The organism is Exiguobacterium sp. S22-S28 (genome assembly GCF_043359615.1).
GTDB lineage: Bacteria > Bacillota > Bacilli > Exiguobacteriales > Exiguobacteriaceae > Exiguobacterium_A.
Window position 1 is genome coordinate 1 of sequence record NZ_JBHFFC010000037.1, and the last position, 51,787, is coordinate 51,787.

At 46.6% G+C, this 51,787-nt stretch carries 56 protein-coding genes; 3 read left to right on the forward strand and 53 right to left on the reverse strand.

Annotation, left to right across the window (positions count from 1 at the left end; all coding sequences use genetic code 11):
• Window positions 1-4: 4 nt before the first annotated feature.
• The 13 genes from nth to bshA form a co-directional block, all read right to left on the reverse strand.
• Window positions 5-673 carry an endonuclease III gene (gene nth / locus ACHA8N_RS17275; protein WP_393966463.1) on the reverse strand — a complete coding sequence of 223 codons (669 nt, stop codon included), beginning with the start codon at window positions 671-673 and terminating at the stop codon, window positions 5-7.
• A gap of 5 nt (window positions 674-678) precedes the next feature.
• The gene (locus ACHA8N_RS17280) at window positions 679-1,257 is read right to left on the reverse strand and encodes a DnaD domain-containing protein (protein WP_026828099.1); all 579 of its coding nucleotides are present in this window, start codon (window positions 1,255-1,257) and stop codon (window positions 679-681) included.
• A gap of 71 nt (window positions 1,258-1,328) precedes the next feature.
• Window positions 1,329-2,618, reverse strand: a complete 1,290-nt coding sequence (gene asnS, locus ACHA8N_RS17285) for an asparagine--tRNA ligase (RefSeq protein ID WP_147511484.1) — start codon at window positions 2,616-2,618, stop codon at window positions 1,329-1,331.
• Between the two features lie 29 nt (window positions 2,619-2,647).
• Entirely contained in the window at window positions 2,648-3,829 is a 1,182-nt protein-coding gene (locus tag ACHA8N_RS17290; protein WP_147510958.1) for a pyridoxal phosphate-dependent aminotransferase, read from the reverse strand.
• 18 nt (window positions 3,830-3,847) lie between these two features.
• On the reverse strand, window positions 3,848-4,315 hold the full coding sequence (locus ACHA8N_RS17295; RefSeq protein ID WP_393966464.1) for a hypothetical protein: 468 nt from the start codon (window positions 4,313-4,315) through the stop codon (window positions 3,848-3,850).
• Window positions 4,312-4,482, reverse strand: coding sequence for a YpmA family protein (locus tag ACHA8N_RS17300; protein ID WP_147510956.1), 171 nt, complete (start codon window positions 4,480-4,482; stop codon window positions 4,312-4,314). Before ACHA8N_RS17300 ends, ACHA8N_RS17295 begins: the two co-directional genes overlap by 4 nt.
• 62 nt (window positions 4,483-4,544) lie before the next feature.
• Window positions 4,545-7,358 (reverse strand): ATP-dependent DNA helicase DinG, encoded by a 2,814-nt coding sequence (gene dinG, locus ACHA8N_RS17305; RefSeq protein ID WP_147510955.1) that lies wholly within the window; start codon window positions 7,356-7,358, stop codon window positions 4,545-4,547.
• A gap of 100 nt (window positions 7,359-7,458) precedes the next feature.
• Window positions 7,459-7,842 carry an aspartate 1-decarboxylase gene (gene panD, locus ACHA8N_RS17310; RefSeq protein ID WP_147510954.1) on the reverse strand — a complete coding sequence of 128 codons (384 nt, stop codon included), beginning with the start codon at window positions 7,840-7,842 and terminating at the stop codon, window positions 7,459-7,461.
• Between the two features lie 2 nt (window positions 7,843-7,844).
• Window positions 7,845-8,675, reverse strand: a complete 831-nt coding sequence (gene panC, locus ACHA8N_RS17315) for a pantoate--beta-alanine ligase (RefSeq protein ID WP_147510953.1) — start codon at window positions 8,673-8,675, stop codon at window positions 7,845-7,847.
• Entirely contained in the window at window positions 8,672-9,511 is an 840-nt protein-coding gene (panB, locus tag ACHA8N_RS17320; protein ID WP_147510952.1) for a 3-methyl-2-oxobutanoate hydroxymethyltransferase, read from the reverse strand. The genes panC and panB overlap by 4 nt, the downstream gene beginning before the upstream one ends.
• Window positions 9,512-9,749: 238 nt before the next feature.
• A complete protein-coding gene (locus tag ACHA8N_RS17325; RefSeq protein WP_393966465.1) occupies window positions 9,750-10,721 on the reverse strand; it encodes a biotin--[acetyl-CoA-carboxylase] ligase in 972 nt (323 codons plus the stop codon).
• Window positions 10,682-11,827 (reverse strand): CCA tRNA nucleotidyltransferase, encoded by a 1,146-nt coding sequence (locus tag ACHA8N_RS17330; RefSeq protein ID WP_393966466.1) that lies wholly within the window; start codon window positions 11,825-11,827, stop codon window positions 10,682-10,684. Before ACHA8N_RS17330 ends, ACHA8N_RS17325 begins: the two co-directional genes overlap by 40 nt.
• Complete coding sequence (bshA, locus tag ACHA8N_RS17335; protein WP_147510950.1) at window positions 11,814-12,956, reverse strand: N-acetyl-alpha-D-glucosaminyl L-malate synthase BshA; 1,143 nt, start codon at window positions 12,954-12,956, stop codon at window positions 11,814-11,816. Before bshA ends, ACHA8N_RS17330 begins: the two co-directional genes overlap by 14 nt.
• 170 nt (window positions 12,957-13,126) lie before the next feature.
• On the opposite strand from bshA, the gene ACHA8N_RS17340 reads away from it, so the two are divergent.
• Entirely contained in the window at window positions 13,127-14,014 is an 888-nt protein-coding gene (locus tag ACHA8N_RS17340) for a YitT family protein (RefSeq protein ID WP_167498329.1), read from the forward strand.
• Between the two features lie 58 nt (window positions 14,015-14,072).
• Here the strand turns inward: ACHA8N_RS17340 and ACHA8N_RS17345 are convergent, their stop codons facing one another.
• The 26 genes from ACHA8N_RS17345 to prsW all read right to left on the reverse strand — a co-directional run bounded on the left by ACHA8N_RS17345 (window position 14,073) and on the right by prsW (window position 35,086).
• Window positions 14,073-14,753 carry a zinc metallopeptidase gene (locus tag ACHA8N_RS17345; protein ID WP_147510948.1) on the reverse strand — a complete coding sequence of 227 codons (681 nt, stop codon included), beginning with the start codon at window positions 14,751-14,753 and terminating at the stop codon, window positions 14,073-14,075.
• Window positions 14,754-14,793: 40 nt separating this feature from the next.
• A complete protein-coding gene (locus tag ACHA8N_RS17350; RefSeq protein ID WP_393966467.1) occupies window positions 14,794-15,399 on the reverse strand; it encodes a DUF1405 domain-containing protein in 606 nt (201 codons plus the stop codon).
• A gap of 57 nt (window positions 15,400-15,456) precedes the next feature.
• A complete protein-coding gene (locus ACHA8N_RS17355; protein ID WP_393966468.1) occupies window positions 15,457-16,248 on the reverse strand; it encodes a menaquinol-cytochrome c reductase cytochrome b/c subunit in 792 nt (263 codons plus the stop codon).
• A 40-nt stretch (window positions 16,249-16,288) separates the two neighbouring features.
• Window positions 16,289-16,960 carry a menaquinol-cytochrome c reductase cytochrome b subunit gene (gene qcrB, locus ACHA8N_RS17360; RefSeq protein ID WP_012370658.1) on the reverse strand — a complete coding sequence of 224 codons (672 nt, stop codon included), beginning with the start codon at window positions 16,958-16,960 and terminating at the stop codon, window positions 16,289-16,291.
• A 3-nt stretch (window positions 16,961-16,963) separates the two neighbouring features.
• Window positions 16,964-17,470: a ubiquinol-cytochrome c reductase iron-sulfur subunit gene (locus ACHA8N_RS17365; RefSeq protein ID WP_028106059.1), complete on the reverse strand. Its 507-nt coding sequence runs from the start codon at window positions 17,468-17,470 to the stop codon at window positions 16,964-16,966.
• Window positions 17,471-17,574: 104 nt separating this feature from the next.
• Window positions 17,575-18,015 carry a DUF2487 family protein gene (locus ACHA8N_RS17370; RefSeq protein ID WP_393966469.1) on the reverse strand — a complete coding sequence of 147 codons (441 nt, stop codon included), beginning with the start codon at window positions 18,013-18,015 and terminating at the stop codon, window positions 17,575-17,577.
• Window positions 18,016-18,208: 193 nt separating this feature from the next.
• Window positions 18,209-18,736, reverse strand: coding sequence for a ReoY family proteolytic degradation factor (locus ACHA8N_RS17375; RefSeq protein WP_147510945.1), 528 nt, complete (start codon window positions 18,734-18,736; stop codon window positions 18,209-18,211).
• A 28-nt stretch (window positions 18,737-18,764) separates the two neighbouring features.
• Entirely contained in the window at window positions 18,765-20,060 is a 1,296-nt protein-coding gene (locus ACHA8N_RS17380; RefSeq protein ID WP_393966470.1) for a tetratricopeptide repeat protein, read from the reverse strand.
• Between the two features lie 13 nt (window positions 20,061-20,073).
• Window positions 20,074-21,324: a 3-phosphoshikimate 1-carboxyvinyltransferase gene (gene aroA / locus ACHA8N_RS17385; protein WP_147510943.1), complete on the reverse strand. Its 1,251-nt coding sequence runs from the start codon at window positions 21,322-21,324 to the stop codon at window positions 20,074-20,076.
• On the reverse strand, window positions 21,315-22,373 hold the full coding sequence (gene aroB, locus ACHA8N_RS17390; RefSeq protein WP_393966471.1) for a 3-dehydroquinate synthase: 1,059 nt from the start codon (window positions 22,371-22,373) through the stop codon (window positions 21,315-21,317). The genes aroA and aroB overlap by 10 nt, the downstream gene beginning before the upstream one ends.
• A complete protein-coding gene (aroC, locus tag ACHA8N_RS17395; protein ID WP_393966472.1) occupies window positions 22,370-23,524 on the reverse strand; it encodes a chorismate synthase in 1,155 nt (384 codons plus the stop codon). The genes aroB and aroC overlap by 4 nt, the downstream gene beginning before the upstream one ends.
• A gap of 27 nt (window positions 23,525-23,551) precedes the next feature.
• Window positions 23,552-24,325: a CheR family methyltransferase gene (locus ACHA8N_RS17400; RefSeq protein ID WP_393966473.1), complete on the reverse strand. Its 774-nt coding sequence runs from the start codon at window positions 24,323-24,325 to the stop codon at window positions 23,552-23,554.
• Between the two features lie 138 nt (window positions 24,326-24,463).
• Window positions 24,464-24,880 (reverse strand): nucleoside-diphosphate kinase, encoded by a 417-nt coding sequence (gene ndk / locus ACHA8N_RS17405; RefSeq protein ID WP_026828077.1) that lies wholly within the window; start codon window positions 24,878-24,880, stop codon window positions 24,464-24,466.
• Between the two features lie 94 nt (window positions 24,881-24,974).
• Complete coding sequence (locus tag ACHA8N_RS17410) at window positions 24,975-25,976, reverse strand: polyprenyl synthetase family protein (protein WP_393966474.1); 1,002 nt, start codon at window positions 25,974-25,976, stop codon at window positions 24,975-24,977.
• Window positions 25,939-26,646 (reverse strand): demethylmenaquinone methyltransferase, encoded by a 708-nt coding sequence (locus ACHA8N_RS17415; protein WP_147510938.1) that lies wholly within the window; start codon window positions 26,644-26,646, stop codon window positions 25,939-25,941. Before ACHA8N_RS17415 ends, ACHA8N_RS17410 begins: the two co-directional genes overlap by 38 nt.
• Before the next feature lie 22 nt (window positions 26,647-26,668).
• Window positions 26,669-27,247 carry a heptaprenyl diphosphate synthase component 1 gene (locus ACHA8N_RS17420; protein WP_393966475.1) on the reverse strand — a complete coding sequence of 193 codons (579 nt, stop codon included), beginning with the start codon at window positions 27,245-27,247 and terminating at the stop codon, window positions 26,669-26,671.
• A gap of 142 nt (window positions 27,248-27,389) precedes the next feature.
• On the reverse strand, window positions 27,390-27,662 hold the full coding sequence (locus ACHA8N_RS17425) for an HU family DNA-binding protein (RefSeq protein WP_012370671.1): 273 nt from the start codon (window positions 27,660-27,662) through the stop codon (window positions 27,390-27,392).
• Window positions 27,663-27,747: 85 nt separating this feature from the next.
• Complete coding sequence (locus ACHA8N_RS17430) at window positions 27,748-28,482, reverse strand: hypothetical protein (protein ID WP_147510936.1); 735 nt, start codon at window positions 28,480-28,482, stop codon at window positions 27,748-27,750.
• Entirely contained in the window at window positions 28,479-28,655 is a 177-nt protein-coding gene (locus ACHA8N_RS17435; protein WP_147511482.1) for a DUF2768 domain-containing protein, read from the reverse strand. Before ACHA8N_RS17435 ends, ACHA8N_RS17430 begins: the two co-directional genes overlap by 4 nt.
• A 39-nt stretch (window positions 28,656-28,694) precedes the next feature.
• A complete protein-coding gene (locus ACHA8N_RS17440; RefSeq protein ID WP_393966476.1) occupies window positions 28,695-29,720 on the reverse strand; it encodes an NAD(P)H-dependent glycerol-3-phosphate dehydrogenase in 1,026 nt (341 codons plus the stop codon).
• A 17-nt stretch (window positions 29,721-29,737) separates the two neighbouring features.
• Window positions 29,738-31,048 carry a ribosome biogenesis GTPase Der gene (gene der / locus ACHA8N_RS17445; RefSeq protein WP_026832696.1) on the reverse strand — a complete coding sequence of 437 codons (1,311 nt, stop codon included), beginning with the start codon at window positions 31,046-31,048 and terminating at the stop codon, window positions 29,738-29,740.
• 122 nt (window positions 31,049-31,170) lie between these two features.
• Window positions 31,171-32,307 (reverse strand): 30S ribosomal protein S1, encoded by a 1,137-nt coding sequence (gene rpsA, locus ACHA8N_RS17450; protein WP_147510933.1) that lies wholly within the window; start codon window positions 32,305-32,307, stop codon window positions 31,171-31,173.
• 93 nt (window positions 32,308-32,400) lie between these two features.
• Window positions 32,401-33,000, reverse strand: coding sequence for a lysophospholipid acyltransferase family protein (locus ACHA8N_RS17455; protein WP_147510932.1), 600 nt, complete (start codon window positions 32,998-33,000; stop codon window positions 32,401-32,403).
• A complete protein-coding gene (gene cmk / locus ACHA8N_RS17460; protein ID WP_147510931.1) occupies window positions 32,997-33,668 on the reverse strand; it encodes a (d)CMP kinase in 672 nt (223 codons plus the stop codon). The genes ACHA8N_RS17455 and cmk overlap by 4 nt, the downstream gene beginning before the upstream one ends.
• Before the next feature lie 76 nt (window positions 33,669-33,744).
• Window positions 33,745-34,401, reverse strand: a complete 657-nt coding sequence (locus tag ACHA8N_RS17465) for a flagellar brake protein (protein ID WP_147510930.1) — start codon at window positions 34,399-34,401, stop codon at window positions 33,745-33,747.
• A gap of 25 nt (window positions 34,402-34,426) precedes the next feature.
• Complete coding sequence (prsW, locus tag ACHA8N_RS17470; protein WP_147510929.1) at window positions 34,427-35,086, reverse strand: glutamic-type intramembrane protease PrsW; 660 nt, start codon at window positions 35,084-35,086, stop codon at window positions 34,427-34,429.
• A gap of 153 nt (window positions 35,087-35,239) precedes the next feature.
• On the opposite strand from prsW, the gene ACHA8N_RS17475 reads away from it, so the two are divergent.
• Entirely contained in the window at window positions 35,240-36,205 is a 966-nt protein-coding gene (locus ACHA8N_RS17475; RefSeq protein WP_147511481.1) for an asparaginase, read from the forward strand.
• Window positions 36,206-36,273: 68 nt separating this feature from the next.
• Here the strand turns inward: ACHA8N_RS17475 and ACHA8N_RS17480 are convergent, their stop codons facing one another.
• From ACHA8N_RS17480 to ACHA8N_RS17515, 8 genes are all read right to left on the reverse strand, one after another.
• A complete protein-coding gene (locus ACHA8N_RS17480; protein ID WP_393966477.1) occupies window positions 36,274-37,263 on the reverse strand; it encodes a YpdA family putative bacillithiol disulfide reductase in 990 nt (329 codons plus the stop codon).
• A gap of 114 nt (window positions 37,264-37,377) precedes the next feature.
• Window positions 37,378-38,643, reverse strand: a complete 1,266-nt coding sequence (locus tag ACHA8N_RS17485; RefSeq protein WP_026832688.1) for a Glu/Leu/Phe/Val family dehydrogenase — start codon at window positions 38,641-38,643, stop codon at window positions 37,378-37,380.
• A gap of 131 nt (window positions 38,644-38,774) precedes the next feature.
• On the reverse strand, window positions 38,775-39,722 hold the full coding sequence (locus tag ACHA8N_RS17490) for a D-alanine--D-alanine ligase (RefSeq protein ID WP_147510927.1): 948 nt from the start codon (window positions 39,720-39,722) through the stop codon (window positions 38,775-38,777).
• 167 nt (window positions 39,723-39,889) lie between these two features.
• On the reverse strand, window positions 39,890-40,480 hold the full coding sequence (locus tag ACHA8N_RS17495; protein WP_147510926.1) for an adaptor protein MecA: 591 nt from the start codon (window positions 40,478-40,480) through the stop codon (window positions 39,890-39,892).
• Window positions 40,481-40,539: 59 nt separating this feature from the next.
• Window positions 40,540-41,424, reverse strand: a complete 885-nt coding sequence (locus ACHA8N_RS17500) for a MerR family transcriptional regulator (RefSeq protein WP_147510925.1) — start codon at window positions 41,422-41,424, stop codon at window positions 40,540-40,542.
• Window positions 41,425-41,495: 71 nt separating this feature from the next.
• Complete coding sequence (locus ACHA8N_RS17505) at window positions 41,496-41,693, reverse strand: hypothetical protein (protein WP_393966478.1); 198 nt, start codon at window positions 41,691-41,693, stop codon at window positions 41,496-41,498.
• Between the two features lie 39 nt (window positions 41,694-41,732).
• Window positions 41,733-43,166 (reverse strand): RecQ family ATP-dependent DNA helicase, encoded by a 1,434-nt coding sequence (locus tag ACHA8N_RS17510; protein WP_147510923.1) that lies wholly within the window; start codon window positions 43,164-43,166, stop codon window positions 41,733-41,735.
• On the reverse strand, window positions 43,163-44,176 hold the full coding sequence (locus ACHA8N_RS17515) for a YpbB family protein (protein WP_393966479.1): 1,014 nt from the start codon (window positions 44,174-44,176) through the stop codon (window positions 43,163-43,165). Before ACHA8N_RS17515 ends, ACHA8N_RS17510 begins: the two co-directional genes overlap by 4 nt.
• 274 nt (window positions 44,177-44,450) lie before the next feature.
• Between ACHA8N_RS17515 and ACHA8N_RS17520 the strand changes: the two genes are divergently transcribed.
• Window positions 44,451-44,699 (forward strand): ferredoxin, encoded by a 249-nt coding sequence (locus ACHA8N_RS17520; RefSeq protein WP_012370689.1) that lies wholly within the window; start codon window positions 44,451-44,453, stop codon window positions 44,697-44,699.
• Between the two features lie 99 nt (window positions 44,700-44,798).
• On the opposite strand, the gene ACHA8N_RS17525 is transcribed toward ACHA8N_RS17520, so the two are convergent.
• From ACHA8N_RS17525 to ACHA8N_RS17550, 6 genes are all read right to left on the reverse strand, one after another.
• Window positions 44,799-45,758 carry an ABC transporter permease gene (locus ACHA8N_RS17525; RefSeq protein ID WP_114595539.1) on the reverse strand — a complete coding sequence of 320 codons (960 nt, stop codon included), beginning with the start codon at window positions 45,756-45,758 and terminating at the stop codon, window positions 44,799-44,801.
• Window positions 45,758-46,831 carry an ABC transporter permease gene (locus ACHA8N_RS17530; protein ID WP_147510921.1) on the reverse strand — a complete coding sequence of 358 codons (1,074 nt, stop codon included), beginning with the start codon at window positions 46,829-46,831 and terminating at the stop codon, window positions 45,758-45,760. Before ACHA8N_RS17530 ends, ACHA8N_RS17525 begins: the two co-directional genes overlap by 1 nt.
• Window positions 46,828-48,357: an ABC transporter ATP-binding protein gene (locus tag ACHA8N_RS17535; protein ID WP_114595537.1), complete on the reverse strand. Its 1,530-nt coding sequence runs from the start codon at window positions 48,355-48,357 to the stop codon at window positions 46,828-46,830. Before ACHA8N_RS17535 ends, ACHA8N_RS17530 begins: the two co-directional genes overlap by 4 nt.
• Window positions 48,358-48,422: 65 nt before the next feature.
• Window positions 48,423-49,496 carry a BMP family lipoprotein gene (locus ACHA8N_RS17540; protein ID WP_393966480.1) on the reverse strand — a complete coding sequence of 358 codons (1,074 nt, stop codon included), beginning with the start codon at window positions 49,494-49,496 and terminating at the stop codon, window positions 48,423-48,425.
• Between the two features lie 128 nt (window positions 49,497-49,624).
• The gene (locus ACHA8N_RS17545) at window positions 49,625-50,344 is read right to left on the reverse strand and encodes a GntR family transcriptional regulator (RefSeq protein WP_147510919.1); all 720 of its coding nucleotides are present in this window, start codon (window positions 50,342-50,344) and stop codon (window positions 49,625-49,627) included.
• Window positions 50,345-50,566: 222 nt separating this feature from the next.
• Window positions 50,567-51,583 (reverse strand): BMP family lipoprotein, encoded by a 1,017-nt coding sequence (locus tag ACHA8N_RS17550; protein ID WP_147510918.1) that lies wholly within the window; start codon window positions 51,581-51,583, stop codon window positions 50,567-50,569.
• Window positions 51,584-51,787: the final 204 nt, after the last annotated feature.

Here is a 51,787-nt window from a genome sequence, read left to right on the forward strand (position 1 = left end):
TTGGTTATTCGCTCTCAAGAGATGGCACTAATCCTTTTGTCCGTTTTTTCCCATCGCGGCACATGTCAAGCAAGGGACACTCCAGGCAATTCGGACGCTGTGCTTTACAGTGATACCGGCCGAAAAAAATAAATTGGTGGTGTAATTTTGACCATCTTTCCCGTTTAAACCGTTTCATCAATGTCTGTTCGACTTGCGTGACATTATCTTTCCAACGACAGATGCCCAGTCGTTTCGAGACACGTTCGACATGTGTATCGACAGCAAACGCCGGCACATCAAACGCAACAGATAACACGACGTTCGCTGTTTTTCGTCCGACGCCCGGCAGCGCTTCAAGACCCGCCCGGTCGGTCGGTACTTCCCCGTCATGCAAGACAAGCAGTTGATGCGCTAATGCTTTGATGTTTTTCGCTTTGTTACGATACAAACCAAGCCGCTTGATTTTTGCTTCAATTTCCTCGACTGGTGCAACAGCTAATCGATCAGGTGTCGGATAGGCAGCAAACAAATCCGGTGTCACTTTGTTGACTAAGACGTCTGTCGCCTGCGCACTTAAGGCAACCGCAACGACAAGCTCAAACGGATTTTGATGAACCAGTTCACAGAAAGCTTCCGGAAACATCTCCTCAAGGGTCGCTTCAATTCGTTCGATTTCTGCTTTGCGTAACATCCCCGTCAGCTCCCCCTCGTCGCAAGATCTTCCAGCGTTTTAATTCCTTCGCGTTCCCACGTCCGCAGAATTTGATTGATATACGTCATCTTCCGGACGTTATGATAGACGGCTTCCCGTAAGGCGGCCAAAACAAGCTCTTCTGCAATATTTTCAATCGTTAACCATTGAATGATCTGTTCCATCTGAAACGGTGACATCATCCCCAGTTCGCGCTCAAAATGTTGGAAAACAGATGGATTGATCGTATCAAAGTTGGGGGCTTCCTGTTCCGGTGGTGCCATTAATTTTTCATAGAGCGGCACCAGGGAATAACGTTCCGATCCGGCGACGTTCTCCATGGCAAGTAATCCTTTTTGAAGCAATCCGAGTGTCGTCTCAATCGTTTCCGTTTCCGAAAGTCCGAGCCGGTTACTGAGCTCCTCTGGTGACGGCATCTCCATGCCTTCCGCGCGACAGGCAAACAATTGTCCGATCAGCGTAAACTCGACAAAACTGATGCCAAGACGTTTGGCTTCCGTGAACAATCGTTTGGGAAGGACAACCGTTCCTTCTTCAAATAGCTGAATTAAATTATGATCCATGATACTTCCTCGATTCTTTAAAGTAAGCAAGAAATCGACCCGTCCGAGGGATGGGTCGATTTCAATCACTATTACGGATACAATCGGTTCAGCAGGCGTGGGAATGGAATCGTCTCGCGAACGTGTTCGACTCCTGTGATCCAGGCGACAGTCCGTTCGAGTCCAAGACCAAAACCACTGTGCGGTACTGATCCATATTTACGTGTTTCCAAGTACCATTTGTAAGCACCGGTTTCATCCAAGTCATGTTCCTTCATACCAGCCAACAGCTTCTCATAATCTTCTTCCCGTTGTGAACCACCAACGATTTCTCCGTATCCTTCTGGCGCAATCAAATCGTCACATAAAACGAAGCCCGGATTTTCCGGATCTTCTTTCATGTAGAAGGGTTTGATGTCTTTCGGCCAGTGTGTAATGAAGACGGGACGTGCAAACGTGTTGGCGATTGCCGTTTCATGAGGCGCACCGAAATCGTCGCCGAATTCGATATCATCAAATCCTTGTTCTTTCAGCATGTCAATGGCTTCCGTGTATTTAACACGCGGGAACGGAGCTTGAATGTTTTCAAGAACCGTCAAGTCACGCTCAAGTAATTCGAGCTCTGGACGACAGTTTTTCAAAGCCGATTGAACAAGATGCGACACATAGTTTTCCTGCACTTCGAGGTTCATCTCATGATCGTAAAAAGCCATTTCCGGCTCCATCATCCAGAACTCGATTAAGTGGCGACGTGTCTTTGATTTTTCGGCACGGAATGTCGGACCAAACGAGAAGACTTTTCCGAGTGCCATCGCGGCTGCTTCCATATAGAGTTGACCGGATTGCGACAAGTACGCATCTTCGTCAAAGTATTTCGTATGGAATAATTCAGTTGTTCCTTCCGGAGCACTGCCTGTCAAAATCGGAGGATCGACTTTAATGAATCCTTCTTGGTTAAAGAATTCATATGTCGCCCGAATCAGCTCGTTCCGAACAACCATGACAGCGTGCTGACGTTTCGACCGTAACCAGAGATGACGGTTATCCATTAAGAAGTCCGTTCCATGAGCTTTCGGTGTGATCGGATAATCGACCGCTTCATGAATCACTTCGATGGCTGTAATTTCCATTTCGTGACCGATTGCTGTCCGCCCACCATCTGATTTGATGACACCCGTCACCCACATCGATGTTTCTTGTGTCAATCCTTTAGCCGTTTTGAACAATTCTTCACCGACTGTTTCTTTCACGACGACTCCTTGCATGAAGCCGGAACCATCCCGTAACTGAAGGAAGGCGATTTTACCGCTCGAACGCTTATTCGCGAGCCAACAGCCAATCGTGATTTCTTCTCCTACGTGTTTCTCTACATCACGAATCATTGCTTTCAAAAGTCAACATCCTCTCTCAATTAAACGGCAGTATGTGCCGTGATAAATCCTTCGATCCGGTCTAATGCCTCGAGTACCCGTTTCGGGTCTGTCGCATAGGATAACCGGACATATTCTGGTGCGCCAAAGCCTGATCCTGGAATCAGGGCGACTTTCGCTTCCGATAAGACCGCTGTACACCAGTCATCAACATTCGAGAAGCCGCACAGTTCCGCTGCCCGTAACGCATGCGGGAACAGATAAAAAGCACCTTCCGGCTTTAAGCAAGTTAATCCCGGAATCTGAATCAAACGATCGTAAATTTGTTCCAACCGTTCTTCAAATACAACACGCATCGCTTCAACCGGTGCGTCGCCTTCCGCGTACGCAGCGACCGATGCCGCTTGGGCAATGGATGTCGGATTCGACGTCGAATGACTGGCAAGATTCGTCATCGCACTGATGATGTCCTTTGGTCCGATTGCGTATCCGATCCGCCACCCCGTCATGGCATGCGACTTGGATACACCGTTGATGATGACAGTCCGCTCACGCATGTTCGGTAAGGTTGCAATCGATAAGTGTGTCACACCATTGTATAACAACTTTTCATAAATCTCGTCACTGATGACAAGCAGATTGTGCTGAATCGCAATCTCCGCCACCATCTCAAGTTCTTCCTTCGTATACACCATCCCTGTCGGATTAGAAGGTGAGTTTAAAACAAGTGCTTTTGTTTTTGGCGTGATATGTTGCTCGAGCAGGTCACGTGTCACTTTGAACCGTGACTGTTCCGTTGTTTCCAAGATGACAGGAACGCCGTCACTCAGTTTGATTTGCTCCGGATAGCTGACCCAGTAGGGCGCCGGAACGATCACTTCATCGCCTGGATCTAAAATGGCTTGAAACAACGTCGATAAAGCATGTTTCGCTCCTGAAGCGACCATGACTTCCGAACGGTCGTACGTTGCCCATAAATCACGTCGTGTCTTTTCGATGATCGCATCTTTTAAAGCTACCGTTCCGCCGGATGGCGTATATTTCGTATCGCCGGCTTCTGCTGCGGCAAAGGCTGCCTGGATAATAAATTCTGGAGTATTAAAGTCCGGTTCACCCGCACCGAGCCCGATGATATCTTGTCCTTCTTCACGTAACGCTTTTGCTTTAGCGGTAATCGCCAGTGTCGTTGACGGTGTCAATTGTTGTACACGTTTCGATAACATCTTGTACACTCCCCTTTTTTAATTAATCCGTAATCGTTTGATAAAGGATCCTTCTTGATACGTATAGTACGAATAATCGTATCCAGACGCTGTTTTGGTCACAATCTCGATCAATGCCCGTTTTTCGAAACCGTACTTGGCAGAGATGATGTTATTCGGATTCCCGGCTTGTCGGATGACATCGGCAATCTTCATACCGTCCGCGACCCGTCGCGTCTCGATTTTTCCTTTTTTCGGAACAAATGCCCGCATCTTTTCACCGTTTTGTTGCATCGTAAATACACTGTACTGTGTTTTTCCGCTAAATACATGGTCAAATTGAATCTGTTCCGGTGCCAATTCTTTCTTCAAGCGGTCTTCCGCCTGACGAACAACCTGTTGTTCCCGTTCTTTCGCCTCAGCGACGGTAAATTGGTAAATTCCCGTTCCAATGAGTGAAATCAGAAGGATGAAGCAGAAAAGACCGATGACGATCTTCCACTTCATGTGCGGTAGATGGTGAAGACCATCTGCTCCTTGTCCTTGTCATCCAGTGCCAGGCCAAACATCAAGTCTTCTGTTTTCAGCGTGCGATTCAATAAGTCTACGATCTTGTACGTATCATCATGGCGATTGACTTTAACCGTTGCCAGTGTCTCGATTTTCGAATCCATTCTTATATCCTCCCTCGTTTTTCTACATCTATTATAATGCGATAATGCTTATTTTAACAGACTCAATCCGCCTCATTTAAGAACAATTCCAGTTCAGCGGTTAATTCATCGAGCGGTTTCGTCAAAACAGGAACATTCGGTAAACTCGAGACAAACCGTTTGCCGTAACGTGTCGTCTCGATACGGCGATCAAATACAAACACGACACCACGATCGTTGGTCGTACGAATCAGCCGTCCAAAACCTTGCTTAAAGCGGATGATGGCCTGCGGCAAACTGTATTCAAAAAATGAGGATTTGCCTTGTTGTTCAATCTGTTCCGAACGGGCTTGCACGATTGGTTGGTCGGGCGGTGCAAACGGCAGACGAACGATGACGAGACAACTCAAATCGTCACCCGGTACGTCGACCCCCTCCCAAAAACTCGCGGTTCCGAACAAAATACAAGCATCCAGTTGTTTAAATTGTTTCATTAGCCGTTGTCGCGATCCTTGGGTAATGCCTTGGGAAAGCAATGTAAACCGTTCCGGTAACGCTGATTTTGTTGCATCATGCGTTTGCCGCAACATTTCGTTTGACGTAAAGAGAACAAGCATCCGTCCTTCCGTCACTTCGGCAATCCGAATGATGGCGTCAGAAATCATCTCAGAATACGTCGTTTGTGGCACATCTTGTAACAGAGGCAAATCGGTCGGAACCATCAAGCGGACTTTTTCTGCATATCCAAACGGCGACGGGACGATAAACCGTCGTGTCTCAATTTCTTCCAACCCTAACCGCTTCTCGATGAACTGAAACTTATTTGAAACGGTTAATGTTGCCGAGGTCAAGACACATGTTCGTTTCGAGAAGACATCCCGTTTCAAACGAGCTGAAATATCAATCGGTTGTGTATAAATACGCGTCAGTTTTCGATTCTTGGCAGTCGTCTCAATCCAAGATACGGTCTCATCATGCGGTGCAAGCATCGTTTCAAAAATCGCTTGTTCCACGTCCTCAAGCTGACCAATCACCGTTTTCAAATCCGCAACAACCGAACGCTCCCGATAACTCATATGTTCCCGTTGATCGTGAAATAGTTTATGAATGGTCCGAATGGCTTGGCGTAAGCGTCTCAAGACGAGTTCGACCCGTTTGGCACTTTCTTGAACTGCCCGCATGGAAGGATGCAGTCGTTTAAAACGGACGGTGACCCGCCCTTCCCGCCGCTCCTTGCGAGACGCCAAGTCAAGTCCGTACGCTTGAATGATTGTCAACAGTCCGTCGGCTTCTTCGAGCAATTCGGTCAATGTCTCATCAATCGTTTCACTGTGGGCTTCGACCAACTCCGTCAAGTCATAGTGGTCTGACAGACTGACGAGTCGCGTCAATAATTTTTTATCGGACGAAAAGCCGAGCTGTCTAAAAATACGGTCAAACGAATGACCGTCAAAAACAAGACCAAAATGATGACTGGCCACTTCTTCGATTTGATGTGCTTCATCTAAAATCAACGGGCAGCCCTTTGGTAAAACACCTGCTTCGTGTTGAATATCACTGAACAACAACGCGTGATTTGTCACGATAATCGTCGCCTGTTTCGCACGACGGACCGCATGATGGAAAAAATCACGGCTGTACCAAGGATCAAACCGTCCCAGCTGCGATTGACTGTCGGACTGGATCAATTGTTTGATTGCGATGTTTCCTTGTGCTGCTCCACCAGGTAAACTCACTTCTTCCAGATCCCCTGTCTCCGTCTGCGTCAGCCACACCAGCAAAATAGCTTTAGCCAATGTAAAATTATAAGGTTCCTCCGTCTCACTGAGGAAAAACTCGAACTTCCGCAAGTCCATATAATTACTCCGACCTTTCAGCAAAGTAATTTCGACGGGTGTGTCGAATACTTGGCGCAAAAGCGGTAAATCGCGGGCAAATAGCTGTTCCTGTAATTGAATTGTATGTGTACTGACGATGACCGGTGTTTCGTGCTCAATCGCATAATGAGCGGCCGGAACGAGATACCCTAGTGATTTCCCCGTCCCTGTCCCTGCTTCGACGAGAAGCGGTGTTTCTTGATCAAGGGACTGATACACATGCCGCATCATCTCCAGTTGTCCTGTACGTGGTTCATATCCTGTGAACAACTTCGGAAACAGTTGCTCATTTAATCGATCAACAAACGGACCGAACGGTTCGAGTTCTGTCCGGAGGATAAATTCTTCCGGCTCACTTCGTTTTTTTAATGCGATCTTTCGAAAACTGTCAAACCGGTCATCGGTTTCGAGTCCGACGTGTCGAATCGCTTGATCGATTTCTTCTTCCACTGCACTGAATAATTTCCCGGATAATCGTCGCAAATGACGTAACGTATCAAGCGGTAAATCGTTTAGACGCTTCAATAAATGAAGTAATAACTCCGCTGTCGCTTCTGCATCACTGCCCGCGCGGTGTGCCTCATGGTGCGTCAATTGTAACGCTTCCGTCAAATGTGACAACGAATGACTCTCTGCTGTCGGTAATAAAATGCGCGCAAGCTCCACCGTGTCAATGACGGGACCTGTATATGGTAAGTACCCTTCTTCTTCTAAAGCCTCATTCAAGAACGTCAAATCAAACTGGACGTTATGAGCGACGAAGATTCCTCCATCAAGTAATTGGAGAACACGCGGCGCGATGCGGTCAAATGTCTCAGCATGCGCGACATCTTCATCTGTAATGCCGGTCAATTGTGAAATAAACGGCGGAATCGGTTTTTGTGGATGGACAAACGCTGATAGACGATCGGTAATCTGTCCGTCTTCAATCACTGCCATCCCGATTTCAATCATCTCATCGCCGGATTTAATCGAATGTCCGGTCGTTTCTAAATCCACTACTACAAACTTTTTTTCCACGACTCATCTCCACCTTTAACCATCCATACCTTAAACATATGGCATCTCAAGTTCCATCTTAACAAAAAAGAGACCCGAATGTACCTCGGGTCCCTCAAAATCATAAGATCGTATGTGCGATTTCCTGCGATAACATCTGCTTGATGGAATTATCTTGATCAAGGACAGCAACTTTCGGAACATGTGCTGAGATTTCTTCGTTCGTCAATTGTGCATAGGCCATGATGATGACTTCATCTCCAATTTGGAAATGGCGGGCAGCTGCTCCGTTTAAACAAATCACGCCAGAACCACGAGCTCCTTTAATGGCATATGTCTCGATACGTGCCCCGTTCTGGTTGTTCGTCACTTGGACTTTTTCATTTTCAAGAATCCCGACAGCGTCCAGTAAATCTTCATCAATCGTAATCGAACCGACGTAATGCAGATTCGCTTCCGTGACACGGGCCTTGTGTAATTTTGCGTGCATGAATGTGCGTAACATAATCATGCTCCTCTCGTATATAGTAAGTTATCAATCAAACGTGCCGATTTGAATTGAACGGCAACCGCGAGTAAAATCGTTTTCGTTGTCGGATTGACTGGTCCGAGCGTCGGATAAGCAACGGCTTCGACATAATCAATCGTCGTCCCTTCAAAGTGAAGTGACGCGCGTGTTTGTGCAAGAACCGTTTCAAGCGGCGTACCTGCATCAAGCGCTTGTTTTGCTTCCTGTAGTGCCTGTTGAATGCCCGGTGCCTGTTCGCGCTCGGCTTCCGACAAATAGACATTCCGGGACGATTTCGCCAGTCCATCCACTTCACGAATGATCGGACACCGTTTAATCTCGACCGGTACGAAATAGTCCGCTACGTACCCTTCAATCAATGCCAATTGTTGTGCATCTTTTAATCCGAAATAAGCACGGGTCGGCTGAACGATATTAAACAATTTACTGACGACCGTCAAGACTCCATCAAAATGTCCCGGACGCGATGCACCACATAAGACGTCATCACCCGAACGAACCGTGACTCGAGCCATATCAAGTGGATACATGACATCATTCGTCGGATAAAAGAGATAGTCGACTCCTGCTGCTTGCGCCAATCGCTGATCACGCTGTTCGTCACGCGGATAACGGTCTAAATCTTCATTTGGACCGAATTGTGTCGGATTGACAAAGATGCTTAAAACAACGATATCGTTGTCCTGCCGTGCCTGTTTCAGAAGCGAGGCGTGCCCTTCGTGCAGAAAACCCATCGTCGGGACGAATCCAATCGATGTTTGTCCCGCCAAAACTTCCCGCAGTTGTTCCACACTCTGCATGATTTTCATTCTTTCGTTCCTCCGTATAAGGCACCAATCAATTCCTCATCCATCATGAAGGAATGAGCCAATTCAGGGAATGTGCCGTTTTTAACTTCTTGGACGTAATGAGCGATGGCTTCCGTACCTGATGTGTTCCAATCGGCATATGCTTTAACAAATTTCGGAAGCCGACCGACGCCGTAAGTCAAAAGATCATGATAGACCAACACTTGTCCGGCGACATCAGCACCGGCACCGATCCCAATTACAGGAATCGTCAAGAGTTCTTGGACGCGTTTCGCAAGAGGATGCGGTACACATTCGAGTACGAGCATCTTCGCGCCTGCTTGTTCTGCTGCCAAACTGTCGGCAATCAACTGTTCCGCAGCTTCAAGCGATTTCCCCTGAACTTTGAATCCTTCCAACACGCCAACAGATTGTGGTGTCAGTCCCAAGTGCGCGACACACGGCATCCCGGCATCCGTCAAGCGGCGAATCGTCATCAAGATTTCTCCCGCACCTTCGAGTTTCAAAGCGTCCGCCCCGCTCTCTTGAAAAATACGGGCTGCCGCTTCGAGCGTCCGGTCAAATGAACCGTGGTAGCTTGCAAATGGCATGTCGACGACCATAAATGTCGCGGGTGCTCCGCGGCGTACGGCTTTTGCGTGATGGATCATATCGTCTACTGTCACGGCAATCGTCGAATCATAACCGAGAATGACGTTCCCGAGCGAATCACCGACCAATAACAGATCGACGTGTCCTGCTTCTGCCAGTTTTGCCGACGGATAATCGTATGCTGTCAGCATGACAAGTTTTTCCCCAGCTTGTTGTTTTTTTAATAAAGGTGTCATCGTATGCATGTGTGTTCTCTCCTTCGTAGTTTAGAGAGGACAAAAGGAAACACCTTCCTTCCTAAAATAATCCATAGGAAAGAAGGCGTGAATAAGTGCTAAATCATCCTTCTGTCCCTGTCCGAGTAGGATCAAGGCAGTTAAATAAAAACTATGATTACAAGCCTCTAACCGGTATGACTCCAAATGGCTATCATCCTCGTATTCATTATACATGATTCAAAAAGCAGACTGCAAACGTCCGAACTTATCTTTCTGTCCAGTAAATCAATTCGGCGGAATGGAATGTTTTCATTCCTGCTTCCGTTTCCATTTGTAACGTACCATCCGCCTGAATGCCGCGTAAGATGCCGGTCACCGTTTCTTGCCGGGTGCGTAACGTTACTAGATCGTTTAATCGATCCGCATAGTTCTCCCACAACGAGACAAAAGACGCAAAACCTTCCGTTAACCACTTCAGGTACATCGGTTCGAACGTATTTAAAAACATGGCGACGATTTCAGCGCGGGCAATCACTTTACCGGTCGCTAATTTCAAAGACGTCGCACGGTCCGCTAATACTTCCGGAAACTGTTCATGGAGGACGTTAATGCCGATTCCAATGATGACGGAATTGATGCGATCAGCTTCCGTTTGCATTTCCGTTAAGATACCGGCCACTTTTTTTCCTTCAATTAACAAATCATTTGGCCATTTAATCGTAGCCGGGATATCAAGTGTCCGTAACGTCTGTGCCAAGGCGATACCCGCAAGTAATGTCAATTGACCGGCTTCGTGAAGCGGTGCTGCAGGACGTAAAATCAAACTCATCGCAATGCCTGCTCCCTGCGTTTCGTGCCATGTGCGCCCGAGTTGTCCTCGTCCGCCGGTTTGAAAGTCACAGATGATCAGTGTCCCTTCCGCAGCTGCTTGCTGGGCTTGCTCATGCGCAATCCGTTGCGTCGTTTCCGTCTGCTTGAGATGCATGATGTGCCGTCCAAGAGTACGTGTTTGCAAATCCTGTTGAATCGCGAGTGGTGTCAATCGATCGCCTTGATCTACTAAATGATAGCCTGTTTTTTTATTGGCTTCGATGATATACCCTGCCTCTTTTAATGTCGCAATTTGTTTCCAAATAGCGGTACGTGAAATATTTAATTGATCAGCCAACTCTTGACCCGATATCCAATCGGTCTGCATTAATGCATGGAGGACTCGGTCCCGTGTTGATTTTTCCAACTCATCACTTCCTTTAACAGAATCTCACGTTGATTTTCCAGTCGGCCATCCACCACTTGCCGTTCCAGATGATGGAGCGCTTCTTTAATCTGTTTTTTTTGCAATCCGAGCTCGATCATGTCACGTCCATTGACCGTTAAATCTTGTAAACGTCGGATCGGCAAGGAAGTCCGACCTTCGTGACGACGTCCCGTCATGTGGTTCAAATGTTCCAATTCTTCATCCGACAGTCGATAGCGTTGCCAATCGGATAACGTCTGCTCCTGTACAAGGGGGGCCAATGTCTTTGCACGCCCCTCTTGTTTTTTGGAACGTTTAAAGACCCGCAGCGCTTCCGGACGTAACCCGGCGACTAAAACGAGTGTCCATACATTGTCCGATGACACACCGTTCAAGTCGAGTGAAATCAATTGGTTTAGAATCGTGTCATCAAGACCCGGCATGTCCGCGTAAATACCGGTTCGAAGCATTACTTGAAGTGCCGTTTTTCGTCCGGGACCTAATAGTAGTTTTTCGAACTCCATCGCGATCCGTTCGACGGCGACCGATTGAAGATGATGTTTTTGATTCGTGATGGCCTGTTCCGTCTGTGGATCCAGTGTAAATTCCAGCTGGCTCATGAATCGAAAGGCCCGAATCATTCGCAGGGCATCTTCATTAAACCGGTCTTCCGCCCGACCGACCGTCCGAACGATTTTGGATGCCAAGTCGTCTTGACCACCAAACAAGTCTACGAGACCGGTCGGCTTTAATGCCATCGCATTGATGGTAAAATCACGGCGTGTCAAGTCTTCTTCCAAGCTGACCCCAAGTGTCACGGCATCCGGACGGCGGCGGTCACTGTAGGTGGTTTCCGAACGAAATGTCGTTATTTCAAACGGCATGTGGTCCAAAACGACCGTGACGGTACCGTGCTCGAGTCCGGTTGGAATGACGATCGGAAAAAGTTGCATGACCTCTTCCGGAAGCAGTGACGTTGCGAGATCATAATCTCCGGGATCCCGTTTGAGCAGCATATCCCGGACCGCTCCACCGACGATATAGGCCTCTCCTCCCGATCCTTCAATCGTCTGAATGATGTGGTTAGCATATTCAAGCATTTTCATAGCGTGCACACACCCGTTCATATAACAATTCATAGGTACGAACGACTTGATTGGAATCAAACCGTCTGCGGGTATCGCGGATTCCTTCCTCCGCCAATTCTTCCCGCAATGCCGCATTATCCGCCAACTGTCCAATCCGGTCCGCCGCCGCCTTCACGTCATACGTCGGCACGATGAATCCGGTTTTGCCGTCTTGAATCACTTCCGGTAACCCTCCGGCACTTGAGACGACACTCGGAACACCAACCGCCATCGCTTCGAGTACAACAAGTCCGAATGCTTCTTTTTCCGACAACAGTAAATGAATATCACTGATTGCAAGCAACTGAGCGACATGCTCCTGTTTTCCGGCAAAGATGATTTTGTCATAAATTCCGAGTTCCTTCGCCCGGCGTCTTGTCTGTCCCATTTCCGGACCGTCTCCGACCAATAATAACCGCATGGCTCGATCCTTCGAAGCAATTGCAAACGCAGCAATCGTATCGTCAATTCGTTTGACCGGCCGAAAGTTCGAAATATGGATAACGACGACCTCATCCGGTTCGATGCCGTAATGCCGCTTCAGTCGTTCATCCCGCATCGGATAATACATACTTTCATCAATCGAGTTTGGAATGACTTCAATCGCATACTGTCCGTTTAATGTCATGTTTGTTTCAAGAGCCAGACTTTCCGAAACGGCCGTGACCGCGTCCGAACTTTCAATCCCGTACCGAATCGCGGGTTGCATCTCTAAATCCTGTCCGATGACTGTAATATCCGTTCCATGTAAAGTCGTCACGACCGCGACGCCTTTTTTCTTCGCCATATTCCGACCGAGCTCCGCACAGACAGCGTGGGGAACAGCATAATGGGCATGAATGATATCGAGATCAAACACATCGATGACTTCCGCGACCTTTGACGCCAGCGTGATGTCGTACGGCGGATATTTAAAGACCGAATATTGATTCACTTCCACCAAATGAACCGTGATATTCGGTCGATATTCCGTCAGGCGAAACGGAATACTCGATGTGATGAAATGTACATCATGTCCCCGGTCCGCTAACTTCATTCCAAGTTCCGTTGCCACGACACCACTGCCGCCGACCGATGGATAACAAAGAATCCCAATCGCTTTTTTCATAATCTAATCACTCTCTCTTTAAGTAATGTCCTCTACCTTGCTCATTGTATCAAATTGTCGACTAAAAACTACATCTGCCACTTTTTGAATGATTTTCATCAGAAAAGCTAGTCTTTTTTTACGTCTGCCGTTACCCTAGAGAAAGAGTCATGTCAGAGAGGAGCAATCAGATGGCACCCCCATTCCAGTTTCCAATTCGAATTCAAAACATCATCTGGATTTTAATTGGATCATTTATTTTCGCTTTTGGTATCTATCATTTTAACGTGCAGAACGAGTTAGCTGAGGGAGGATTTACAGGCATTACCTTGATCTTAAAAGGATTGTTCGGTTTTTCCCCATCCGTTACGAATTTACTGCTCAATATCCCGCTATTCCTTGTCAGTTACAAATTGTTGGGACGAACGACGTTTGTCTACACATTGATCGGAACGTTCAGTTTCTCGATTTGGTACGGGTTGATCGCCAAGTACTCCCCACTGGAAATTTTATTGAAGGATGATATGGTCCTTGCCGCCCTGTTTGCCGGCGTTTTCATCGGGGTTGGTCTCGGTATCATCTTTAACAACGGTGGTACGACCGGCGGGGTCGATATCATCGCTCGATTGACGAAACGATACTTTGGTTGGTCGATTGGCAGAACGTTCATGGTGTTCGACTTTTTCGTCATCATCGCATCCCTGACTTACCTCGACTATAAACAGGCGATGTATACGTTACTGGCTGTCTATGTCGGTGCCCGTGTCATCGACTGGATGCAAGAAGGTACGTATGCTGGAAAAGCTGCCATGATCATCAGTGATCAGCGGACTGAAATCGCGGATGGCATTCATGCGACGATGAACCGTGGTACGACCCGACTGATCGCAAAAGGCGGTTATTCCGGACGCGACTTGGAGGTATTGTACGTCGTCGTCGCCCGTAATGAAATCACACGATTGAAGACACTTGTCAAATCAGTCGATCAACATGCTTTCATCACTTTGCATGATGTCTATGAGGTCACGGGAGAAGGATTCACTTTTGATGAAAATCGTATTCCAATTAAAGAAACATGACCTGCCCCAAAAAAATGACGAGGAGTCCCTTCCGGACTCCTCGTCATTTTCATATTGTTTAGTCATCACTTGATGGTGCAAAGACAATCAAAGCTAAACGGACGAACTCGGCAATCGCGACAAGCGTCGCTGCGACATATGTCCAAGCAGCAGCGTTTAAGACACGACGTGATCCGCGTTCTTCTTCAGCATCGATGATCCCGTGTTCTGTCAACTGGGCCATCGCCCGGTTGGAAGCATCAAACTCAACCGGTAATGTCACGAGTTGAAAAATGACTGCTCCGAGCATCAAGATGACACCAAGCATTGCCAATCCACTCATACCAGCCAAGAAACCGATCAACAACAACGGGAACGACAGGTTCGATGTGATCGAAGCGACTGGTGCGATCCGGTGACGAACCCGCATCATCCCGTAATCGGTTGCGTCTTGGATGACGTGCCCGATTTCGTGGGCGGCGATTGAAACCGCTGAGACCGTAGAACCGTAGTAGACGTCTTCCGACAGGCGGACGACTTTATTCGTCGGATCATAGTGATCGGACATCGTTCCGCCGATCGGCTCAAGCCGCACATTCGTAATCCCGTTTTGCTTCATGATGAAATCCGCGACTTGTGCTCCGGTGACTCCACTCTGAATCGGAACTTGTTGATATTTTTTATACGTTTTTCTGACGCGCATCTGCGCCCAGATTGGCACGATGATGATGATGGCCAAATAAATCAAATAGTTCGCCATGTGGCATCTTCCCCTTCATAAAAAAGATTATATCCTTATTTTATGTTCGAGTGAACTTATTGTCAATTGAATCGCGTGCTACAAACCAATATCCCATCAAAAGACATAATCCGGTCAACCAAAACGAGCCATATCCGATCCACTGGATATGCTCTGCCAGCGCCGGATACCGCGGCCACTGTCCAAGTACATAATCCACCACATCGTTATGAATGACCCAGATGGAGACGAGGATAAGTTCCTTGACCCGAAACGTCATGACGGGGGCATACAGAAGGGCTTGGAACGCCATCGCTCCGTGGGAGAGCATCAGCATCAGTGCCATCGCCGTCAAATAGGAATTATCTGTCCCGAGTTCCCGTAACATCAACGCATTCATGACGACCGCCCAAACTCCGTATTTGATCAAAGTCACGAAGGCAAGCGCTTCAAACAAACGGGACCGGCGATTAAAAATCCATAAAAAGACGATAATCGTGAAAAAGAAAGACGCTGTCGGACTATCCGGAATGAACGGATAATAGTACCAGTTCGACTGTTCGAGTTGAGGCTGATACCAGTAATACCCGTAGAGTGTTCCGCCTAAGTTGATCAAGGCAAGCGGCCAAAGCACCGCTTTATGTTTTAAAAAATGAATGAACGGCATGTATTGTCACCTCATGATAGACAAAAACCGGAGGAAAAATTCCCCCGGTCGGTTGTCTTATTTATTGTTCTCTCCGCCTTCACCGTAAGAAGCGATGAATTTAGCGAGTTCTTTACGGTCTGCATCTGAACCTTTGTACTGTCCAGCAGGCATCGATCCGATCCCTTTGTCTGCAATCTCATAAATTTCTTCTTCTGTCTTTTTCGTTCCGACGAGGGCCGGAGCTGCTGCGCCACCTTCAAGGTTTTTCCCGTGACAGTTGACACATGACTGATTCGAGTAGATCTCGAATCCTTTAGCGGCCGTATCGATTTCCGGACCTTCGTTCATTGTCAACTCACCTTGTTTATGAATCGTATCCCAGTGTGTTGTTTGAACAGATTCCCATGTCAAGAAGACAATCGAGACGACTGCAAGAAGCATCATGCTGACAGCGACTGGACGTTTTGCCGGGCGACGTTCCAATCCTTGGTCTAACCACGGCGCAACAAGAAGTGCCGTGAATGCTAGACCTGGAAGAATGACGGTCCCCATCAAAATGTACGGACCTGCCGCAAATTGGTATTTCAAGAGCTGATAGAGGAATAGGAAGTACCAGTCCGGTAGTGGAATGTACGACGTATTCGTCGGGTCAGCAATGTTTTGAAGTGGTGCTGCTTCAACGATTGTCAGTGTCATGAAGCCGATCAGGAAGACCGCTCCTACCATCCATTCGCGAAGTAAGAAGTTTGGCCAGAACGCTTCCGTCCGACCTGGATATTCCGAATAGTCTTTTGACTTGTTCGGCATCCGGTTGTTGATCGACACCCGTGAATCGGTGACGAATTTCATTCCTTTACCACGATGCATCGTGTTCTCCCCCTTTTAGTTGTCTAAAGTAATTGTCGGTTTAAAGTGGTCCAGAGATCCCTTGTTTGCGGATCATCATGAAGTGGGCCCCGAGCAAGACGAACAATGCTGCAGGAAGGAAGAAGACGTGAATCGCAAAGAATCGAGCGATCGTACTTGCACCGACGATTTCTCCACCCGCCAGGAGTGTTTTTGCGATACCACCGATGACCGGAATACTTTCGGCAATTTGAATCGTAACTTTCGTTGCGAACAATGCTTTCATATCCCATGGCAACAAGTATCCTGTCAGACCGAGCGCTAAGACAACGAAGAATAACAGAACGCCGACGACCCAGTTCAATTCACGTGGTTTTTTGTATGAACCTGTGAAGAAGACACGTAATGTATGTAAGAACAACATTACGATGACGACAGATGCGCCCCAGTGGTGCATACCACGAACGATTTGACCGTGTGCCACTTCATTTTGAAGATAGTAGACGGACGCGTGCGCGTTGATGATATCGGGTACGTAATACATCGTCAAAAACATTCCCGAAAGAATCTGAATCACGATCGTGAAGAACGTCAGCCCGCCAAAACAATAAACGAATGCTGAGAAGTTATGAGCCGGGTTAACGTGTTCTGGAACTTCATGATCAGCGATATCTCGCCAAAGCGGTGTGATGTCTACCCGCTCATCAATCCAATCATAAATTTTTTGCATCATCGCTTACGCACCTCTTTCGACTGGCTTACCTAAGTAAAGGAAACCATCTTTCTCTTGCATTTCATAGCCATCGAGCGGTTTCGTCGGAGGCGTACCTGGTACGTTGACGCCATCTTTCGTATACCGGCCGAAGTGACATGGGCAATAGAAATCTTCCGGGTGCGTCGGATCCGATCCGAAACTCACTTGGCAACCTAAATGTTTACAAATCGGTGATAATGCTAAAATCTCACCTTTATCGTTTTTAAACACCCACGCAGACAATGTTTCTTCAAACTCATACCATGCATCCTGTGTTTGTTTCTTGAAGTCAACCCGTTTTGGTTCTGTCGTGATATCCGACAACTTCATTACTTTTACTTTATCGCCTGCCCCTGATTTCTTCAGGACTGGGTCAACTGCGAAGTTGACCATCGGCATGACCATCGTCGCCGCCATAAAGCCGCCGACTCCAGTCAATGTATACGTCAAGAACTGACGACGTGTTACGTTAGACCCGTTTTGAGCCATCTCGATCCCCCCTCGTGATGTACGCTGTGCCCCAAGACCACAGTACTTCACACAAATTTCTCACATGGTAATAGTATCTTAATAAAATCATTGCGTCAACCGCTTCATAGCGCGGTCCAACGGTTTCCTAACTGCTCTAAGACTTGCCCGACAAAATTCCCGACCATCTGACCTTGTTGATCGCGACTCATCGTCTCAAGCGATAAACGCGGGACATAAATAATGTCCGTGACCAATGTCTCTTTCCACCGTAAATCGGCAGTAATGAACGTCACAAATCGAAACTGCTCGGCAGATGCCGCCTGCTTCCAACTGGTTAACTGGTCGATGGACGGTTCACCAATATACGTCATTGGCGGCACAAGCATCGCCCGTCCCGACAATTGCCGTTCGACTTCCGTCGCGACGGTTATCGTCATATCTGCACATTCCGAGAAAGCATGCATCGCTTCGTCGAATCCGACGGGAATCAATGGGACAATCAACGTATCGATGTACGCTTGTTCGTTTCTCGTCCTTTGAACATCGGATGGTTTGAAACGCAAGTCATTCCCCCCTTTCCTGTTCACTTACATTTCGTCACATTTAATGTATCATATCCGCTTTTGTTACTGCTTCTTTAATGTGAACGTTTTATGAAATTAGCTACAATTTTTCTTCATATTTTGACCTTAGTTTGATTTCAAAAAGCCTCCCTTCATTTTAAGTAAAGGGAGGTCGTGTGTCTGCCGTTTTGATTCAAAGCTGACTGCGGATGATTCGAAGCTCATCAGACAGCGATTGAAACCGATTTTTGTCACGGGCGTCCAACGCCTCGTCAATCAACCGGACCAATCGTTCTTCTTCCTGGCGGTTGACGGTCGCGGCGATAAAATTCATTGCAGCATCCGCCAGCTTGGGTTCAACTGCCACCTCCGGACGAAATGGATTTTCCTCCAACAGCGAAAGGTATTCGTCATCCATCATCATACCTTGAAAGTTCAGCTCGATATAGACGTCTTCATCCGTCAACCGGATGTCATGGTATGCTTTTTCCGGATCAGTCGTTTTCACTTCTCCTTTTTTGAATAAAAAGGGATCTGCATCAAATCCGTACGTCGTAATGATGATGGCTTTCGGTGCAAACATCGCATTTTGGACAAAGTGCACACGCTCGAGTTTTGAGTCATTTCGGAGCCAATAATCGATAATCCACTTTGACTCCCGACGTTTCAACGTATAATAGGTCAAGATGCGGCGCAAGAAACGCTGCTTTCTCTCTGTCATCTTAATCCTACTCCCTTCTCCCGTGAAGTCATCCATCCATTCGTTCGACATAGTCGACTAAATCTGCATCTTCCGGCGTTAAACCGGCTGCCCGTCTCAATAAGATCAACCCTTCATCCCGGCGTCCTTCTTCAACGAGCGCATAACCATATTCTTTCAAGAATAACGCATCATCCGCAAAGGCTGACTCGACTTGAGCGTATTTCTCCATGGCTTGTGTATATTCTTCAAGTGCATATAACGAACGCGCCCGATACCAAGTTAAGATGGGTGCCGTCACGTGTTCCTCGATGGCGGAAATCGTTTCAAGCGTCGCGTCATGATCTTCGTCTTCCGCAAGCAAAGCTAACAGCCGTTCGGCAGCGACAAGTGATTCCGGATTTAAAGCAAGGGCCTCGCGTAATGCTTTAACACTGCCTTCCCGGTCACCCAGCTTCAAGAGGAATAATGCTTCCATCGTCCGCAACTCATCATTGTAATCATCCCGCTCCATCCCTTGTTTGATCACGTTTAAAGCTTCTTTCGTCAATCCAAGCTCAGCCTGGCTTTCCGCGTATGGTACGTAAGCGGACGTGTAATCGGGATCTTGTGCGACCAATTGTTGGAACGTCTCGACTGCTTTTTGGTGTTGTCCGACACGGTGGGCGGTCATCGCGAGACCAAACAGCGTATGCAGGTCCGAACGTTCGGCGACGGCACGTTCATACAGGGGAATCGCTTCTTCGAATTCACCGATCATCGCCAGTGCCTCAGCATACAGCGCATCCAGTGGCAACTGTTCCCGTAAGACCGGATCTGCTGCGATTTCAGCAAACAATGGAACCGCTTGATCAAACGCTCCTAAAGTCATATACAGTTCTGCCAGTCCATAAGCAAGCAACGGCTCATCCGGTGCTAAGTTCCGTGCTTCCTTCAGTTTTGCCAACGCGACTTCATCAAGACCTTGCGATTGATATAAGTCCGCGAGTAACACCAATGTCCGTGGTCCGTTTTCGATATCCGTCACATCAACCTGCTCCAAGACCGTAATCGCTTCTTCCTCACGATCCAAATCGATGTAACACTCAGCAAGCAATAAGGCCACACCGGCATTGCCTGAATAGTCGACATAAAGCGGAGCCAGTACATTGACTGCCCGATCGGATAATCCTAATTCAATATACAAATCAGCTACTGCCAAACGGTCTTCGTCCGTTCCGTTTTTTTCAAGCTGTTCCAGTGCTGCTAATGCTTCGGACGTATGTCCGTGTTCGAGACTCTCGACTATCTCTTTTAATAGTTCTTCGTTCAAGGCAAACGCCTCACTTTCTTCTAGGTCGCTCATTAAGAGGTCTTTATCAATCCGTTTGTTGTAATGTCTTTAAATCATCATAAAACGTCGGGTAGCTGACTTCAACTACTTCATGTCCACGCACTTGAATTTCAGGTTGTAATGTCGAAGCAATCGTCAGCATCATCGCCAAACGATGGTCACCCGCACTATCGACCGTCGCGCCGATCAAGGGTGTCGGTCCGTCGATGATCATCCCGTCCGGTGTCGCTTCGATGCATGCACCGATTTTTTGTAGTGCCGCTACAACGGTCTCGATTCGGTCGGTTTCCTTGACACGCAGTTCTGCTGCGTCACGAATAACCGTCCGACCATCCGCTTGCGTTGCGAGCAGCGCAAGCAACGGGATTTCATCAATCAGCGAAGGGATTTGTTCCCCTTCGATTGAAACGGCCTGCAAAGACGTTGTCGCAAGTGTTACATCTGCCGTCTCCTCGCCTGCCGTTTCTTGACGATGGGTGATTTCGACACTGGCTCCCATTTGACGCAACACTTGTAAAAACCCGATGCGTGTCGGATTCATCAACACGTGTTCCGTTGTAATGCGGCTGTCTTCGCCTAATGCTGCAGCCGTCCACCAAAAGGCGGCAGATGAGGGATCGCCTGGTATATCAACGGTCGTGGCCTGCAATCGGACCGGTCCTTGCAACCGGATCAGTCGGCCTTGTTCTTGATCTTGAATGGCAAGCGTCGCTCCAAATTTCGGCAACATCCGTTCAGTATGATCGCGGGAAAGAACCGGTTCAATGACCGTCGTCTCGCCAGTCGCAAACAATCCCGCCAACAAAACCGCACTTTTCACCTGGGCGCTGGCGACAGGCAGTGTATATGTCGTTCCGACGAGCGGTTGTCCTGTTATGGTCAACGGTGCGTACGTCCCTTCAATCCGGGCGCCGAGCGTTTCAAGCGGTGCTGTCACACGATCCATCGGCCGTCGCTTAAGCGAGTCGTCTCCCGTCAAGGTGTACGTCTCTTGTCCTCCCGCCAAAATACCACTCAACAGACGAATCGTTGTTCCGGAATTTCCACAGTCAATTTCCGCTGCTTTCAAAACATCGGTTCCGGTGATTTGAATGTGTTCTTCCGTTTGATCAATTTTTGCGCCAAGCGCCTCGACGGCTGCTAGTGATGCCATACAATCTGCTCCTAACAGTGCATTGGAAATCACTGTCGTGCCTTCCGCGATGCCACCCATTAAGAATGCGCGATGCGTCATCGATTTATCGCCCGGTACGCGTACCGTTCCTTTTAATCCCATTGTAAACACCTCACTGTTTGATCAAATACTTGCTGCAGACGTTCTGGACTAACGGCTTCTAAATGAAAACCCTCGTCTCTTTGTAAAACAAATCGAATCGCGGCATCATTTTTTTTATCCCGTTTCATCAATTCCAAATACGTTTCAAACGATTGACGTTCCGGTAACACTACGCCGAGCCGATGAATCAAATCTGCCAATCGATGGGCCTGCCGTTCGTTTTCTTCAAGAAGCGATACGAATACCAAACCAATTCCGACAGCCTCTCCGTGAGCGAGGTTGACACTCGCATATTCCACGGCATGTCCAAACGTATGACCATAGTTCAAAAAAGCCCGGATGCCGGTTTCACGCTCATCCTGCTCCACAATTTGTTGTTTCACGGCGATTCCGGCTGAAATCCACTCCGCTGACAACTTCTGCTTGATGTCTGGCAGTTCAAGGTCGATCCACTCTTCAGCGAATGAAGGACGGGCTAAAAAACCGTGTTTCAATAATTCAAAAAAACCGCTTCTCCATTCGCGGTCAGACAAGGTTTGTAAAAAGATTGGATCGTATAGGACAGCAGACGGTTGATAAAAGGCACCTACTAAGTTCTTACCCCAACGTAAGTTTAATCCAACCTTTCCTCCAACACTCGAATCATGCGCAAGCAATGTCGTCGGAATTTGAATGAATGGAATGCCGCGTAGAACAGTCGCTGCGACAAAACCGGCCAAATCACCGATCATTCCGCCGCCAACCGCGAGGATTACTGTCCGGCGCGTCGCTCCCTGCTCAATGCCTTGTTCAAGTAACTGTTGATACACGGATAATGATTTGCTGCCTTCTCCCGGTTTAACGGAGCTGACAAATTGAGGCGTCATCGGAAAACAGTTCTTCAATTGCTGGCGGATTGATGTCATGTGTAAGTCTGCCACAGTCTGATCCGTAATGAGCCAAAACTGATCTGCTTCCTGTGCCTGCTTCACTTCTTGAATGCGGAGAATCGCATGTTCTTCAACGTAAACCGAGTAGGGTCGACTCGCTTGAATCATGAGATGCGTCAAAAGAGACGCACCTCCTCCCGGTAAGTGGTGACGGCTTGTTTAAGCCGGTCAAGCGTTGATGTTCCGAACATCTCAAGGACTGCTGCTGCGATTTCAACGGCTACGACCGCCTCCAGAACGACCGCTGCTGCCGGAACGGCACACGCATCACTCCGCTCGATTTGAGCGACGAACGGTTCTTTCGTCTCGATATCGACGGATTGAAGCGGACGGTATAACGTTGGAATCGGCTTCATCGCGACTTGGACCCGAATCGGCATCCCGGTCGACATACCGCCTTCAATGCCGCCAAGATGATTGGTTTTTCGGAAATAACCCGTTTCGTCATGCAGGATTTCATCTTGGACGGTACTTCCTTTTCTGCGTGCCAGATCGAACCCGTCCCCGAATCCAACCGCCTTCATCGCATTGACACTGATGACGGCCCGGGCGATGCGGCTGTCAAGCTTCGTCTCGTTTTGTGTAAAAGACCCGATTCCCGGCATGACGTTCATCACGACGACTTCTACTTCTCCCCCTAACGTATCCCCGTCTTTTTTCGCTTGATCAATTGCTGCCATCATCTGCTCCGATGCTGCAGCATCAGCACAGCGGACAGGAGATGCCTCAATCGTTTCACGATGTTCCAACGGATTGACAGATGCGGCGTCAATTCCGCCGATCGAACGAACGTGGGAAAATACATCAACATCCAATTGATGCAACAATTGTTTAGCAATCGCTCCGACGGCGACACGTGCTGCCGTCTCACGGGCAGATGACCGTTCCAGGACATCCCGTAAGTCACGGTGTCCGTATTTTAATCCACCGACTAAATCCGCATGCCCCGGGCGCGGACGGGTTAATGTGCGGGGCCGTTCCAGTTCCTCTTCCAAAGGTTCTGCTTGCATGACTTGTGTCCAGTGCGTATGATCTTTATTTTCGATGAACAGACTAATGGGTGCTCCCGTCGTGTATCCATGACGGACTCCACCACGGACATCGACGGCGTCCTGTTCGATTTGCATTCTGCGTCCCCGACCATATCCTCCTTGTCGACGTGTCATCTCGCGTTGCACTGCCTCAAAATCAATCGTAAGACCGGAAGGGATACCTTCAATGATGACTGATAATCCTTTACCGTGTGATTCGCCTGCTGTCATATAACGCATATGTCTCATCCCTTCTTATCTTAACTATTAGATTTTTTCGTAAAAGAAACTCTGCTTCATCTTTAAGCCAAACCGTTCCGGTTGAAAAATCTGTTCTGTTCCACCAACAAACAGTATGCCTCCCGGCTTTAGGGCATCGACAAACGAACGATAGACATGCGCCTTCGCTTCCTCCGTAAAGTAAATCAAGACATTCCGACAGATAATCAAATCAAATCCTGTATCGTACCGATCTCCTAATAAATTATGTTTACTGAAACGAACAAGTCGTTTGATTTCAGGAACGACTTCAAACTGTTGTTCCTGTTCGACGAAGTATCGTTTTTTACGCGCTTCTTCCACTTCGTTTAAGGCAGATGTGCCATATCGACCTTGTTTCGCCTTTTCCAACACGAGATCATCCAAGTCCGTTGCTTGAATCGTAAATTGTGCCGGATCCATCTTTTCTTTTAAAACCATCGCCAAGGAATAAGGTTCTTCACCAGTCGAACAGGCTGCGCTCCAAGTTCGGATCCGCCCATGGGCACGCGCCTGCAAAACAGGCAGGATATCTTGTTCCAACTGTTGCCACCGAATCGGATTTCGGAAAAATTCACTGACGTTAATGGTCATCCGGTCTAAAAACTCTTCATACAGCGAGTCACTCTTTTCCATTTCCTGCATATATGAAGCAAACGTGCTGTATCCTTTTTTATCACGTAACGCCGTTAATCGTCGCTTCATTTGAGCTTCCTTGTATTGTCCTAAATCAATCCCGGATTTTTTTAAGAAACGCTGGATGAAAAGTTCATAATCTTGCATAGTCCACCTCACAGATCCTCTCTCTTTCGGAAACGAATTTAATCCGCTCCTGTCTTATTTTCTATCTTAGCATAAAGCTATTTCCTTTCCAAAAAACAAAAAAAACGATTGAGCAGCTGCCCAATCGTTTTTCTATCCTTATACGTTTAACGGTTGTCCTTGAAACCAAAGACCCAGTTCGCGCTCCGCACTCTCAACGCTGTCTGAACCATGAATGACATTCTCACTCATCGTGTTCGCGAAATCGCCGCGAATCGTTCCTGGTAATGCTTCTGTCGGTTTTGTTTTCCCGATCATCATCCGAGAGACCGTTACGACATCTTCACCTTCGACACGAAGGGCGACGACCGGACCAGATGTTAAGAAAGTGACCAACTCTCCAAAAAACGGTTTCTCTGCATGTTCTGCATAATGTGCCTGCGCCAATTCTTCAGACGCTTGCATCATTTTCATTTCCCGAATTACAAACCCCTTGCGTTCGATGCGAGCGATGATTTCCCCGATCAATCCTCGTTCGACGCCATCCGGTTTTACCATTAAAAATGTTTGCTCCATTGCTAGTTCCCCCTATGAAATACAGATAAAAAAGCGCTTACATAGTAAGTTTACTGCGTAATGGAACGACCGGCAAGAAATTTTTTACATTCATTCAACCTTTTCGTTTACCCACGTACCGGGCCACTTCTTCCAAAGACCGTTTAGCCGAGGATTTCGGAAGATGCTCGAGACGACGAATTGCACGGCGAATATACAAATCGACCGTCTGTTGTGTCCGGTCCAGTGCACCGGATTGTTGGAGGCGTTCCAGTAATGGTGCTACTTCTTCATGACTCGGCATGGAACGAATCTGTTGCAACTCATGGAAAAACACGGGATCTTCTGAGGCGTAAAAAACAGGTAGCGTCTTATGACCGTGCCGCAAGTCCTCTGCGACCGGTTTACCAAGTTCCATCCGCTTGGCGGTAAAATCCAGCAAGTCATCAGCAATTTGGAAAGCTAGACCGATGTCGCGGCCAAATTGCCGTAACGCCTTTGTATCTTCCGGAGAACAGTTCGCAACAATTGCCCCGAGATGGCAGCTGGCTTCGATCAAGATTGCCGTTTTCCGTTCAATCCGCTTGATATACCGTTTGATGGACTGTTCCCAGTCGTACTGGTCATAAATTTGTTCGATTTCGCCTTCACAGATTTCCCGCATCGCGTGTACCATGACTTGCACCAATTCAGGTTTACCGACTTCGCCGATTAATTTGACAGCCTCACCAAACAAAAAATTACCCGAATAAAGGGCGACTTCTTCATCAAAGTGTTGCATGACGGTCGGTTTCCCCCGTCGCAGTTCTGCATCGTCAATCACGTCATCATGCACTAGTGAAGCCATATGGACAAGTTCCAAGCTGGCTGCGACACGAACGAGTTCGTCCCGATCCGCATGACCGAATTTCGAGGCCAGTAACACAAAGGCCGGTCGAATACGCTTGCCACCCGCCTGCAACAACTGTTGACCGGCAGCGTCAATCGTCGGATCGTCGGACGCAATATGACTCATTAAAAATTGATCGACTAAATTCACTTCTTTCGTTACATCCCGGTAAATCGAGTGCAGTGACATCTCACCACTTCTTTCCGAGGTGCATGGCAGCCGCCCCACCTGCGAATGCTTTAACTTCCACTTGCATGAAGCCGGCTTGTTCAAACAATCGTTTCAGTTCGACACGGTCCAAAAACACTTCCGTCGACTCTTGAAGCCAGTTGTATTGATCGTATGATTTGGCAAACAAACGACCAACCTGCGGCATGATTTTACCGAAATAAAGCGAGTACGCTTCTTTAAATAACGGCGCCGTCGGTTGACTTGTTTCTAAACAGACGACCGTACCGCCCGGCTTTAACACACGGTGCATTTCTTTGATGACCTGCAAATAATCCGGTACGTTCCGTAATCCAAATCCAATGGTGACATAATCAAACGAATGGTCGCCGAACGGCAGTTCCATCGCATTGCCGTGAATCAATTCCACGTTTTTCATCTCAAGTGCTTCTACTTTTTCAACACCGACTTTAAGCATGTTCTCCGAAAAATCGAGTCCTTTAATGACTCCTGTCGGACCAGCTGCTTTCGCCAGTTGGATCGTCCAATCGGCTGTTCCGCAACATAAATCGAGACACTTCGCCCCCGGGAATACATTCATCCGGCGCATTGTTTCTTTTCTCCACCATTTATGAAGACGGAAGCTGATGATGGAATTCATTTGATCATAGTTACTTGAAATCGATTGAAATACTTCATATACTTTTTTCTCTTTTTCTTGTGTCTGCACGCAGTTCACCCTTTCGAAGATATTACGCTACTGCCATTTGTTCCAAATGAGATAATAACAGTTGTTGGGCACTTGCCTGTAAGCTCTGTGCCCGTCGACGGATCAAACGTTGTCCATGTTCCGTCAACCAGTCTCTTCCGCTAATCGCTGCTAGTCCTTGAACCAATCCGAACTCTGCCTTTAACCATAATAAGACATATTCTTCGGTCGAATCATAGTTTTCCTCATGAAGAGCACATTTTGCTTCGTTCACATGCTGAACGGTGCGTCCAAGTGTTACGAGTGCCGTTTGGGGAAGAGATGCCAATTCTTCGAAGAAATAGCTTGAGAACAAATCTCCCGCCAGGACAAGTAATTGTCGCTCTTTTGAACCTCTTTTTGTCGCTCCGACACGTTCATGTAACAGTAAGGCCACTTGTGCATAGTGCACACCTTTAACAAGTGATTGCCACGCCAATGTTTCATTTTGGGCCACATCGATCAACCAACTGATTTGTTCACGATTGATGGAAGGGAAATCCACATGTCGAGCCAGTTGTGTTGTTTGTTTTGTAGTGAGTGCAGTGACCATTTCTTCCACGAGCAGCTCTTGATGATTCATGCTTTTACCCCCCGATCTCCAGTGCCATCTCGTTGATGGATTTTCTTCTTTTTTAATATACCATAATCAATGCGTTTTCTCGTCTCTCAATGTCCACAAAAAAAGCCGTCCGAGGATTTCCTCGAACGACTATGTAGCCGGATTACTTAACAGCATCTTTCAATGCTTTACCTGGTTTGAAAGCAGGCACTTTGCTTGCTGGAATTTCGATATCTTCTTTTGTACGTGGGTTGCGACCTTTACGAGCTGCGCGTTCACGGACTTCGAAGTTACCAAAGCCAATCAATTGGACTTTTTCTCCAGACTGAAGTGTTTCAGTGATCGATTCGAATGTTGATTCAACAACTTTCGTCACGTCTTTTTTAGTCAGACCTGATTTTTCGACAACTGCTTGAATGAGTTCAGTTTTGTTCATTACGTTCACCCCCTCCCAATCACTTCTTCGAGGCTAATCATACCTTATAAACGTTGATATTACAACATTTTCGTTTGATTCCCGATTAATTTTCTGATTCTTCGATCGATTCCTCAGAAAACACAGGTTCGCCTTTTTTGTTAATTGTATAGCTTTGAGAGTAAGCGGGAACAAAAGGTTGGTCATCATAGAGCAAATGACGAATATCTTGACCGACTTTCGGCTTTTTCTTCGCCGTTTGCACTGCTTTTTTTAATTCAGGCAAATAATTGATGAACAGCTGCCCTTGTCCGTCTACGTAGATAGACAGTTTTTCGTCGGAATAGGGACTCGGAACCATCGGCTCCTTTTTAATAAACAGTTTTTTATAATCGAGCGTAAACTGATTTTTACCAATCGACCCTTTAAACGGATATTTCTCATTTTTCTTCCGGTACGTATCAATCCGGACTTGCAGCTTTTGAAGTTCCTCCGCTACAAGTAAATCCATTAACTTGACGGTCGGTTTTTGATCAACATCGACCAACAAGTAAATGAATGTTCCGCCACCTTCGAAACTGTTCGGTGGAGGATCACTCATGTAGCGTGGAATCAAACGACCTAGTTCAATTTGATACCGTTCCATCAATGGTGTATCTGCTTCTCTCGTCTTGATCGGCAGAACTCCGGTATCTTTTTGATAGGCCTCTACAGCATTTTGAACGGTTTGAATCTGTTCCGGATACGGTACACGGTTCGACGGTTTTTGACTGTCCGGAAATAAACAACCGGACAACATCATCACCGGGATGAGCATACAGATGACCAATAATTTTTTCATGCGCTCGGACCTGCCATGACAATAAAGACCATGATGATCGAGGCAACGATAAAACAAAGAAATGCGACGGTCGACACTAAAAACTGCCAACCACCGGATAACTTCGTTCGACTGATCGTGACTAACAAGACACTAATGGCAAACAAACCAATCCCAGCGAACGAAATCCACATTTTTAGTAATCCAGGACTCAAGGTTTCCACCCCACTCCATTAATCTTTCAGTGTAAACAGATACTCGATTTCATTTTTTTGCGGACGACGCATCAGCTTCTGTACTTCTTCTGCCGGAGTATGACCGTCAAATAAAACATGATACAACGCCGTCGTAATCGGCAATTCACACTGTTTCGTTCCCGCTAAATCATAGGCCGCTTGAGTAGCACGTACCCCTTCGACGACCATCCCCATATTTTCAAGAACCGTTTCGAGTTTTTCGCCCCGGCCAATGGCATTTCCGGCACGCCAATTCCGGCTGTGGACGGAAGTACATGTAACAATCAAATCGCCCATGCCCGTCAGACCCGTAAATGTCATCGGATTCGCACCAAACAACGTGCCAAGTCGAGCAATTTCGACCATTCCGCGGGTGATTAAAGCCGCTTTTGCGTTGTCACCATACCCTAAGCCGTCTGCCATTCCGGCAGCTAAGGCGATGATGTTTTTAAACGCGCCTCCAAGTTCGGCTCCGATGATATCCGCGTTCAAATAGACACGGAAATTGTCATTCGTAAACAATTCCTGTACACGTCCTGCTTCTTCCATGTCAGTTGAAGCAACCGTCACGGTTGTCGGTTTACGCAATGCCACTTCTTCTGCGTGTGATGGCCCTGTCAATACACAGACCGCTGAACGTTTAGATGGATCAATCTCTTCTTCCATCAGCTCTGATAAACGAAGATGTGTTTTCGGTTCAATCCCTTTTGACGCATGAATCAATACGACCGGGCTTGTTAGCAATTCATTTAATTGACGCGAGACCTCACGAATTGCAGAAGAAGGCGTCACGATTAAGATATACGTGGCTCCCTCAACGGCATCTTTTAACACAGTCGTTGCCCGCAACGACTCCGGCAATGTCACGTCTGGTAAGAATTGCGTATTTTCATGATTTTCATTAATAGCATCAACATTTTTTTGATCCCGACCGTAAAGAGTGACTTCGTGGCCGTTATCGGCTAAAACGAGCGAGAGTGCGGTTCCCCAACTCCCAGCTCCAATGACTGCGATTTTTTTCATCATGATTCACCTTGTCCTTATTGTTTTTGACGTGCCAGAATCCGAATCGGTGTTCCTGTAAAATCAAACGCTTCGCGAATCCGATTGTCCAGATAACGTTTGTAGGAGAAGTGCAACAGTTCCGGATCATTGACGAACAGTACGAATGTCGGTGGACGCGATGCGACTTGTGTCGCATAGTTGATCCGTAAACGAACCCCTTTATCTGTTGGTGCAGGATTCATCGCTACTGCATCGACGATGACATCATTCAGGACACTTGTCTGAATCCGTTGTGCGTGACTCTTCGCTGCTTGTTTGATGACCGGAAGTAATGTCTGTAAACGACGTTTTGTTTTCGCCGAAACGAATACGATCGGCGCATAATCGAGGAACCGGAATTCTTCACGAATTTCCTCTTCCATTTTTTTCATGGTTTTATCATCTTTTTCGACAGCATCCCATTTATTGACGACGATGACGATTGCTCGTCCTGCTTCATGGGCATAACCGGCGACTTTTTTATCCTGCTCGATGATGCCTTCTTCTCCATCTAATACGACACAAACGACGTCTGCCCGCTCGATGGCTTTTTGTGCCCGCATGACACTGAATCGTTCGGTTGATTCGTACACTTTTCCGCGCTTCCGCATACCGGCTGTATCAATGATGACGTATTCTTGTTCGTCACGTGAAAACGGCGTATCGATTGCATCACGCGTCGTACCGGCGATACTTGAAACGATGACTCGTTCTTCACCGAGAATCGAATTCGTCATGCTTGATTTCCCGACGTTCGGACGTCCGACTAAAGCAAACTTGATCGTATCCTCATCGTATTCGATGTCTTCTTTATCCGGTGCCAGTTCCAGCACACGGTCAAGCATATCCCCGAGTCCGAGACCATGCGTTCCGGAAATTGGATACAAGTCACCGAATCCTAACGAATAAAACTCATACATCAAATCCCGCATCTCAAAGTTATCGACTTTGTTGACCGCAATGACAACGGGTTTGTTCGAACGGAACAACATATTCGCAACTTCTTCATCCGCTGCTGTAATTCCCTCTCGACCATTTACCATAAAAATAATAACATCCGCTTCATCGATGGCGAGTTCCGCCTGATGACGCATCATTTGAAGTAAGGGCTCATCCCCGACTTCAATTCCACCTGTATCAATCAAATGAAAATGACGATTCAGCCATTCTCCAGTTCCGTATATACGGTCGCGGGTAACACCTGGCTTGTCTTCTACGATCGAAACCCGATCTCCAATCACCCGGTTAAAAATCGTCGACTTTCCGATATTTGGGCGACCTACGATCGCCACTACTGGAATTGCCATCCCAACACCTTCTTTCTCTTCTCTCGCTTCATAGCCGTTCTATTGTACCAAATGAAGCGGTTTTATACCATATCTATCCGTAACATAAAAAAAGTGAACACATTTCGTGTTCACTTTTCACTTCATGATTCAGTTGTATCTCCATCTTTATCGGCAAGATCAGCAACAGAAAAACCTTCGTTTTTATCTGTATACTGTGAATAATCATCTTCTGACGATTCTTCCTGTTCGAGCACGCGGGTCGAAAGGGAAATCTTATGCTCCGCCAAATGGACTTCAAGAACCTTCGCTTCAATTTCCTGTCCTTCTTCCAGTACTTCCGAAGGAGAACCGATATGACGATTCGCGATTTGAGAAATATGAAGCAATCCTTCCACTTGTGGTGCCAGTTCGATAAAGGCACCGAACTGAACGATACGGCGGACACGTCCTTTGACGATGTCTCCCGCCTCGATTTTCCCTTCCATCTGTTGCCATGGACCCGGCTGCGTCTCTTTAATCGATAATTTGACTTTTTCTGTATCCCGGTCGACACCAAGTACTTTAACTTCTACTTTTTGACCTTCTGTGACGATGTCAGACGGACGTTCCACACGGTGATGTGCCATTTCCGAAATATGAACCAAACCATCAACACCGCCAATATCGACGAATGCACCGAAATCAGTCAACCGTTGAACTGTTCCTTCTAAAACTTGTCCAACTTCAAGCTGTTCGAGCGTCTCTTTTTTCTTCACATTCAATTCGCCTTCGACCACAGCCTTGTGCGAAAGAATGACACGATTCTTCTCACGGTCCAGTTCGACAACCTTGACGGCAATCGTCCGACCGATATAATCCGAGAAGTCTTCCACGTAGTGACGTTCAACGAGAGATGCCGGGATGAATCCACGAACACCAATATCGACGACAAGTCCTCCTTTGACGATATCTTTGACGGCTACATCAAAGATTTCACCCGACTCATACTTCGCTTCAACTTTTTCCCATGCCTGCAAGGCATCAACTTCACGTTTGGAGACGACGACTTCTTCGTCTGTAATTTTCTTGACCTTTACTTGTAGTTCATCACCGACTTTAAGCACACCCCGAATATCATCCAAATGGAGACTCGAGACTTCGCTAATCGGCAGGATTGCTTCTGTCTTATATCCGATATCAATGAGCGCTTGCTTGTCTTCAATCTTCACGACCATTCCGGTTACTACCTGGTCCCGATGAATTTCAAAATCAGGCATATCTTTCATTTCTTCGACCATTCCAACACAACCTCCTCACGATGAGTACAAGAAACGTATGACTACGTTTATCCTTCTTCTAACTTCTTACAATTCTGACTATTTGTCAAGGCATTACGCGTGATTGAAGTAGACGGTTTTGATTTCTTCTAAAATCCGCTCGGAAATTGCCTTCGCTGCACCCCGTTGATCTCTTAAATCGGTAATGTCGACCGGCTTTCCGATTACGACATGCATCCGGCGAAACGGACGATAGTCTCCGATGATCGCGATCGGCAGAATTTGTGCCGGCGACCGTAGTGCAAAAAAGCCGACACCCGGTTGAGCAGAAGTGAACTCTCCAGGTGCTGAACGTGTTCCTTCCGGGAAAATCCCGACTGTTTCATCCGTATTCAACAGTTCGATTGTCCGCTTCAACGCTTGGCGGTCGCCCTGTCCCCGTCCCACCGGATAAGTACCGGCGGAAATCATGATTTGTTTTAAGACCGGGACATGAAACAATTCCTCTTTTGCCATGTAGCGGACGGAACGGCTCGTTGGAATCGCACTGACCAAGAAGACAGGATCCCAGTTTGAACTGTGATTGGCGCAAACCAATAACGAGCCTCCTGTTGGAATGTTCTCTTTTCCCGTCACTTTTAAACGGAAAACCGTTTTTGCGATAAGAAGGACAATAAACCGGGCTAACCGATAGACAAAATCGTTCCGTTTCATTTGAGAACACCTTCTGCAAGCTCAGTCAGACGATCCACGACTTGATCGATGTTCATCTCTGTCGTATCCAGATAAATTGCATCATCTGCTTGTTTAAGTGGTGAGACGGTCCGTTCACTGTCTCGTTTATCCCGCAAGGCAATCTCTGCCTGCAATGCTTCTAAATCGCTCTCCATTCCACGGGCGATATTTTCCCGGTGACGCCGACTGGCTCGTTCTTCCACTGATGCTGTCATGAATACCTTTAATTCTGCCTGAGGCAAGACGACCGTGCCGATGTCCCGACCATCCATGACGATGCCACCACGCTCGGCAAGCTTACGCTGGGCAATGACCAACGCGGAGCGAACTTCTGCTTGACGGGCGACAAATGAGACGTTGTTCGTCACTTCATTTGTCCGGATAGCTTCCGTCACTTCCCGGTCACCAATGAAAACACGTTGTCCGTGTTCGCCCGGTGTCAAACGAATATCAAGTGATTTCATTAATTCGCCGAGAACCTGACCGTCCTCTAGATTTAATTTTTGTTCGAGGGCTGCGAGCGTGACGGCACGATACATTGCCCCTGTATCGATGTATACGTAATCCAGATGTGCTGCAAGTTGTTTTGCGATCGTGCTTTTTCCGGCACCCGCTGGTCCGTCTAAGGCAATTTGAATGTTTTTCATGAAAAATCCGTTCCTTCCGTGTTCACCATGTCAAATGGTGCATAGTATCGACCGTTATCATAGCAAAAAAATACGCTCACGTGAATGAATTCGGAACACGTCGTGAATTTTTCATCTGTGCTTGATAACAGTACCGCAACACAAGTTCGCGACTGCGATCATTGATTCGAGTAAATTGAAATGCCAGCTCATACCGCTTTTCTCTCGAATCCACACGCACGAGTTCCGCCAAAACATCAATCGTGTGGGTGATGCCGTCTCCGGTCGGAAGTAAAAACGTCAGTTCCAGTTCTTCGGTCACCTCAACTGGAACTTGATTGGCCAATACCAAAATGCCTCCTGCTGACAAATCCAGCGTCACGGAAGTAAACGGGTCAAACTCCATCTTGTGCGGATGAACCGCTACATCCAATAATTGCGGAACCCGTACGAACTGCCTCCGCTGAACGCGTTGAATCATTTCTTCTTTTGGACGACGCAACGCATACCGTTGCCCACGTAACGGATCATTTTGTCGCTCGACTACTTCTGTCTCAAATCCATACAGTTTACCTTTTTCCTTAAAAAAGTAAAAACCAATCTGTTCTTGATCCGATAGAATAAACGTTTTCAACGTGGATACTTCACTCGGTGCCTCGATCCAAATCAATCGATTCGTCACTGCCGTTACTTTCGTCCGTCCTTGACGGTCTTCCTGATTGGTCAACATGACCAAATCTCCAATTTCTATCATCTAACTCTCTCCCAGTCCATTCGATTCAATTGCTTTTTCCATTGTGCCGTTGGTTCAAACGGTTCGCACTGCGAATTTGATAAAGTCCAATCGTCCATAAAACGATCATAAATAAAATCGGCACAACCGATATACCGTTATTTTCCAATATTAACAAATTAAAGATTATGTGTGCAATAATCGGCATACAGATTGATAACCCCAACCAACGATAAGGGTGAGTCGAAAACTTTGCTTTCCCCATAAAGAATCCCATGATAACGGCGAACAGCGCATGACCGGATACCGGTAACAAGGCACGAAAAATCATATGTTCGACCGTCCCGTTGACCATCAAATATAAAATATTTTCCAGTGTTGCGAATCCTAACGAACATGCGACAGCATAAATGATGCCGTCATAATAATCATTGAACCGTTGATGGATGTAAACGGTATAGAAGACTACAAACCATTTAGCAAACTCTTCCGTAATACCGGAACGAATCAACTGAACCGTTTCCGGTCCCCCAAATTCACTTTGAATGATGTAATCAATGAACATTAAAGGAAAAACAAGCAGAATCCCGAAAATGAAACTACGCAGGATATAACCGACGGGTTCTGATTCATGTTCATGCCTTAAGTAAAAGTATGTCAGCAATGCAATACCTGGGGCAATTCCTGAGAAAACGATTGGTAACACGTCTCCTCCCCCCTTCCTGTTCTTTTAGAATAAAGGTTTCTCGGAGAAAAGAAAACCACACCCCTTGTTTCTCCAAAAAAAAAGGGTACAATGTGAATGAAAATGAACGGAAAGAAGGTGAAGATTGTTCGTCAGACGACGACAGTCCATATTATGAAAAAATTACTCTTGATTCACACCGGGGGCACGATTGCGATGGCCCAAAATCATTCCGGACATGTTTTACCGAATGACATCAATCCGCTCGACGCTTCCTTGCCCCGGGCAACGGATATCGCAGACATCACGACACGCCACTTTTCAAATTTACCGTCTCCACACATCACACCGGAAATCATGTTGCGGCTTGCTCATTTCATTCAAGAAGAATTGCAGGCGGGTTATGACGGAGTCGTCATTACACATGGAACAGATACGCTGGAAGAAACCGCATATTTTCTTCAATTGACGATTGGCGCCCCTGTCCCGATCGTTTTGACGGGAGCGATGCGTTCCTCTAATGAAGTTGGTTCTGACGGTGAGTTCAATCTGATTACTGCGTTGCGGGTCGCTGTCAGCGAGACTGCCCGTGATAAAGGCGTACTGGTCGTCTTCAATGGAGAAATTCATTCGGCGTTTAACGTGACGAAAACACATACCTCTTCCGTGGATACGTTTAAATCCGTTCATTTTGGAAACTTGGGTATGGTGACAAAAGATCATGTTTATTTGTTTAACACACCGCTTCTTAAACCGACACACATGGTTCCGCAATTAAGTAAACGTGTTGCTGTCTTAAAAGTCTACGCGGGCATGGAGCCCGATTTATTGCTCGCTGTCGGGGAACTCGGGTATGACGGGTTGGTCCTCGAAGTACTCGGTCAAGGGAACGTGCCGCCAAGTTTGACCGATGCCATCGAAACACTGACGAAGCAAATGCCGATCGTGATTGTCAGCCGTTGTTTTAACGGAATCGTACAAGATGTATACGGCTATGCCGGCGGCGGTCAACAGCTAAAAGAATTGGGTTTGATTTTCTCAAACGGTTTAAATTCTCAAAAGGCACGGCTCAAGTTAATGATCGAACTCGAGATCGGAGCGCCACGTGCTGCACTTGAAGAATCGTTCCGCGTCGAATAATCTACCAACAAAAGAGAGACGTCCTCTAATCCAGTGGACGTCTCTCTTGTGGTTGACGGCATACCCTGTTACCGCTGTGCCGTTTCCCGTTCAAGTCGGCGAACGAGGTCGTCTGCAATCAATGCCCCGTGAAAACGGCCGTTTTCGATGAAAATTTTATTGGCGTCGTAACCGGCTGCGACGACACCTGCAATGTAAATACCCGTGACGTTGGATTCCATCGTTGTTTCGTCAAACACTGGAATACCTGTCTCCGGATCAATCTCAATCCCTGCATCTGCGAACAGTCCGACATCCGGTGTATACCCGGTCATTGCGAAAACAAAATCAGCCTTGACCGTCAACTGTTCATCGCCAATCGAATACACAACGTTCGTCTCGGTGATTTCTTCAATCGTGGCATCAAAAATCATCTTTACTTTTTCAGCGCGCACCAACGCTTCAAAATTGGGCAACACCCACGGTTTGATCGAAGGGCTGTACGTTTCTCCACGATACAACATCGTTACGCGTGCACCGGCTTTTTCAAGCTCAATCGCTGCATCCACACTTGAATTTTTCCCGCCGACCACCACAACCTCTTGTCCATAAAACGGATGACCTTCTTTAAAATAATGAAACACATGCGGTAACTCTTCTCCCGGTACATTCATTTTGTTCGGCAGACCGTAATAACCGGTTGCAAGAACAATCGAACGGGCTTCACGGGTTACGGTTTGTCCGTTTCGAATTGACGTAACATCAAAACCGTCACGGATTGGACGGACATGCTGTACTGTTTCAAATGGTCGAATGGTAATTTCTTTCCGGCGGACTACTTCCCGGTAATAGACAAGTGCATCCTGTCGTCTTGGTTTCAACTCTTTATTAATGAAAGGCACACCGCCGATTTCTAATTTTTCACTACTTGAAAAAAAGGTTTGATGGGTCGGATATTGATAAATCGCCTCTACGATATTCCCCTTTTCAATCACTTCAACGGATAATCCCCGATCCTGCATTTCAATCGCTGCCGATAAACCGCAGGGACCGGCACCAATGATGATACAATCCAACATATTTCTTTCGCCTCTTCCGCTCGCTTTTTTTACCATCTTAGCAAATCTTTCTAGTCGAAGAAAGAAATAAACCACAAAAAAGCCCACTTCAAAACGAAGTGAGCTTAAAATCCATTACACCCAACCACGGAATCGTGACGCTTCCGCCATTTTTCGGACACCGACCATATAAGCTGCAAGCCGCATATCGACATTGCGTGTTTGTGCCGTCTGGTACACCTGATTAAAGGAGTTGACGAGAACTTTTTCCAGTTTTTCGTGAACTTCTTCTTCTGTCCAGTAATAACCTTGGTTGTTTTGAACCCATTCAAAGTAAGACACCGTCACGCCACCGCTTGAAGCAAGAACGTCCGGAACAATCAAGATTTCGCGTTCCGCCAAAATCTTCGTTGCTTCATTTGTCGTCGGTCCGTTTGCTGCTTCGACGACGATGCTTGCCTTAATATCATGCGCATTATCTTCTGTAATTTGATTTTCGATCGCTGCCGGCACTAAAATATCACATTCAAGTTCTAGCAACTCTTTGTTCGAAATCGTATTTTTAAAGAGCGTTGTGACCGTTCCGAATGAATCGCGGCGATCGAGCAGATAAGGGATATCGAGACCGTTCGGATCATGCAACGCTCCGTACGCATCACTGATAGCAATGACTTTTGCACCCAAATCATGCATGAATTTAGACAGGAAACTGCCTGCGTTACCGAATCCTTGAACGACAACACGTGCGCCTTCAAGCGTAATTCCTTTTTTCGCAGCGGCTTCGCGAATCATGATGGCGACACCTTTTGCCGTTGCCGTCTCACGACCGTGAGAACCTCCAAGGACTAACGGTTTCCCTGTAATGAAGCCCGGTGAGTTAAACTCATCAATCCGGCTGTATTCGTCCATCATCCAAGCCATGATTTGCGAGTTCGTGAACACATCCGGTGCCGGAATATCTTTTGTTGGACCAACGATTTGGCTGATGGCCCGCACATATCCGCGGCTGAGACGTTCGATTTCACGGAAACTCATCTCACGTGGATCACAAATGATCCCACCCTTACCACCGCCGTACGGTAAATCAACGATTCCCGCCTTTAAGCTCATCCAAACAGATAATGCTTTTACTTCAATTTCCGTTACGTTTGGATGAAAACGAATCCCACCTTTAGTTGGACCGACCGCATCATTATGCTGGGCACGATATCCGGTAAAGATTTTCGTAGAACCGTCATCCATCCGAACTGGAATGCGAACCGTCAACATCCGAAGTGGTTCTTTCAGCAGTTCATACATTTCATCCGGGTAACCGAGTTTCTCAAGTGCTTCCTTGACGATTTCTTGTGTTGCTTCGAGTACATTTTTGCGATGATTTGCGTGTTGTTGGTCAGTGATCATTCCAACGTTCCTCCCCATAAGTGGCATCCCCTATGCCGTTTCCTTGTTCGGATAAAGTATACCTTTTTCCGAGCCGTAATGAAAGGGGTTACCACTATATTTGTAAGCGCTTTCTAACATCTACTTCATTTTCACTTTTTACGACTTTCTGTTTCGCCTTGATGTCGTGTCAATGCCAGTTCAATAAATGTTTCGACAAGCTCCGGATAGTCAATACCGACGGCGCGTGCCCCATCCGGGAAAAGACTCGTTGATGTCATGCCCGGCAACGTATTTGTTTCTAAAATGACCGGTTCGCCATCCTCCGGAACAAGGAAGTCTGTCCGGGAATAGCCGGAACAGCCTAACACTTGATGGGCGACGACAGCCCAGTCTTGCAAGATTTGTGTCGTCTTCTCATCAAACTGTGCCGGACAGATATGTTCCGATCCACCAATTGCATATTTCGATTCATAGTCATAAAATTCATTTTTCGGGATGATTTCGATGACCGGCAACGCTTTTTCTTGTCCTTTGGCACCCAAAACCGGCACTGTCACTTCACGGCCTTTGATGAACTGTTCAATCAATACGGCATCATCCGCTTGAAAAGCCAGTTCAATTCCTTGGCGCAATGTCTGCTCGTCCATCGCAATCGTCAAACCATTTGAAGAACCTTCCTGCGCCGGCTTGACGACACAGGGGAATTGATCGTCCCACTGCTTGATTTTTTGTTCGATATCGTCCCCTCGTTCGACTAATACGTCCCGCGCGATGCGGATTCCCGCCTTTTCGAAGTGGACCTTTGAACGGGCTTTATCCATTGCAAGCGCTGATGCCAAAACACCGGATCCTGTATAAGGGATGCCTGCCATTTCCAGCAATGCTTGGACACGGCCGTCTTCTCCAAACTTACCATGAAGTGCGATAACTGCCGCTTCCACTCGTAAATTCAAGATTTCTTCTGCCCGATCTGGATGAAAATCGACGGCGACGACTTCATGCCCTTTACTTTCGAGCGCCTCCACCACCGATTTTCCGCTATTTAAAGAAACTTCACGTTCACCAGAAATTCCGCCAAACAATACTGCCACTTTCATCTTGTTCACTCCTTCATCTTACGTTCAATGCTTATCATACCATCACTTTTTGTATGAAAAAACACAAAATAGTACCAAGAATGATTCAGAGAAACAAAAAGCCACTTCTCCGCATGGTGTCGGTGAAGTGACTGAGTCATTTTATGTTGGTAATAATCACGTTGTACTCACGGTGTAAACGTGTTTATCAATACCGAGACCGCTTGCTTCCCGATGATTGTCTTTCCGTATTCTGCCATGACAAGCGGACTTTTAGGACTCGGTACCCCGTACTCAGACAGGATTGTCGTCACCGTCTGCTCGACAGTTGGTTGCATCTGCTCCTGGAAATAAAGATAATAGCGGTTCTCGTAAAAATAGAGCGTTGCACCGGTTTCTGTCTTATTTATATGACGGCTCAATCCATGACTGGCTTGGATGACATCTTCGAACTGGTTCAGTTCATAAAGAACGTGATGTACGATATCCACTGTCATCCGGATTTCAACTTGATCAAATTCTTCAAATGTTTCTTCCGGCAACACACCGTCACGCCGCACATCAACCAACATACCGTCGTTCGGGAAAAAAGTCACAAAGAAATCCAGTGTCCCGACTGCTTGAAATCCGTAGTTTGATTCGGCTTCTTCCAAAAGAGTACGCAACAAGATTTGTCCTTTACCGACAGCTAATGTTTCCGGTCGTACATCATGTACCGCTAGTTCTTGTCTTGATACAAACACCCGTAAATGACCTTGTTTAAAGTGCTCAAACTTCATCTTCGACCCCTCCAATGACCCGGCAGAGTACACATTCTCTCCGTTCGATATGACTCACACTATACACCAGTTGTCGGAGTGAGTCGACTCAACCAACTTTTCCATGCGCTGTCATCTGTTCCGAGCAACATATCGCCGTACTTTTCCGGATGTTGGTCGACCGCATATCCACCGAGACCAATTACTGTTCGCGGGACTTGTCGTTGAATTTCTGATACTGCTTCGTCTAAGTCGTTCAAATGATCGGAAATCGTACAGGACAAGACGATAGCTCGTGGAGTCAATTGTTTCGTGACCGTCACGAGATCCAATACCGGAATACCTGCCCCAAGAAAAATCACATCGAACCCTGACTGGCGTAAATATAACGTAAAAAAGAGCAGACCGAGCTCATGCTCTTCTTCCGGCGCACAGACACATAAAATACGCGGTAAAAAGGGGTTAATCGGCATCTGTAAAGATAATGTCGAAAGCCGCGCACGTAAAAAAGCCGTGGCAAAGTGTTCATGCGCAATCGTGATTTCTCCCTTTTCCCACTTCATTCCGATTTCATGCAACAAAGGACCGACGATGTCTTGAATCACTTTATCAAAACTAAACATCGAGAACGCTTTATTCATAATATCGTGGGCATGCCGTTCTTCAAAATTCGTAAGTGCTTCAAACAATTGCTCCCGAAGTTCCACTCCGTAATCCGTCGGAATCTCGGTGCGGCTTACAGGCATTTCATATAATTGAATGGCTTTTGAAACGGACAGCCCTTCTTTTTGTTTATCCACAATCCAACGCAACTTCGCAACATCGTTATCGCTATAAATACGATGTCCCGCTTCACTGCGATCCGGATCCAATACTTGATAACGCCGCTCCCAAGCACGAATGGTCGTCGGATTGAGTCCCACCAATGCAGCAACTGCCTTGATATTGTATTTCCCACGATCCATGCATCGTGCCTCCTTTCTTCTTCCTTTTAGTATACCCGTAAAGGAAAAAAATCGCTGTTCACAATGTGCGTTTACATCATGAAACCGATGGAGACAAATGCAATGATGATCGTAATCATCAAAACCGTGAGGGTAATCGCTAATGGATTTTTTGCAAACGGTTGTTTTAACCGTTCGTTGCGAACATGTTCAATTCTTGCAGAGCGTGGTGGTAACGTCGTTCGTTGATGATCGTCCTGTCGATTTTTTCGCTGATCGTGTTTACTCAATTTCATCACCTTTTCTGAATAATAAGGAATACTACTAGTTTACACTGAATGGCGGGATGAAAAAAAGACTTCTTCTAATCGGCGTTTCCAGTCCAGTTGTTCGGTTTCCGTCTCGATGAGCGGTGCATCCGTCGTCAGTGTGCCGCAGTTGTCACAACATCGGTCCTGAATGATGGGAGGTTCTCCAAAATGCTGTAAAATAAAAGCGCGGCGACATGACGTATTTTGAATATAATTTATCATTTGCATGAGTTCACGTAAACGTATTTTTTTACGCTCTTCTTGCCATCCGATGATGTCCTCCTGAGTTTTCCCTTCCATCAGCTGACTTTTCAGCAACCGGTAGGCCGGTTCGTCGGGATCTAATCGAAGACGGCGCTCAATAGCGTCAAACGATTCTCCTTGATGACGCAATCGTGCCACCTGATCAATCCAAAGCACCGATGCGTATTGCTTGTCGACTAAAAAATGCTGCAGCTGTTGATCCCCCGGGGAAAATAATAAAATCGCCGTCGACAGTTGTCCATCCCGTCCGGCTCGTCCGACTTCCTGCATATAGGCTTCAATCGTCGCAGGCATCGTGTAATGAATGACTGTCCGGACATTTCCTTTATTGACCCCCATTCCAAATGCACTTGTGCAGACGAGACAGTCGATTTCGTCATGCAAAAACTGTTGTTGGATGAGCTGTCGGTCTTCTGCTTCGAGACCAGCATGATAATACGCGGCATGTGGTAGAAAGAAGGCAATCCGTTCCGCCTCTTTCCGTGTTGTCGTATAAATGACACACGGGCGATTCACCGTCTTTAAACGAGTTTGTAACACTGCATCTTTTTCACTCGGATCAGTGTGCTCGACGATGAATTGAATTTCCGGTCGATTCACGGAGTGACGAATCCGTTCGGGCTGTTCGAGTGAAAGTCCCGCTATGATATCGTGCTCCACTTGACGTGTCGCCGTTGCTGTCAAGGCCAGGCAAGGCGGATTTCCAAGCCCACGTCGAATCGGCCCCAGTTTGGCATAATCCGTTCTGAATTCGTGTCCCCATTGCGAAATACAATGGGCCTCATCGACAACAAATAAGTTGATTTTGACTTCTGCAAGTCTTCTTTGGATTTGCGGTACGGCTAATTGCTCGGGAGATAGATACAGATAACGCAACTGATCCACCTGACGTAAAATCTGTTCTTTTTGTTCGCGACTTTCAAGGGACGTCAATTTAGCAACTGAACGTTCGCCCCGGCTTTTAATCTGCATGACTTGATCTTCAATCAAAGAAAGCAACGGGGACAAAATCAACGTCAGACCGTCTGACTGAAGGTAGGACGGAAGTTGATAACAGATAGACTTCCCTCCACCTGTCGGCAAGATAGCGACTGTATCTCGTCCCGCAAGCACCGCCTCAATGATTTCCCGTTGTCCATCTCGAAATTGATCGTACCGGAAGATTTTTTTCAGTACGTCCTCCATCATGAACCAGCCACCTTTCTTGCCAAGATGATCCGAATTTGAAAATAGTCAAGTTCCTGCTTTAACGCTTGTTTGATTCGTTTTAACGAAAACGTCTGCAATTGATCGGAAATCGTAATGACTTCCTGGTATTGTGCGTCCCCCACGAATTGTTCAATTGGAAAAACAGACGCATACATTGCAATTTCGACGAGATGATCTTCCATCGTACTTTTTTTCAAATGCCGCTGTTGTGCAATTTGCGGGACACTGTATCCGTTTTTGAGTAATTCCCAAGTTTTTTGGGCGGATTGGGTCATTTTTGTTTGTTCAATATCCTGACCTAAAGACAGGATCAGACTATTTTCCGGTAACTTGCGTAAACATTTTCGCCACGCCATGATGAACTCGAGCTGTAACGAAAGCGGGTCCGTGTTTAAACGGACACTTAATTGCGGAAACGATAACCCGGTCTTTTGTCCGGACAACCGATAGCTGAGTAGAACCGCTTCCCGTTCCGTCAATTCAGATAAGGCGGATTCTAACTCAGCGTGCGCATGCGTTAACCAGTGTGACCGTTCTGGTACTCGTTTGATGTATTGTCTGACCCAGTCTTTTACGGCACTATCTTGTTGGATCGGGACAAAAAAAATCTGTTGTTCCAAACACACGACGGTTTGAATCAATAAGCTAGTCCGTTTCCACAGGTGAAGCGGATATCCCCGCAGTTCCCCGCCTAAATCATCCAGTAAAAAAGGACCGTCCACCTGCTTTCGTCCCGCTTCCGTCACCATCAACGTCTGTTCCCGCTGAATCCAACCAGCCTGTTCGAGTTCTTGCAACACTTGTTCAAATCGTTTTATTTTTAAAGGAAGCATTCCAAACACAGCTTCCAAATTATAAAAGTGAGCATCCTGCAGGGACGTGGCAGATCGTTTCCCTTGTAAAAGATGAAACAAACTGCGATCCGTCCGTTCGTTTCGCAGACGAACGATGGCTTCCATCACTATCCGCTGTAATACTGTCTGTTCCATGCCGTTCCTCCTTTGATCCCGTCTCAATCATCTGTTGACGAATGATCGGCAAAACAGAATTCGTACATTTGTTCTTATTTTACATTTTCCCGTCAAATTACGCCATATGAAAGCCGCTAGGCAAAAGGCGTGCGTAATTTTCAAAAATTAAATCGTCGTTTCACACACTTCTCTCTCTTCCTCATTGAAATGCATGGATGAGTCCGATACAATGACTTATAGATGAGAACAGTACTTAGTTTCCAATGTTTTCGAATCGAAAGGAGAATGACCGATGGCTAAATTTACAATTGTTGACAAAGACACATGTATCGCATGTGGAGCTTGCGGCGCAGCTGCCCCTGATATTTATGATTATGATGATGAGGGCTTGGCTTATGTCATTTTAGATGATAACAAGGGAACAGCTGAAATTCCAGAAGCGTTATTTGATGATATGATCGATGCATTCGAAGGATGCCCGACGGATTCCATCAAAGTAGCCGATGAATCGTTTGAAGGCGACGCTTTAAAATACGAATAATGTTCGATTCATCAGTCTGCTCTTGCATGAGCAGACTTTTTTTGTAAAAAAAATCACTTTCCTACGATAATCGTAGAAAAGTGATACAAACAGGACCTGTTATCGTTTTCCTTTGATATACGGTACACCAACAGCTTTCGGTGCATCCGCCCGCCCTACGACACCAGCAAGTGCCAGAATCGTCAGCAAGTATGGTGCAATCAACAAGTACACTTGTGGAATCTGATCAAGAAGCGGTAACTGTTGCCCGATGATCGAAATCGCTTGAGCAAATCCGAAGAACAAGGCTGCTCCCATCGCTCCGAGTGGATTCCATTTCCCGAAGATCATTGCCGCGATAGCGAGGAACCCTTGTCCGAGAATCGTTGTCACACTGAAGTTCAATGAAATGGACGTCGCGTAGACAGCGCCGGCAAGACCACCAAAACCACCTGAAATCATGACACCGATGAAACGCATTTTCGTAACGTTGATTCCCATCGTATCCGCTGCCATCGGGTGTTCCCCGACAGAACGAAGACGAAGACCAAACGGTGTTTTAAAAATGACATACCAGGCGACAAACGCTAATGCAATCGCAATGTACGACGTGTAGTAGACGTTAGCGAAAAACATCTTGAGTACTGGAATATCTGATAAAAACGGAACGTTTTCCTTCGAAATCCGGTTCGGAATCGAATCCGTCTGTCCTTTTCCATAGAACGCACGTACAAGGAAAATCGCCAGACCAACGGCTAACATGTTAATTGCTACTCCAAGAACCGTCTGATCGGCACGGAACAAAATTGCCGGAATCGCGAGGAACAATGAGAACACTGCGCCGACGACGATTGCAATCAGCATGGCAATCCAAGGACTGGCAGCGCCTAAGCCCATCTTCGACAATGTCAAGGCTGAGACGATACCTGAGAATGCGCCCATGACCATGAGCCCTTCAAGTGCGATGTTGACGACACCCGAACGTTCACTGAAGATTCCACCAAGCGCCGCAATGATCAACGGAGCCGAATAGGCAAGTGCGATCGGTACGATAATATACAGTACTTCTAAAAAGCCCATTATTTATCGGCTCCTTTCACTTTTTTATCTTCTGATTTCTTGACCGTGAACTTCTCGATCAAGAGACGGATCGCGTAACCAGAAGCGACGAAGATGATGATAAACGCAATGATAATTTTAATTAATTCAGGCGGGATGCCGATTTGTTGCATCGAAAGACCACCGATATTCAGACCCGCAAACAGTAAAGCCGCGAGGACGACGCCAATTGGATTGTTGGCACCCAGTAAGGCTACGGCAATCCCGTCAAATCCAACGCCCGTAAATGACGCATTCAACGTCATGTTCTGGAACGTCCCTAACCCTTCCATTGCTCCGGCTAGTCCAGCGAACACACCCGAGATGACGAATGAAAGAACGATGTTTTTGTTGACACCCATCCCGGCATATTCTGCTGCACTCTTATTGAAACCAACTGCCCGTAATTCATAACCGAGCGTCGTTTTCCAAAGAATGAACCAAAAGACGAGTGCTGCCAGGACAGCAATAAAAATTCCATTATGAAGACGTGAGAAATCCGTCAGTTCTTGTAAAAACGGTGACGCAAGAGAAGCTGATTCTTTAACGGATTCCGTCCGTTCGTTCTCAATTCCGATGACATGACGCAAAATATCGTTTGTCACATACAGGGCGATGTAGTTCATCATAATCGAGGTGATAACTTCGTGAACGTGGAATTTCGCTTTTAAGATCCCTGGGATTGACGCCCAAAGCGCTCCAGCAAGTCCTGCTCCAATCAGAGCAAGCGGCAAATGAATCGCTGTCGGGAGATCAAACTCAATCCCAATCCAGACGGCAACCATCCAGCCGACCAAAACTTGTCCTTCGACTCCGATGTTAAATAATCCTGTCCGGAAGGCGAAGGCAACAGCAAGACCAGCAAAAATCAACGGAGCAGCCGCTCGTAATGTTTCCCCGATGCTGTAGGGTTCACCAAAGATGCCGTAAAACAATTGATCAAATCCGTCAACCGGATTGTAGCCACCAGCCAGCATGACGATCGCACCAACGACCATCCCTAAGATGATGGAAAGAATCGGAATCAATATTCCGTAAAAACGTTCCAGTTTCATGAACGACCGACCTCCTCTTTCTTACCGCCGGCCATCAAGAAGCCAAGTTCGATTTCATTTGTTTCTTTAGGATCAAGGAAGGCAACTGTACGTCCTTCGTAAAGAACAGCAATCCGGTCGGATACTTGCAGAATTTCTTCCAATTCAAATGAAATCAATAGAACAGCCCGACCTTTTTCTCGTTCCAGAACCAATTGTTCATGAATGAATTCAATCGCTCCGACGTCTAGTCCACGTGTTGGTTGTGCCGCAATCAGTAAGTCAGGTGAACGGTCCACTTCACGGGCAATGATCGCCTTTTGTTGGTTTCCGCCTGACAAGGCACGGGCAAATGTTTCTGGACTTGGAGTTCGGACGTCGAACTTCTCGATTAAAGTTTTGGCTTTTTCCATGACCTGACCGTAGTTCATGATGCCTGCTTTTGAATACGGTTTTTGATAATACGTTTGTAACACCATGTTGTGTCCGATTGAATAGTCAAGGACGAGACCATGTTTATGACGGTCTTGTGGAATATGTCCGACTCCTGATTCCGTCACTTTTCGTGGTTTTAAGTTTTTAATCGATTTATTGTTGAGGAAGATTTCACCGCTGTCCGCTTTACGCAAACCGGTGATGGCTTCAATCAATTCTGTTTGTCCATTTCCGTCAATCCCAGCGATCCCGACAATTTCACCGGCGCGGATATCAAGATTCAATCCGTCTACTGCCTTGATACCACGGCTGTCTTTGACGACTAAGTCCTTAATATCCAATACAAGTTCTTGTGGAGTTGCCTTGGAATACTCCGCATTAAAGTTTACTTCCCGCCCTACCATCATCTCAGCTAATCTTGATTGCGTCATCGTTTCATCGATGTCAACGGTTCCGATATATTTACCGCGACGAATCGTCGTACAGCGATCGGCGACTTCCATGATTTCCTTCAATTTATGGGTAATCAAGATAATCGATTTCCCTTCAGCAATCAATCGATTCATGATTTGAATCAATTCTTTGATTTCTTGCGGAGTTAAAACAGCAGATGGCTCATCGAAGATTAGAATATCAGCACCACGGTACAATGTTTTTAAAATTTCAACACGCTGTTGCATCCCAACCGAAATATCTTCGATTTTAGCATCTGGATCAACGGCAAGACCGTATTGCTCCGAAATTTGACGGACTTTTTCACGTGCCGCTGCTCGGTCGATTTTCAGACCGGCTTTCGGTTCTGCACCCAAGATGATGTTTTCTGTTACTGTGAAATTTTGAACGAGCATGAAATGTTGGTGTACCATTCCGATCCCCAGATCATTCGCAACGTTCGGACTCGTAATATTCACTTTTTCACCACGTACACGAATCTCTCCAGCCTCAGGCTGATACAAACCAAATAAGACGTTCATCAGCGTCGATTTTCCGGCACCGTTTTCACCAAGTAAAGCGTGAATCTCACCTTTCCGAAGCTGGAGCGTGATGTTATCATTTGCGACGAAACTGCCAAACTCTTTTCGTATGTTTAGCATCTCAATGACGTATTCCAAGAAAATCCACTCCCATGTTTAGTTTAAAAGGGGAGGCCGCAGTACTAGCGACCCCCGCTTCCAGTTTATTTCAGTGACGCTTCGTATTCTTTGTACTCGTCGTCAGTAGCCGGAACTTTGATGTCACCAGCGATGATTTGCTTTTTGAAGTCTTCCACTTTCGTCAAGACGTCTTTCGCTACATTGTCTTGTGATGGTGCGATATCAACTCCGCCGTCTTTGAGACCGAACTCAACGACTTTACCTGCTGGGAAGTTACCGTCTTTTGTATCTTTTGCTACTTGTTCAACTGCTGTATCCACACGTTTGACCATTGATGTCAACGTAACGTTTTCTGGCATACCTTCTTCAACTTGGTCACGGTCTACACCGATTACCCAAACATCTTCGCCGTTTTTCTTACGGTTTTTCGCTTCTGTGAAGACACCTTGTCCTGTTCCACCAGCAGCATGATAGATGACATCGACTTTTTTACCGTACATCCCTGAAGCGATAGCTTGTCCTTTTTCGGCAGCGTTAAAGTCTTCTGCGTATTGAACTTCGATATCAGCATCTGGATTAACAGCTTTAACGCCGGCTTTAAATCCACTTTCGAACTTTTTGATCAAGTCCGAGTTAACACCACCGACGAAACCAACTTTGTCTGATTTCGTTGTCAAACCGGCAACGACACCAACGAGGAATGATCCTTCGTTTTCTTTGAAGACGATTGAAGCAACGTTTGGTTTCTCAACGACCATATCGACGAGTGCAAAGTTGTTGTCTTTAAATTGATCCGCAACTTTACCGATATCTTCCGCCATCAAGAATCCGATACCGAGAATCAGGTCGTATTTCGCACGTGCCAATTGCTGAAGGTTCGGTTGATAATCCGATTGTTTCGCCGACTGGAGATACTTGTAGCCTGTACCTTCTTTTAAGTCGTTGTCTTTACCGAATTTTTGAATACCTTCCCACGCTGATTGGTTGAACGACTTATCGTCAACACCGCCTGTATCTGTAACCATACCTACTTTGAAGCCTGCTTTTTCGTCCCCGCCGCTTGAATCTTTCGAATCATCGTTACCACCACATGCTGCGAGTACCGAACTCATTGCTAAACCTGTTGCTGCTAATGCGAGAAGTGACTTCTTTTTCATCTGAAATAATCCCCTTTCGAATATGGTCATACAAAGTTCCTGACTACGTCAAGCACCTGAGGCTGGTGATGAGGAGCGTTACGTAGGTAGGCGGAAAGCGCTTTCAGTAAACCTCTTAAAACAAGTGGTCAGACACGCTTACGGATGACATGGAAATCGAACTTATCCGCACGGAAATAGTTCGCTGAATAAAGAACGGATCGATCGAGCTCATCATAATGCGTTTGCCGCAAGACGAGTAACGGTTGGTCCGTATGTAGTTGTTCAGCGATCTTTGGATCAATCCGCGGCTCGATATGCGTAACCGCATGTGTGACACGACGTCCTAATTCTTTTTCTAGTGCGTCAAACAGAGATGTCGAAGACGTAAACTGCTCTTCATTTTTAATATAATGGCTTGGAATCTTATCGACACAATAGACGACAGGAATATCTCCTGCAAGTCGGATCCGTTCGATTCGATACACCAGTTCATCCGGATCCAGTTGAAAACGTTCCCGGTCCCGCTCGGTTGGTTGCACCATTTCTGATGACAATACTTCAGATGTCGGAATCATACCCGCCCGGGCAATCATTTCCGTAACGCTGTACAGTTCTTCGATTCCTGAAGTAAACGGTGGTCTTGCATTGATAAACGTACCGACACCGTGTTTACGGATGACGATGTTCTCATCTTCAAGAATTCGTAAAGCCTCTCGAAGAGTCGCTCGACTAACGCCAAGTTGCTTTGAAAGTTCAAACTCTGAAGGTAGTTTCTCGCCTTCCTTGTAAACGCCGTCATCGATGTCGGACTTGATTTTTTCAATCACACGTAAATAAAGCAAACGATGATCTAATTTAATCGACATGACGCATCTCCATCCTCTATCTAGTTGTAACCAGTGCTCAGACTTCTGACGTATGAGAACTCCAGCCAAGATAAGTATATGATGCCGGACACAATCCTGCAATCATTTTGTAACAGGTTAGAAGTCTGACTTCTGGCGCTTTTGTAACCCTTTTCATAACGCAAATGGGATTGGAAGAAAATAGGGCATTCTACCTAAGAATACCCGTTCTCTTCCCGTCTCTTATTGTTCAGGAACGACTGTTTTTTCTTTTATGACCGCCTGTTTCGCTTGTTCGACCTTTTCAAGTGTTTTCTCGGACAACTTGTCTGATTCCACTAGATCCACACCTTGTTCTTTTAAACCGTAACGAATGGTCTCGCCGCCTTTTAGTTTCCCGTCTTTCGCAGCAGTTGCCGTATCCTGAACGGCACGATCCACTCGTTTGATGACAGATGTCAGCGTTACGTCTTCCGGCATGCCTTCTTCTTTTTGATCGCGGTCGACACCGATTACTGCGACCTCTTCACCGTTTTTCTTACGGTTCTTCGCTTCTGTGAAGACACCGTTTCCTGTACCGCCGGCTGCCGGGAAAATAATATCGGCTCCTTTACCGTACATACCGGCTGCGATTGCCTGTCCTTTTTCTGGAGCTGCAAAATCTTCTGCGTATTGTACGTCCACTTTGATTTTTGGATTCACTGATTTTGCTCCGGCTTCGAAACCGGCACGGAAACGTTCGATGACATCCATCTTCATTCCTCCGACAAAACCGATATGGTCCGTTTTTGTCTCCATCGCAGCTACAATTCCAGCAAGATAAGCGCCTTCATTCTCTTTGAACGTAATCGACGTGACATTTTTACCCGGTACGACATTATCGACGATGGCAAATTGTGTGTCTTTAAACTGTTTGGCTACCGCTTCAATATCTTCATTAAACGTATTTCCAATTCCGAATACTAAGTTTTCACCACCACGTGCAAGACGAGATAAGTTAGGTTGATAGTCTTGTTGGGATTTTGACTGAAGATACGAATAGCCATCATTTTGCTTCAGCTGTTGTTCCTTTCCGTATGCTTGAAGACCTTCCCAGGCCGATTGGTTAAACGATTTGTCGTCGATTCCACCTTTATCTGCGACCATCGCTACAGAAAACTGATCTTTTTTACTCGAACTGTTTTCTTCCGATCCTCCACATGCTGCCAAACCAACTGTTGCAACAGTCATTGCTGATACGAACGCATACTGTTTTTTCATCTTCTCCATCTCCTCTTCCTATTATGTGAGCGCTTTCATTATCTATTTGTGAAAAAGCCGCTCACGCACCGTTATACGGTACGCCAACTCATATGATTGAGTATGACAAAGATATTCGTTAAAATCAACAGACGTCTGACAACTATTTGTATGAAAACGGTTTAAGTTTTATTTTTTAGTTTGCTTCCTATAAAAAAAGGGAGA

Coding starts and splice junctions, on each gene's coding strand:
- ACHA8N_RS17425 (WP_012370671.1), bottom strand. CDS start 27,662: ATGAACAAAACTGAACTCATTCAAGCAGTTGTCGAAAAATCAGGTCTG.
- ACHA8N_RS17340 (WP_167498329.1), top strand. CDS start 13,127: ATGGCACCCCCATTCCAGTTTCCAATTCGAATTCAAAACATCATCTGG.
- panC (WP_147510953.1), bottom strand. CDS start 8,675: ATGAAAATCATGCAGAGTGTGGAACAACTGCGGGAAGTTTTGGCGGGA.
- qcrB (WP_012370658.1), bottom strand. CDS start 16,960: ATGATGCAAAAAATTTATGATTGGATTGATGAGCGGGTAGACATCACA.
- asnS (WP_147511484.1), bottom strand. CDS start 2,618: ATGATTCGTGATGTAGAGAAACACGTAGGAGAAGAAATCACGATTGGC.
- ACHA8N_RS17475 (WP_147511481.1), top strand. CDS start 35,240: ATGAAAAAATTACTCTTGATTCACACCGGGGGCACGATTGCGATGGCC.
- ACHA8N_RS17525 (WP_114595539.1), bottom strand. CDS start 45,758: ATGGGCTTTTTAGAAGTACTGTATATTATCGTACCGATCGCACTTGCC.
- ACHA8N_RS17500 (WP_147510925.1), bottom strand. CDS start 41,424: ATGGATCGTGGGAAATACAATATCAAGGCAGTTGCTGCATTGGTGGGA.
- ACHA8N_RS17330 (WP_393966466.1), bottom strand. CDS start 11,827: ATGAAAATGCTTGAATATGCTAACCACATCATTCAGACGATTGAAGGA.
- der (WP_026832696.1), bottom strand. CDS start 31,048: ATGGCAATTCCAGTAGTGGCGATCGTAGGTCGCCCAAATATCGGAAAG.
- ACHA8N_RS17280 (WP_026828099.1), bottom strand. CDS start 1,257: ATGGATCATAATTTAATTCAGCTATTTGAAGAAGGAACGGTTGTCCTT.
- aroC (WP_393966472.1), bottom strand. CDS start 23,524: ATGCGTTATATGACAGCAGGCGAATCACACGGTAAAGGATTATCAGTC.
- ACHA8N_RS17430 (WP_147510936.1), bottom strand. CDS start 28,482: ATGAAAAAATTATTGGTCATCTGTATGCTCATCCCGGTGATGATGTTG.
- ACHA8N_RS17420 (WP_393966475.1), bottom strand. CDS start 27,247: ATGAATCATCAAGAGCTGCTCGTGGAAGAAATGGTCACTGCACTCACT.
- ACHA8N_RS17485 (WP_026832688.1), bottom strand. CDS start 38,643: ATGATCACTGACCAACAACACGCAAATCATCGCAAAAATGTACTCGAA.
- ACHA8N_RS17355 (WP_393966468.1), bottom strand. CDS start 16,248: ATGCATCGTGGTAAAGGAATGAAATTCGTCACCGATTCACGGGTGTCG.
- ACHA8N_RS17530 (WP_147510921.1), bottom strand. CDS start 46,831: ATGAAACTGGAACGTTTTTACGGAATATTGATTCCGATTCTTTCCATC.
- ACHA8N_RS17380 (WP_393966470.1), bottom strand. CDS start 20,060: ATGAGCGACCTAGAAGAAAGTGAGGCGTTTGCCTTGAACGAAGAACTA.
- ACHA8N_RS17545 (WP_147510919.1), bottom strand. CDS start 50,344: ATGTCGATTAAATTAGATCATCGTTTGCTTTATTTACGTGTGATTGAA.
- ACHA8N_RS17455 (WP_147510932.1), bottom strand. CDS start 33,000: ATGAAACGGAACGATTTTGTCTATCGGTTAGCCCGGTTTATTGTCCTT.
- ACHA8N_RS17290 (WP_147510958.1), bottom strand. CDS start 3,829: ATGTTATCGAAACGTGTACAACAATTGACACCGTCAACGACACTGGCG.
- rpsA (WP_147510933.1), bottom strand. CDS start 32,307: ATGGTCGAAGAAATGAAAGATATGCCTGATTTTGAAATTCATCGGGAC.
- bshA (WP_147510950.1), bottom strand. CDS start 12,956: ATGAAAAAAGCGATTGGGATTCTTTGTTATCCATCGGTCGGCGGCAGT.
- ACHA8N_RS17345 (WP_147510948.1), bottom strand. CDS start 14,753: ATGGCGAACTATTTGATTTATTTGGCCATCATCATCATCGTGCCAATC.
- ACHA8N_RS17295 (WP_393966464.1), bottom strand. CDS start 4,315: ATGAAGTGGAAGATCGTCATCGGTCTTTTCTGCTTCATCCTTCTGATT.
- ACHA8N_RS17400 (WP_393966473.1), bottom strand. CDS start 24,325: ATGCAAGATTATGAACTTTTCATCCAGCGTTTCTTAAAAAAATCCGGG.
- ACHA8N_RS17465 (WP_147510930.1), bottom strand. CDS start 34,401: ATGATAGAAATTGGAGATTTGGTCATGTTGACCAATCAGGAAGACCGT.
- panB (WP_147510952.1), bottom strand. CDS start 9,511: ATGCATACGATGACACCTTTATTAAAAAAACAACAAGCTGGGGAAAAA.
- ACHA8N_RS17435 (WP_147511482.1), bottom strand. CDS start 28,655: ATGTGGATTTCGTTCGCTGGGATTGGTTTGTTTGCCATTAGTGTCTTG.
- aroA (WP_147510943.1), bottom strand. CDS start 21,324: ATGGGATTAAAAGGAACGGTACGCGTACCGGGCGATAAATCGATGACG.
- ACHA8N_RS17350 (WP_393966467.1), bottom strand. CDS start 15,399: ATGCCGTTCATTCATTTTTTAAAACATAAAGCGGTGCTTTGGCCGCTT.
- ACHA8N_RS17550 (WP_147510918.1), bottom strand. CDS start 51,583: ATGAAAAAACAGTATGCGTTCGTATCAGCAATGACTGTTGCAACAGTT.
- ACHA8N_RS17365 (WP_028106059.1), bottom strand. CDS start 17,470: ATGGCTCAAAACGGGTCTAACGTAACACGTCGTCAGTTCTTGACGTAT.
- ndk (WP_026828077.1), bottom strand. CDS start 24,880: ATGGAGCAAACATTTTTAATGGTAAAACCGGATGGCGTCGAACGAGGA.
- ACHA8N_RS17510 (WP_147510923.1), bottom strand. CDS start 43,166: ATGATGGAGGACGTACTGAAAAAAATCTTCCGGTACGATCAATTTCGA.
- ACHA8N_RS17375 (WP_147510945.1), bottom strand. CDS start 18,736: ATGACAGAGAGAAAGCAGCGTTTCTTGCGCCGCATCTTGACCTATTAT.
- ACHA8N_RS17495 (WP_147510926.1), bottom strand. CDS start 40,480: ATGAAGTTTGAGCACTTTAAACAAGGTCATTTACGGGTGTTTGTATCA.
- ACHA8N_RS17300 (WP_147510956.1), bottom strand. CDS start 4,482: ATGGATTCGAAAATCGAGACACTGGCAACGGTTAAAGTCAATCGCCAT.
- ACHA8N_RS17520 (WP_012370689.1), top strand. CDS start 44,451: ATGGCTAAATTTACAATTGTTGACAAAGACACATGTATCGCATGTGGA.
- ACHA8N_RS17540 (WP_393966480.1), bottom strand. CDS start 49,496: ATGAAAAAGAAGTCACTTCTCGCATTAGCAGCAACAGGTTTAGCAATG.
- ACHA8N_RS17490 (WP_147510927.1), bottom strand. CDS start 39,722: ATGAAAGTGGCAGTATTGTTTGGCGGAATTTCTGGTGAACGTGAAGTT.
- ACHA8N_RS17515 (WP_393966479.1), bottom strand. CDS start 44,176: ATGGAACAGACAGTATTACAGCGGATAGTGATGGAAGCCATCGTTCGT.
- ACHA8N_RS17440 (WP_393966476.1), bottom strand. CDS start 29,720: ATGAAAAAAATCGCAGTCATTGGAGCTGGGAGTTGGGGAACCGCACTC.
- ACHA8N_RS17480 (WP_393966477.1), bottom strand. CDS start 37,263: ATGTTGGATTGTATCATCATTGGTGCCGGTCCCTGCGGTTTATCGGCA.
- nth (WP_393966463.1), bottom strand. CDS start 673: ATGTTACGCAAAGCAGAAATCGAACGAATTGAAGCGACCCTTGAGGAG.
- cmk (WP_147510931.1), bottom strand. CDS start 33,668: ATGAAAAACATTCAAATTGCCTTAGACGGACCAGCGGGTGCCGGAAAA.
- panD (WP_147510954.1), bottom strand. CDS start 7,842: ATGTTACGCACATTCATGCACGCAAAATTACACAAGGCCCGTGTCACG.